The following is a 57,671-nucleotide window of genomic DNA, read 5'->3' as shown; positions in this document are numbered from 1 at the left end:
CGTGACCCAGCCGATGTCGGCCGTGCACCAGAAGACGTCGTCGTCCTTGAGGTCGAAGGTCCACTTGGTGGTCAGCATCGCGTGCAGCAGGTAGCCGCCGGTGGAGTGCTGCACGCCCTTGGGCTTGCCGGTGGAGCCCGACGTGTAGAGCAGGAACAGCGGATGCTCGGCCTCGACCCACTCGGGCTCGCAGGTGGCTTCCTGGCCGGCCAGGGCGTCGTCCATCCAGACGTCGCGGCCTTCGGTCATGTTCACTTGGGCGCCGGTGCGCTTGACCACCAGCACCTTGGTGACGGCCTCGCAGCCGCCCAGGGTCAGGGCCTCGTCCACGATGCCCTTCAGGGGCAGCTGCTTGCCGCCGCGCACCTGGTAGTCGGCGGTGATGACGAGCTTGGCGCCCGTGTCCTCGATGCGGTCACGCAGCGACTGCGCCGAGAAGCCGCCGAACACCACGGAGTGCGTGGCGCCGATGCGCGCACAGGCCTGCATGGCCACCACGCCGTCAATGCCCATGGCGATGTAGATGACGACGCGGTCGCCCTTCTTCACGCCTTGCGCCCTGAGCGCATTGGCCAGGCGGCAGGTGCGCTCCAGCAGCTCGCTGTAGGTCACCTTGGTGACTTCGCCGCCGTCGGCTTCGAAGATGATGGCGGTCTTGTCGCCCTTGCCGGCCTCGACGTTGCGATCCAGGCAGTTGTAGGAGGCGTTGAGCTTGCCGTCGGCAAACCACTTGAAGAACGGCGCGTTGGAGCTGTCCAGCACTTGCGTGAACGGCTGCTTCCAGCTCACCAGCTCCTTGGCCAGGCGGCCCCAGTAACCTTCGTAATCGGCTTCGGCTTCAGCCACCAGAGCCTGGTAAGCCTCCATGCCCGCGACGTAAGCAGTTTTCTTCACGTCTTCGGCGGGCTGGTACAGCTTGGTTTCGGCTTCGCTCATGGATGTCTCCTGCGTTCCTGTGCGTTAGAGATGTTTGGGCGCCCTGAAAAAGGTCATTTGGGCAGACCGGATCACTGTGTCCAAAGCGGCTGACTAAGGGCTTACTCATTGCTGCGGCGCAGCAAGGGCTAACCCTAGAATGGCCCGTCTTTTCAACCACTTGTCGACCATGGCTCGCCTTCCGGACCCAACGCAGGTGCGCATGCGCCCCCTGCCCAACATGATCTTTGCCAGCCGCTGGCTGCAGCTGCCGCTGTACCTGGGCCTGATCCTGGCGCAGATCGTGTACGTCTTTCACTTCTGGGTGGAGCTGATGCACCTGGTGCAGGCCGGACTCGGCGACACGCAGGCGCTGGAGAGCCTGGTCAAGAGCATCGGCTACAAGGCCGGGCCGGACTGGGAGCCCAAGCTCAACGAGACCGTGATCATGCTGGTGGTCCTGGGGCTCATCGACGTGGTGATGATCTCCAACCTGCTGATCATGGTGATCGTGGGCGGCTATGAGACCTTCATCTCGCGCATGAACCTTGAAGGCCACCCCGACCAGCCCGAGTGGCTCAGCCACGTCAACGCCTCGGTGCTCAAGGTGAAGCTGGCCACGGCCATCATCGGCATCAGCTCCATCCACCTGCTCAAGACCTTCATCAACGCCGAGAACTACACCGAAAAGGTGCTGATGTGGCAGACCATCATCCACGTCGCCTTCCTCCTGTCGGCCATGGCCATCGCCATGACCGACCGGCTGCTGCCGCACAACAACGGCGGCGCCAAGCACTGAACGATGCTCGCGCCCCGGACAGCAAGCCGCACGCCCCGGCGCGGCGCTTTCCGGGGCCGTCAGCCTCGTCTCAGGCTGCCCGGTAAACTTGGCGGGTTTGCCCCCTAACACCCCCCGGTGCACCCCATGACCACGATCATCCGCCAGAGCGATCTCGTCGACAGCGTCGCCGCCGCGCTGCAGTACATCAGCTACTACCACCCGGCCGACTACATCACGCACCTTGCCCGCGCCTACGAGCGCGAGCAAAGCCCCGCGGCCAAGGACGCCATCGCGCAGATCCTGACCAACTCCAAGATGTCGGCCGAGGGGCGGCGTCCGATCTGTCAGGACACCGGCATCGTCAACGTCTTCCTGAAGATCGGCATGGACGTGAAGCTCGAAGGCTTCAGCGGCTCCATCGAGGACGCCGTCAACGAAGGCGTGCGCCGCGGCTACCTCAACCCGGACAACGTGCTGCGCGCCTCGGTGCTGGACGATCCCATCTTTGCTCGCAAGAACACCAAGGACAACACGCCCGCCGTGGTGCACATGTCCGTGGTGCCGGGCAACACGATCGACGTCACCGTGGCCGCCAAGGGTGGCGGCAGCGAGAACAAGACCAAGTTCGTGATGATGAACCCCAGCGACAACCTGGTGGACTGGGTGCTCAAGACCGTGCCGCTGATGGGCGCGGGCTGGTGCCCGCCGGGCATGCTGGGCATCGGCGTGGGCGGCACGGCCGAGAAGGCCATGCTGCTGGCCAAGGAAGCGCTGATGGAAGACATCGACATGTACGAGCTTCAGCAGCGCGGCCCGCAGAACAAGCTCGAAGAGCTGCGCCTGGAGCTGTACGAGAAGGTCAACGCGCTGGGCATCGGCGCGCAGGGCCTGGGCGGCCTGACCACGGTGCTGGACATCAAGATCAAGACCTACCCGACGCACGCCGCGTCCAAGCCGGTGGCCATGATCCCCAACTGCGCCGCCACGCGCCACGCGCACTTCGTCCTCGACGGTTCCGGCCCCGCCTACCTGGAGCCGCCCAGCCTGGACCTGTGGCCTGACGTCGCCTGGGCGCCGGACTACAACAAGAGCAAGCAGGTCAACCTCGACACGCTGACCAAGGAAGAAGTCGCCAGCTGGAAGCCCGGCGACACGCTGCTGCTCAACGGCAAGATGCTCACCGGCCGCGACGCCGCGCACAAGCGCATCCAGGACATGCTGGCCAAGGGCGAACCGCTGCCTGTGGACTTCACCAACCGCGTCATCTACTACGTCGGCCCGGTCGATCCGGTGCGCGACGAGGTGGTGGGCCCGGCCGGTCCGACGACCGCCACGCGCATGGACAAGTTCACCGAGATGATGCTGGCCCAGACGGGCCTGATCTCCATGGTGGGCAAGGCCGAGCGCGGCCCCGCCGCCATCGAGGCCATCCGCAAGCACCAGAGCGCCTACCTCATGGCCGTGGGCGGCGCCGCCTACCTCGTGTCCAAGGCCATCAAGTCGGCCAAGGTGGTGGGTTTCGCCGACCTGGGCATGGAAGCCATCTACGAGTTCGACGTCAAGGACATGCCCGTGACCGTGGCCGTGGACGCCACCGGCACCAGCGTGCACCAGACCGGCCCGGCCGAGTGGCAGGCCAAGATCGGCAAGATCCCCGTGGCCGTGGCCTGACGCGGCACGCCCAGGGCTCCCCTGCCCTGCAATGAAAACGGCGCCCGCGGGCGCCGTTTTTTCTTGCCGCGGCCGTCGGCCGCCGCGCGTCCCCGTCAGAAGCGGTAGCTCACCGACAGGCTGAGCTGCGGAATGCCCTTGAGCTTGTTGGCGTCGTCGCGGATGTCGGCCAGCTCACGGTCTATGTCGGCCTGCGACACCGCCTGCGACAGCAGCGCACCGCGCACCGTGCCGCTCACCCTGGGCTTGCCGAACGCCAGCCCGGCGTCGAAAGCCATCTTCCAGCCCTTGACCGCCTGGCCCTTGTGGCCGTAGCCCAGGCCCAGGTAGGGCATGGCGCGCGGGAACTTCACGTCCACGTCGAAGCCCTCGCCGGGGCCGGCCACGTAGGTCGTGTTGCCGATGGTGATGGTGCTGCCGTTGCCGCTGCCGCGCAGGTCGGCGCGGGCGCGGTTGAGCGTCAGGCCGCCGACGGCGCGCCAGTTGCCGGAGAAGAACCAGTCGGCGAACAGGCCCAGGCGATCCACCTTGAGCTTGGTGTCGTAGTCGAGGTTGTTGTCGCTGCGCGTGCGGTGCAGCCGCCCAAGGGTGCTGAAGTCGGCGCGCAGCGTGAAGCTGTCGGACAGCGGCTGCGCGTAGCCCAGCTGTATGCCGGGCAGGCCGGCACCCATGTAGACGTCGCCGGCAAAAGCGGAACAGGCCGCCAGGAGCGCGGCGGCGGTCAGGGTCTGCTTCATGGAATGCGCAAGGTGGAAGGTGGCGGGCTCGCCATGCGTGTGGCGTGCGGTGGCCGCAGCCTAAGGGCGGCGCAGCGCCGGCACGCGCCGCTTATTTCTCGAATCGACCCTCCACTTGCGCCCGCCCGTGCCGCGGTGGCGGCGCGCGTGCCAAAGCTCACGCCGCGCGGCGCGCTCCTCAGGACGCCATGCCCGGCGGCTGTGTTTGGGCCATGGCGGCCGGCACCGCCGCCAGCACGGGTGCCTGCAGCGCGGCCGGCTGCGGCACGGCGGGTTGCGACGGCGCGGGCGGCGGCACGGGCTGCGCAGGCTGCTGCAGCAGTTGCGCCGCGGCCTCGGCCCCGGGCGCGGCCTGCACCTGCACCACGCGCTGCGGGAAGGGAATGTCGATGTGCAGCGTCTGCAGCGTGCGCAGCAGCGCGCGGTTGACGTCGCTGCGCGCGCCGCCAAAGCCGTTCTCGGGGTCGCCTATCCAGTAGGAGACGGTGAGCTCCAGCCCGTCGGCGGCAAAGCTCGTGAGCTGCACCGCCGGGCCCGGCTCGGCCAGCACGCGCGGCACGGCGCGCACCACCTCCACCAGGCGCGGGATCAGCACGTCGATGTCCGTACCGTAGGGCACCTGCACCAGGCTGCTCAGCACCACGCGCGGGTCGGACAGCGAGAGGTTCTCCACCCGCTGCGTGATCAGCATCTCGTTGGGGACGATGGACTCGCGCCCATTGAGCGCGCGCACGACCGTGAAGCGCGTGTTGATGTCGGTGATGCGGCCCTCGAAGTTGTCCACCTTCACCACGTCGCCTATGCGCAGCGAGCGCTCGGCCAGGATCACGAAGCCCGAGACGTAGTTGGCGGCCAGCTTCTGCAGGCCAAAGCCGATGCCCACGCCCAGCGCGCCGCCGAACACCGACAGCGCCGCCAGCGGAATGCCCGCGGCCGACAGCGACAGCAGCAGGCCCACGAGCAGCAGCAGCGCCCGCGTGGCGTTGGCCGCGATCTTGCGCAGCGACAGGTTGCCGCCGAAGCCCGGCTCCGTGGCGCCGGAGAGCAGCCGCGTCTCTATCGCCGAGGACAGCCACAGCACCAGCACCATCACCACCACCGTGGAGAGGCCGCCCTCCACCAGGCTGCGCAGCGTCACGCTGCTGCCGCCCACCTTCCAGCGGATGTCCTCCATCTCGCCCAGCAGCAGCGGCAGCGCGCCGGTGAGCCACAGCACCAGGCCAATCCACACCACCCATGACAGCGTGCGCTCCGCCACGCCCACCAGCTCCGAGCGCGGAAACGCCACCTGCAGCACCCGCACGCCCACGCGGATGATCAAGAGCGACGCCAGGATGGGCACGGCCAGTTGCAGCAGCGCCGGCCGCACCAGCACGCCGCTGGAGTGCAGCGCCCAGCGCGCCGTGAGCACGGCTGCCAGCGCCAGCGCGGGCAGCAGCACGCCGTCCACCAGGTGGTCGCCAAACCACACGCCCGGCGCGCGGGGCTGTCGCCCGCGCAGCAGCCAAGTGAGCGCCCAAGCCCCGCCCAGGCAGCCGGCCAGCGTGCCCAGCTCCACGAGCACGCCGCGGTGCGTCAGCGCCTCCAGCAGCGCCTGCAGATCGGTTGGATTCATGCCTTCCCCTCTTGTGTCTTGCGGCACCGCCACGGGCAACGCGGCCGGTTCATTGTTCAGTGCTCAGGATGTGCGGCCCGCGCCGCGCGGGCTTCAGTGCTCCAGCCCGGCCAGCGCGCGCAGGTGCGCGGCCACGCTGCGCGCGAGCGCCCCCAGGTCGTAGCCGCCTTCCAGGCAGGAGACCATGCGGCCCTGGGCGTGGCGGTCGGCCACGTCCTTGATGCGCCGGGTGATCCAGGCGTAGTCGGCCTCCACCAGGCCGAGCTGCCCCAGGTCGTCGTCGCGGTGGGCGTCGAAGCCGGCGGAGAAGAAGACCATCTCCGGCCGGAAGGCCTCCAGCCGCTCCATCCACATCGCGTCTATGAGCTGGCGCACCTCGGGGCCGCGCGTGTAGGGCGGCACGGGCACGTTGACCATGTTGGTGCCCAGGGGCACGGCGCCGCTGCCGGGGTACAGCGGGTGCTGGAAGAAGCTGAGCATCAGCACGCGCTCGTCGCCGGCCACGATGTCCTCGGTGCCGTTGCCGTGGTGCACGTCGAAGTCGACGATGGCCACGCGCTGCAGGCCGCGCACGTCCAGCGCGTGGCGCGCGGCCACGGCCACGTTGTTGAAGAAGCAAAAGCCCATGGCCTGGTCGCGCGTGGCGTGGTGGCCGGGCGGGCGCACGGCGCAAAAGGCGCTGCCGGCGCTGCCCTCGATGACGGCGTCGGTGGCCGCCACGGCGGCGCCCGCGGCGCGCAGCGCGGCGTCCCAGGTGGCGGGGCCGGCGTAGGTGTCGGGGTCCAGGGCGTGGCGCTCGCCCTCGTCGCGCAGGCGCTGCAGCAGGTCCTGCATCTCCAGCACGTAGTGGGCGCTGTGCGCCAGTTCCAGGTCCTCGATGCGCGCGAGGGGGGCCTCGCGCCAGTCCAGGGCGATGTCCAGGCCCGTGGCACGCAGGTGGTCCGCGATGGCGTCCAGCCGTTGCGGACACTCCGGATGCCCCGCGCCCATGTCGTGCGCGCGGCACGCGGGATGGCTGTAGTAGGCGGTCGTCATGGCAGGGTGGATTGTGATTTAAGGTGCCCGCATGGATTCGCGACTCACGGAACAGTTGCAAACGCTGGTGGAGCAGATAGGCAGCGTGGTGGTGGGCAAGCGCGCGCAGGTCGAGGACTGTGTGGCCTGCCTGCTCGCGGGCGGGCACCTGCTCATAGAGGATCTCCCGGGCGTGGGCAAGACCACGCTGGCGCACGCGCTGGCGGTCTCTTTGGGTTTGCGCTTCACGCGCGTGCAGTTCACGGCCGATCTGCTGCCCAGCGACCTGCTGGGCGTGGGGGTGTACGAACGCAGCCGCGAGCAATTCGTCTTCCATCCCGGCCCGGTGTTTACCCAGGTGCTGCTGGCCGACGAGATCAACCGCGCCGGCCCGCGCACGCAAAGCGCGCTGCTGGAGGCGATGGAGGAGCAGCAGGTAAGCATCGAGGGGCTCACGCGCGAGCTGCCCTCGCCCTTCTTCGTGATCGCCACGCAGAACCCCGGCGACCAGTTGGGCACTTTCGCGCTGCCGGAAAGCCAGCTCGACCGCTTCCTGATGTGCCTGACGCTGGGCTACCCCGACCGCGCCAGCGAGCGCGCACTGCTGGCAGGCGAGGACCGCCGCGCCTCCATCGCCCGGCTGGCGCCGGTGATGGCGCCCGCGGCGCTGCTGGCCGCGCAGCAGGCCGTGCTGCGCGTGCACGCGTCGGACGCGCTGCTGGACTATTTGCAGGCCCTCATCGCCGCCACGCGCGACGGCCGCTGGTTCGCTCAAGGGCTGAGCCCGCGCGCGGGCATCGCCTGGCTGCGCGCCGCCCGCGCCCGTGCCCTGCTGCACGGCCGCGACTACGTGGCCCCCGACGATTTGCAAGGCGTGGCCGAGCAGGTGCTGACGCACCGGCTGCAGGTGGCGGCCGACAGCGGCCGTGGCCGCGCCGCGCAGGTGCGCGCCCTGGTGGAGGCGGTGCCCCTGCCCTGAAGGCCGCCGCCCTATGCCGCGCATGCCGCCCAACTTGGCCCTGAGCCTGCTGCCGCGCGCCCTCGTGCGCCGCTGGCTGCGGCGGCGCCACCCGCGCAGCGCGCGCTGGGTCGTGGAGCAGCGCTGCCTCTACATCCTGCCTACGGGCGCGGGCTGGCTGTTCGCCGCCACGGTGGCGCTCATGTTGCTGGCGGCCATCAACCTGCAGCTCTCGCTGGGTTACCTGATGTGCTTCACCTTGGCCGGCACCGGCTTCGCCGCGCTGCTGATGACGCACCGCACGCTGCGCGGGCTGCAATTCCAACTGCGCGAGCCGGCACCCGGCTTTGCCGGGCAGCCGCTGGCGCTGAAGGTGGAGTGCGTGAACCCCGGCGCGGCGCGCCACGGCATCGCGCTGGTGTGGGAGACAGGCACGCGCTCGCGCCCGGCCTGGGTGGACGTGCCGGCTCAGGGCCAAGCCGTGGTCGAGCTGCACTGGACGCCCCCGACGCGCGGCCGCCACGAATTGCCGACGCTGCGCGTGCAGACGCGCTACCCCTTGGGCCTCTTCTGCGCCTGGACGCTGTGGCGCCCGGCCGCCCAAGCGCTGGCCTGGCCCGCGCCGGAAACCCACGCGCCGCCGCTGCCGCGCCCGCAAGCCCAGCCACAAGCCACCACCACGCGCGCGCTGCGCGAGGACGGCGATTTCTCCGGCGTGCGCGCCTACCGACGCGGCGACGCGCCGCACGAGCTGCTGTGGAAGAAGAGCGCCCACCACGGCGAGCTGGTCACGCGCGAGCGCCAGGCCGGCAGCCCCGCGCCGCTGGCGCTGCGCTGGCAGGACGCGGGAAACAACGCGGGCAGTGGTGCGGGCGACACCGAGGCACGCCTGTCGCGCCTGGCCGCCTGGGTGCAGGCCGCCTCGCGGGCCGACGTGCCCTGCGCGCTGGAGCTGCCCGGCGTGCGCATCGCCGCCGCCACCGGTGCGCAGCACCGGCAGCGGCTGCTGCAGGCGCTGGCGCTGTGGAGTGCGCCGCAGGGCACGGCGGCCTCGGACTGACAAGCGGGCCGTGGCGTTTCCTTCCCTCTTCGCGAACCTGCGCGCCGCGCTGCACGGCCACCGCGCGGGCGTGACGCTGCCGCGCTCCACGCGCGACCTGCTCTTCCTGCTGGCCGTCATCGCCTGGACGCTGCTGCCCCATGCCCCGCACCTGCCCGCCTGGTGCGGCGCGCTGGTGGCCGCCACGCTGCTGTGGCGGGCACGGCTGGCCATGAAACGCCAGCCGCTGCCGCCGCGCTGGCTGCGCTGGTCGCTGCTGGCGCTGGCCCTGGCCGGCACGGCCTGGAGCCACGGCACGCTGCTTGGGCGCGACGCGGGCGTGACGCTGCTGGCGGTGCTCATGGCGCTCAAGACGCTGGAGCTGCACGCGCGGCGCGACGCGCTGGTGGTGTTCTTCCTGGGGTTGTTCCTGGTGCTCACGCACTTCCTCTACGGCCAGACGCCGCAACTGGCGCTGGCCATGGCGCTGTCGGCCTGGGGGCTGATGACGGTGCTGGTGCTGGCGCACCGCCCGCTGGGCTACCCCAGCCTGCGCGAGGCCGCGGGCGTGGTGGCCGGCGCGGCGCTGCGCGGGGCGCCGCTGGCGCTGCTGCTGTTCCTCTTCTTCCCCCGCCTGGGCCCGCTGTTCGGCCCGCCGGCGGACCTGCCCTCGGCGCACACGGGCCTCTCCGGCCAGCTCAGCCTGGGGGGCATGCACGCGCTGGCCAACGACGACCGCGTGGCCTTTCGCGTGCGCTTCAACGGCCCCGTGCCGCCGCTGCAGGCGCTGTACTGGCGCGGACCGGTGCTCTCCGAGTTCGACGGCAACACCTGGACGCCGCGCCTGCAGCCCGGCCCGCCGCCGCCCATGCAGCTCGACGGCGCCGGCCTGCCCTACGAGATGCAGTTGCAGCCCTCGGCACTGCCGCTGCTGCCGCTGCTGGAGCTCTCGCCGCTGCTGGACAGCCCGCTGCCGGCCGCTCGGCTCAACGCCCAAGGCCAATGGACGCTGCTGCGCCCGCCGGTGCAGCCGCTGGCGCTGCGGGCGCGGGCCTGGCCCGGCTTCGAGCTTGGGCCCACCGAGGCCGCGCCCGCATTGCGCGCCGACACCGCGCTACCCCCCGGCCACAACCCGCGCACGCTGCAGTGGGCGGCCGATCTGCGCCGCCGCCTGCCCCAGGCCGGCGCGCCGGCGCTGGTGGCCACCGTGCTGTCCCACATCCGCAACGGCGGCTACAGCTACACCATGGCGCCACAGGACACTGCCGCGTTGGGCCAGGACGCTGTGGACGCCTTCTGGCTGGACCGCCGCGAGGGCTTTTGCGAGCACTTCGCCGCCGCTTTCGTGGTGGTGATGCGCGCGCTGGACCTGCCCGCGCGCGTGGTCACCGGCTACCAGGGCGCCGACCCACTGCCGCAGGACGGCTGGTGGACGGTGCGCAACCGCCATGCGCACGCCTGGGCCGAGGTCTGGATGGCCGGACGCGGCTGGCAGCGCGTGGACCCCACCGCCGCCGTGGCCCCGGAGCGCGTGCAGCGCGGCGAGCTGCTGGCTGAAGGCGACGGCCTGCTCGCCCAAGCCCTGCAGCACTGGAGCCCTGCGCTGCTGCAGCAGTGGCGCCAGGCCTGGGGCGGGTTCAATCGCACCTGGAACCGCGCCCTGCTGCAGTATTCCGGCACCCGGCAGATGGCGCTGCTGCGCCGCCTGGGCCTGCACGCGCCGGACACCGGGACGCTGCTGCGGCTGTTGGGCGGCGTGCTGGCCCTGGCCGGCCTGGCCGGCGCCTGGGCCGCCACGCGCTCCTTGCGCCGCCCGCGCGACCCCTGGCGGCAGTTGCAACCGCGGCTGGCACGCGGCCTGGGGCGGCTGGGCGTCACGTGCGCACCCCACGACACGCCGCGCGCGCTGGCCACGCGCGTACAGCAGCACTTGGGCGCCGCCGGCGCGCCGGTGCAGGAGGCGCTGCTGGCGCTGGAGGCGCTGCGCTACGGCCGCGGGCCGGGTGCGGGCGCACGCGAGCTGCGGCGCTGGCGGCGCGGTTTCGAGCGCGCGGTGGCCAGCACGCCGGCCGCGCGCGGGACTTCCCGCACGGACACGCCCACCACGTTGGCCGCGGGCACGCCGCCAGCCGGGGACGCGGCGGCGCGCTCGCGATAATCCCGAGATGCCCTGCCGACTGCCCCTGCGCGCCGCCCTCGCCGCGGCCGCCCTGTCCTTCGCCCTCCTTCCCGTCCACGCCACCGCACCGCACCACGCTTCAAAGGCCAAGGCGACGGCCAAGAAGACGTCCACCGCCGCGCGCACCGCGCGCAGCGACAGCGACCCGGACGTCGTCACCTACGGCCGCCGCGAGGACGTGATGCGCTTCGGCGCCGACATGGCCGAGCGCTTCGAACTGGACCCCGAGTGGGTACAGCGCCAGTTACAGCAGGCGCGCTACCTGCCCAGCGTGGCGAAATTGATCATGCCGCCGCCCGTGTCCACGGCGAAGAACTGGGCCGCCTACCGCGCCCGCTTCGTGGAGCCGCAGCGCGTTGCCGCCGGGCGCCGCTTCTGGGAGGAGAACGAGCGCTGGCTCGCCCTGGCCGAGGAGCGCTGGGGCGTGCCCGCGGCGCTGGTGGTGGGCATCATCGGCGTGGAGACCTACTACGGCCGCAACATGGGGTCCTTCCGCGTGCTGGACGCGCTGGCCACGCTCTCCTTCGACTTCCCCAGCGGCCGCAGCGACCGCAGCGGCTTCTTCCGCGACGAGCTGGCCCAACTGCTGGTGTGGGCCAAGCGCGAAGGCATGGAGGCCACCGGCGTGCGCGGCTCCTACGCCGGCGCCGTGGGCCTGCCGCAGTTCATGCCCAGCAACATCAACAAGCTGGCCGTGGACTTCGACGGCAACGGCCACGTGGACCTCATGGGCAGTGCCGCCGACGCCATAGGCAGCGTCGCCAACTACCTGGCCTCGCACGGCTGGCAGCCGGGGCTGCCCACGCACTTCTCGGTCGCGCCGCCCACGGACCCCGCGCAGCGTGCCGTGCTGCTGGCGCCGGACATCCTGCCCAGCTTCACCCCGGCGCAGTTCGCCGAGCACGGCGCCGCGCTGGAGCGTACGGCGCAAGAGCTGGACGGCCCGCTGGCGCTGGTGCAGCTCTTCAACGGCGACGGCGAGCCCAGCTACGTGGCCGGAACCAGGAATTTCTACGCCGTCACCCGCTACAACTGGTCCAGCTACTACGCGCTGGCGGTGATAGAGCTGGGCGCGGCGGTGGCCGCGGCGCGCTGACGCCGCCGGCCAAGCTCGCGACGGCCAGCGCCAGACGGCCGGGCTCGGCCACCGTGCCGCTCAGGCACAGCTTGTCCAGAAGCGCTTGCAAGCCGTACTTCGTACAGCCCTGCCTGACGGCTGGGAGGTGCAGGAGCCTGGGTCGTGTCGTCTGCACCGTGCAAACCGGTGGCCGCCCCGCATTTCAAGCCTCGCACTGCAGCGCTGCTGCCTCCAGTGGGCGCAAAAACAGGCGCGAAAGCGCGCCGCCTGCAGTCGGCATGCACGCGACGCCTCAAGTCAAGCTTTACCCGCTTACGCAATTCGGCAACCACCCGGCGCAAGCCCAAAGCTTTAACATTTGTTGACAAAACTTGAGAGAGCTTACCGCTATGTCCACGACGGCCTGTCACTACGCCTTCACTGCCGCCTCGCCGGCATTGGCCGCGGTGCAGGCTGGGGGTGGCAAGGCTCCGCCATGCGACAGCGGCGGCAAGAGCGAATTCCTGGCGCACGCCAGCCATGAGCTGCGCACGTCCGTGCACGGCATCCTGGGTTTCACGCAACTGCTGTCGCAGGACGGCTCCTTGGGTGCCGAGCAGCAGCGGCAGGTTGAGCTGATCGATGCCTGCGCCCAAACGCTGCTGAAGCTGGCGCAGGAGATGCGTGCGGCTTCCACGCCGCCGGAAAAGCCTTCCTGCCTGCTGCCCGCTCAAGCACCGGTGCGCAGCGGCCTCGCGTTGCCCCCGGCGCAGTCCGCCGCGGACGACGCCGCCACGCCCGCGCGCCGGCTGCTCTATGTGGAGGACAACCCGCTCAACGTGCTGCTGATGGAGGCGCTGCTGGCGCAGCGTCCGCACTGGGTGCTGCGCGTGGCCACCACGCAGGCCGAGGCCCTGGCCACCGCGCCGGAGTTTCGCCCGCACCTGTTGCTGCTGGACATGAATTTGCCCGACGGCAGCGGCACCGAGCTGCTGACACTGCTGCGGGCGAAACACGCGGCGCTGCGCGGCGTGCCGGCCATCGCCGTGTCGGCCGATGCCTTCACCGAGGACACCCGCGCCGCCCTGGCCGCGGGCTTCGACAGCTACTGGACCAAGCCGCTGGACATGGTACAGGTGCTGGCCGAGCTGGACCAGCGGCTGCACCACGTGCCGGCAGCGCCCTGACGGGCAGCGCCGCAACAACAGCAACGCCCGCGTGAGGCGGGCGTTGTTCATTGGGCACTGAGCCGGCAAGCCGCCCGGCGCGGGGCCGGGCACTGTGGCGCGACGGAAAACTCAGGCCGCCATGGGCACCAGGAAGTCCTGGCTGATCCCCACGCCCAGGTCGCCCACGCTGCGCAGGAACTCGACCAGGTAGTCGTGCAGGCCGCCTTCCATGATCTCTTCGATGGTTCCCCAGCGCAGTTGCGCCTGCAACTTGCCGGCCAGGCGCATCGTCTCGTCGCTGTGGTCGTTGGCCACCAGCTGGAGCTGCTCCATGATCCCGTTGAGGCAGGCCACAAGCGAGCGAGGCATGTCCGGGCGCAGGATGAGCAGCTCGGCCACCTTCTCCGGCCGGATCACGTTGCGATAGACCTTGCGGTAGATCTCGAAGGCCGAGACCGAGCGCAGCACCGCAGACCAGTAGTAGAAGTCCACCTCCTGCGTCTCGTGGCCCTGCTGGCTTTGGCTCTGTCCATGCCCGTTGCCGTTGCCGTTTTGCGACTGCGTGAAGGAGCCGCCCAGGGCGTGGAGCTTGGCGTCCAGCAGCCGCGCGGTGTTGTCCGCGCGCTCCAGGAAGGTGCCCAGGCGCAGGAAGTACATCGCCTCGTCTTCCAGCATGGTGCCCGTGCGCACGCCGCGGCTCAGGTGCGAGCGGTGCTTGACCCAGTCGAAGAACGAGGCCGGGTCGCGGTCGAAGTTGCCGCTTTGCATCTGCTTGAGAAAGCCCAGCCAGGTCTGGTTCTGGGTTTCCCAGACCTCGGTGGTGAGCGCGCCGCGCACGGCGCGGGCATTCTCGCGCGCCGCGCGCAGGCAGTTCAGGATGCTGGAGAGGTTGTGCTCGTCACGCACCATGAAGTGCATGACGTTGGCGGAGTTGACCTCGCCGTACTTCTTCTTGAAGTTGTCTTCCAGCTCGGAGATGCCCAGCAGTCCGCGCCAGCCGGCTTCGGCGCGATCGGCCGACTGCGGCAGCAGCGAAGTTTGCAGGTTGACGTCCAGCATGCGCGCTGTGTTTTCCGCGCGCTCCATGTAGCGGGCCATCCAGAACAGATGGTCCGCGGTCCTCGACAGCATGACGTTGCGTCCTTTCCTTCTTATTCCTCAAGCACCCAGGTGTCCTTGGTGCCGCCACCCTGCGAAGAATTCACCACCAGCGAGCCTTCCTTGAGCGCCACGCGGGTGAGGCCGCCGGGCACCATCTGCACGCCGTTGGCGCCGCTGAGCACGAAAGGACGCAGGTCGATGTGCCGCGGCGCGATCCCCGACTCCACATAGGTCGGGCAAGTGGACAGGCTCAGCGTGGGCTGGGCGATGTAGTGGTGCGGGTTGGCGACGATCTTGGCGCGGAAGTCCTCGATTTCCGCCTTGGTCGAGGCCGGGCCCACCAGCATGCCGTAGCCGCCGGCGCCGTGGACTTCCTTGACCACCAGCTCCTGCAGGTTGGACAGCACGTACTTGAGCGACTCTTCCTCGCGGCACAGGTAGGTGGGCACGTTCTCCAGAATGGGCTTTTCGCCCAGGTAGAACTCCACCATGCGCGGCACGTAGGGGTAGATGGATTTGTCGTCGGCGATGCCCGTGCCCACGGCATTGCACAGCGTCACGCGCCCGGCGCGGTAGGCCTGCATGAGGCCCACGCAGCCCAAGGCGCTGTCGGCGCGGAAGGCCTGCGGGTCCAGGAAGTCGTCGTCGATGCGGCGGTAGATCACGTCCACGCGGCGCGCGCCGCGCGTGGTGCGCATGTGCACCGTGTCGTCGCGCACGAACAGGTCCGAGCCCTGCACCAGCTCCACGCCCATCTGCTGCGCCAGGAAGGCGTGCTCAAAGTAGGCCGAGTTGTACATGCCGGGCGTGAGCACCACCACGGTGGGATCTTCCACGCCGGCCGGCGCCACGGAGCGCAGCGTCTCCAGCAGCAGGTCCGGGTAGTGGGCCACGGGCGCGATGCGCTCCTGCGCGAAGAGCTCGGGGAAGAGCCGCATCATCATCTTGCGGTTCTCCAGCATGTAGCTCACGCCGCTGGGCACGCGCAGGTTGTCTTCCAGCACGTAGTTGGTGCCCGTGCCGTCGGGGTTGGCCGCGCGCACCAGGTCGATGCCGGCGATGTGCGAGTAGATGTCGTGCGGCAGCTTCACGCCGGCCATCTCAGGCCGGTACTGCGCGTTGTGGAGCACCTGCTCGGCCGGGACGATGCCGGCCTTGAGGATCTCCTGCTTGCCGTACACGTCGGCAATGAAGCGGTTGAGCGCCGTGACGCGCTGGCGCAGGCCTTGCGCCATGCGCTTCCACTCCGCGCCAGGGATCACGCGGGGGATCAGGTCGAAGGGGATGAGCCGCTCGGTGCCGGCTCCGTCATCCTGCGCGCCGTAGACGGCGAAGGTGATGCCCACGCGGCGGAAGATCATTTCCGCTTCCTGGCGCCGTGCATCCATGAGCTCGCGGGGCTGGCGTTGCAGCCACTGTGCGAAGCGTCGGTAATGCTCGCGGACCGCATCCGGGTGAGGACGCATCTCGTCGAAGCTGGGTCTCATCGTTCTGGCTCCTTCCTGCAGCGCTTTCGCAACTTGTGTGCCACGGCCTCACCCGCAGCGCGGGCACACGCTGGAGCGGCATGCGACATGCCGCTTCAAACCACTTCAGTGTCGGCCGCGGCCTCTTCGCCGGCCTTGCCCCAGCGCACGGTATGCACGCGCACGCCCAGCGTATGCGAGCCGCCGCCGCGTATGACGCCGCGCAGCGGCGTGACGTCGCCGAAGTCGCGCCCAACGGCCACGCGCAGGTGCTCGATGTCCGGGACGACGCGGTTGGTCGGGTCCAGCTCCAGCCACGCGCCGTTGGCGTCCTCGTCGGCATAGGCGCGCGGGCACCACACCGCGGCCCACGCATGCGAGGCGTCGGCGCCCACCAGCGCCGGGCGCCCCGGCGGCGGGCGCGTGAGCAGGTAGCCGCTGACGTAGCGCGCGGCCAGCCCCATGGCGCGCAGCGCGCCCACCAGCACGTGCGCAAAGTCCTGGCACACGCCGCGGCGGCGCTGCAGCACCTCGGCCAGCGGCGTGTCGATCTGGGTGCTGGCGCTGCGGTACTCGAACTCGTCGTGCACGCGCTCCATCAGCTCGATGGCGGCCTCGGCCAGCGGCCGGCCCGGCGTGAAGCTGGACGCGGCGTACTCGCGCAACGCCGGCAGGCGCGGGACGAAGGGCGACCAGGCGGTGAACTCCGCCGCCGGCTCCCAGGTCCAGCCCGCGCGAAAGCGCAGCCGCCGCGCCACCGCTTCCCAAGACTGGGAGGCCGAGGGCTGCAGCGACGCACCACGCGGGTGCAGCCGCACCCGGCTGCGCGCGCGCACCTGCAGCGCATCGTGCGCTCGCGCCAGGCTGAACAGCAGCCGCGGGTTGCCGTGGCGGTCCATGTCCTCGCGCGCGTGGTCCGGCGGCGGCTCTATGCGCAGGTCGAACTCCTCCAACTGCTGCCAGGGCTCCTCGCGCGGGCGCAGCCAGGCCACGTGCTGCGCCAGCTCCACCGCGCTGCCGTAGTGGTACTCGGTGACGTGCTCCACGGCCAGGCCCAAATGCGGCGGCTCGGCCGCGGGCGTTTCCTCGGCCTTCGCAGCGGCGTCGACCGTGGGCGCGGACGCCACGGCGGGCACGGCCGCACCGGCAGGGTCCGCGGCGGGAGTTCCGGGCGCGGGTGCGGCGGCAACCGCCTCCACGGCCGCAGGCGCGCCGGGCTCGGCGTCGGACGGCGCTGGCGCTGCCGGCTCGGATTCGGGTCGGGTGCTCATGGCTTTTGCAGCGGGTCGCTGACGTGGGCGAAGAAGCGCTTGCCGATGTCGTCGGAGAGCTGCGCCCCGGCGTCGGCCAGCTGCGCGGCCAGTGCGTCCAGGCGGCGGCGCAGCGCCTCGTCGTCCAAGCCGCGCAGCGTCTGCAGTGTCAGGCCCGGGCCCTGTGCGGGCAACCCGGAGAGCAGCTCGTCGGCCACGTCGGCGGCGATGGGCAGCTTGCGCAGCTCGGTGCGCAGCCGGCGCAGGATGCAGGCCCAGGCGCGCGGGTTGTTGTCGTCCAGCACCAGCAGGTCCACCAGCGCCAGCAGGTCCTGGTGGCGCTGGTAGCGGGCGCGGAAGGTGATGGTGGAGTCGTAGAGCTCCAGCAGCAGCGCGTTGCCCTCGGCGTCGGCCAGCGCCCCTTCGCGCAGCAGCACGCCGAACTGCGTGGCGTGGCTTACCAGGCGCTCCACGTGGCGGCCCACGGTCAGCAGCCGCCAGCCGTGGTCGCGCGTCATGCGGTCGGACTGCGCGCCGGTGACCGCCGCCAGTTGCACCGCCAGCTCGTCCAGCGCGCGCAGCACCTCGTTGGTGGTGGGCGCGGCCTTGTCCGCGGGCCGCAGCGTGGCGCGCAAGTCCTGGCCCATGCTGCGCATCAGGCCCCACTGCTCCGGCGACAGCCGCTCGCGCAGGCTGCCCGCCGAGCGTGACAGCGCCGTGAGCAGCCAGCCCAGGCCGCTTTCCTCGCCCAAGGCCTTGAGCAGCGAGCGCCGCAGCACCGCGCGCGAAGGCGCGACGCCGCCGCTGCCCAACAGCCCCGCGCGCTGCAGCAGCACGCGCAGCGCGCGCTGCACGGGCGCCGGCAGCTCCGTGCCCGTGCTGCGCTGCAGCGCCGCGCGCGCCAGGCGCACGGCCTGTTCGGTGCGCTCGGTGTAGCGGCCCAACCAGTACAGGCTCTCGGCGGTGCGGCTGGCCACGGGACCGCGACGGGCCAGGATGTCGTCCACGCTCAACCGCCCGGTGAGCATGCTGAAGGTGTCCACCGTGCCGTCGGTGCGCACCCACAGGTCCATGGCGCTGCCGCGCGCGGGCAGCAAGGGCTCGTCGGCATCGCCATGCACGCGCCCAAACCCGCCGGGCAGCACCTGCCAGTTGCCCGTGCCGTCGGCCACGGCGTAGACGCGCAGCCCAACCGGCACGCCCTCCAGCCGCCCTTCCCGCCAGCGCAGCGCTTGTGACCGGCCGGGGCGCTCCTGCAGCGTCCAGGCCTCCGGATCCTCCTCGATGCGCCCACCCTCAGGGCGCAGCGCACCAACATCAGGCCCCAGACTGGGGCGCATGCACAGTTTTGGCAAATGTGGCCGCACGCTTTCCCAGGCAGCGGCCTCGCCACACCACCACGACGCCAGCGAAGGCAGCAGCAGCGGCTGGCCCAGCAGCGACTGCGCGATGCCGGGCAGGAAACCGGACAGGGCCGGCGACTCCAGGAAGCCGCAGCCCGGCGCATTGGCCAGCGCCAGCCGTCCGGCACGCAGCACCTGCAGCAGCCCCGGCACGCCGTAGCAGCCCTGGCGCTCGTCGAGCTCCAGCGGGTCGCACTGGTTGTCGTCGATCATGCGCAGCAGCCCGTGCACGGGCGCCAGCCCTTCGAGCATCTTGGCGTACAGCCGCTCGCCGCGCACCGTGAGGTCGCCGCCCTCCACCAGCGGCAGGCCCAGGTAGCGCGCCAGATAGGCGTGCTCGAAATAGCCCGGCGCGTCCGGCCCGGCGGTGAGCACCGCCAGGCGCGGATGCGCGTCCGCGGCCGCCATGGCCGCCTGCCCGCGCAGCGACTGCAGCAGCCTCCGGTAGGTCGAGGCCATGTGCTGCACCCGCAACTGCTCGAAGGCCTCGGGGAAGAGCCGCGACACGATCAGCCGGTGCTGCAGCACGTGGCCCAGGCCCGCGGCCGTCTGCGTGCGTTGCGAGGTCACCCACCAGCGCCCGTCGGGGCCGCGTGCCAGCTCGAAGGAGACGACGTGCAGGTACAGCCCGCCCGGCGGCGAGAAGCCGTTCAGTGGCCGCAGGTAGCCCGGGTGGCGAAACAGCAGCGACGGCGGCAGCAGCCCGCGCTTGAGCAGGTACTGCCGCCCGCCGTAGAGGTCGGCCAGCATGAGCTGCAGGAGCTGCGCGCGCTGCGCCACGCCGCGCTCTATGGCGGCCCAATCGGCGGGCTCCATGACCAGCGGCAGCAGCTCCGGCGCCCAGGGCAGCGATTGCTCCGTGCCGTGCACGTTGTGCGTGATGGCGTCGGCGCGCAGTTGCTGCGCGAGCTGCTGCGCGCGGCGCTGCAGCTCGGCGCCGAAGGCCTGCGGCCGCGCCGGCAGCGAGGCCAGCAGCTTCTGCCACGAGGGGCTCAGGTTGCGGTCCGGCGCGCGCCACTCGTCCAGCGTGCCGGACGGGGGCAGACGCGTGAGCCAGTCCGCAGCGCTGGCCACCGTGCGCGGACGGGTGCGCGGGGTGGCGACTCTCATCGCCTCAACCCGGCATGCGCAAATCCAGCGTGAACGGGAACTCCAGGCTGGGCCGCGCCGGCGAGACCTGCATGCGGCCCGGCGTGTGCTCCAGCTTGAAGAAGCGGGCCAGGCGGCGGCTCTCGGCCTCGTAGGCGTTGACCGGGAAGGTCGAGTAGTTGCGCCCGCCCGGATGCGCCACGTGGTAGCGGCAACCGCCCACGGAGCGCGAGGCCCAGCGGTCCACGAGGTCGAAGGTCAGCGGCGCGTGCACGCCAATAGTCGGGTGCAGTGCCGACGGCGGCTGCCACGCGCGGTAGCGCACGCCGCAGACGAACTCGCCCACGCGCCCCGTGGGCTGCAGCGGCAGCGCGCGGCCGTTGACGGTGACGACGTGCCGGTTGCCGTTGAGCCCCGTGACCTTGACCTCCAGCCGCTCCAGCGACGAGTCCACGTAGCGCACCGTGCCGCCGGCGAAGCCCTCCTCGCCCATGACATGCCAGGGCTCCAGCGCCGTGCGCAGCTCCAGCTCCATGCCCTGCGTGGCCATGGCGCCGATGACGGGGAAGCGGAACTCGAAGTGCGGCCCAAACCAGGCGCCGTCGAAGGCCAGGCCCGCGCCGCGCAGGTCGGCCAGCACGTCCTCGAAGTCCATGCGCACGAAGGTCGGCAGCGTGAAGCGGTCGTGCAGCGCCGTGCCCCAGCGCGTGAGCCGCGTGTCGCCGCGGCCGCGGTAGGGCTCGCGCCAGAACCACGCCACCAGCGCGCGCAGCAGCAGTTGCTGCGCCAGGCTCATGCGCGCATGCGGCGGCATCTCGAACGCGCGCAACTCCAGCAGGCCCAGCCGGCCGGTTGGGCCGTCCGGCGAATAGAGCTTGTCTATGCAGAACTCGGCCCGGTGCGTGTTGCCGGTGACGTCGATCAGCAGGTTGCGGAACAGGCGGTCCACCAGCCACGGCGGCACGCCCGCCGGGCCGGCGTTCTGGCGCTCCAGCTCGGCCAGGGCGATCTCGATTTCATAGACCTGGTCGTCGCGCGCCTCGTCGAAGCGCGGCGCCTGGCTGGTGGGGCCAATGAAGAGGCCGCTGAACAAATAGCTCAGGCTGGGGTGGTTGTGCCAGTAGGTCAGCAGGCTGGCGAGCAGGTCCGGCCGGCGCAGGAAGGGGCTGTCCGCTGGCGTGGCGCCGCCCAGCACCAGGTGGTTGCCGCCACCGGTGCCGGTGTGGCGGCCGTCCAGCATGAACTTCTCGGTGGACAGCCGGCTGTGGTGCGCCGCGTCGTAGAGGAATTCGGTGTGGGCGACCAGGTCGTCCCAGCGCTCGGCCGGGTGGATGTTCACTTCGATCACGCCCGGGTCCGGCGTGACCTGCAGGATCTTCAAACGCGGGTCGCGCGGGGCGCCGTAGCCCTCCAGCACGATGCGCACGCCCAGCTCCTTGGCCGTGGCCTCGACGTGGCCCAGCAGCTCCAGGTAGTGCTCCAGGTGCTGCAGCGGCGGCATGAAGATGTAAATGGCCCCCGTGGTGGCCTTGGACGCCACCTCGGCCTTGGGCCCGTTGGCCCGCGCCGGGTCACGCACTTCCACGCACAGCGCCGTGCGCGTGATCCAGCCGGCCGACTCCTGCCGCCCCGGCATGCCGTGCTGCGCGGAGGCCGAAGTGGCGGCAAAGCCGCCGTCCGCCCCCAGCACGCCCGTGCCCTGCCCCAGGCCATCGCCGCCGCCACCGCTGCCGCCGGCAGCGCCGCCCCCCATGCCGCCCGCGGCGGCCAGGCCGGCGTCCTGCACGTCGCCGGGCCAGGGCTGGCCTTGCAGCGCGACCACGCCGCCCTCGGCCCAACCGGCGCCGCTGCGGTGCGCGTCATAGCCGGGCTGGTGCGGATGGGGTTGCGCCAGCGGCGCCGACGCCGCCCCGCTTGCGGGCAAAGGCCCGCGCGCCGCGAAGGGGTCAGGCATGAAGTCCTGCTGCTTGTCCTCTTCGGAGGCCCAGGGCAGCGAGTCCAGCGGCAACCGGAAACCCATGGGCGAGTCGCCGGGCAGCAGGTACAGCCGCTCATCGCGCAGGAACCACGGGCCGCTGGCCCAGCCGGCGCTCTCGCGCTTGACGGGCAGCGCGTAGCCGGTGACGGCATCCAGACCCTTGGCGAAGACGCGGCGCAGGCGCACGCGCTCCAGCTCGTCGTCCAGCTTGGAGTCCAGGGGATCGACGTTCACCGGCAGCCGGCGCTCGCGCCACAAGTGGTACCAGGCGTCCTCGAAGCCAGGCATGACGTGGGCGGCGTTGACCGCCAGCCGCGACGCCAGCCGCGTGATGAAGCGCTGCGCGTCGTCGGCCGTGTAGGGCTGCGGCTCGCGCTCGTCGGCAAACAGCAAGGGGTCGTTCCACGCCGGCTGGCCGTCGGCGCGCCAGGCGATGGTCATGGCCCAGCGCGGCAGTTGCTCGCCCGGATACCACTTGCCCTGGCCAAAGTGCAGGAAGCCACCGCGCCCGTACTCGCCGTGCAGCCGGTGCAGCAGCTCGATGGCACGGCCGCGCTTGGTGGGGCCCATGGCGTCGGTGTTCCACTCGGCGCCGTCGCGGTCGTCCACGGAGACGAAGGTGGGCTCGCCACCCATGGTCAGCCGCACGTCCTGCGCCTGCAGTTGCTCATCCACCCGGCGGCCCAGCTCGACCAGGCCGCTCCACTGCTCCTCGGTGTAGGGCTTGGTGACACGAGGCGACTCGTGGACGCGGGTGAGCGCCATGAGGTGCTCGAACTCCACCTCGCACTTGTCCACCGCGCCGGAGACGGGCGCCGCCGTCGAGGGCTCGGGCGTGCAGGCCACGGGAATGTGGCCTTCGCCAGCCAGCAGCCCCGACGTCGGGTCCAGGCCGATCCAGCCCGCGCCGGGCAGGAAGACCTCGCACCAGGCGTGCAGGTCGGTGAAGTCGGTCTCGGCGCCCGAGGGGCCGTCCAGCGACTTCACGTCCGGGACGAGCTGGATCAAGTAGCCGGAGACGAAGCGCGCCGCCAGGCCCAGGCGGCGCAGCACCTGCACCAGCAGCCAGGCCGAGTCGCGGCAGGAGCCGCTGCGCTTTTCCAGCGTCTCTTCCGGCGTCTGCACGCCGGGCTCCAGGCGAATGAGGTAGCCCACCTCCTCCTGCACGCGCTGGTTGAGCGCGACCAGGAAGTTCACCGTGGGCTGCGGTTCGCGGGAAATGCTTTCCACGAAGGCGTCCAGCCTGGGGCTGGACTCCAGCGTCTTGAGGTAGGGCACGAGGTCCGGCTTGGCCTCGGCCGCGTACTCGAAGGGAAACTTCTCGGCCTGCGGCTCCAGGAAGAAGTCGAAGGGGTTGTAGACCGACATCTCGGCCACGAGATCGACCGTGACCTTGAACTCCGTCGTGGTTTCCGGGAACACCAGGCGGGCGATGTAGTTGGCAAACGGGTCCTGCTGCCAGTTGATGAAGTGCTCGGCGGGCTCGACCCGCAAGGAGTAGCTCAGGATCGGCGTACGGCAGTGCGGCGCGGGGCGCAGGCGCACCAGCTGCGGCGACAAGCCCACGCGGCGGTCGTAGCGGTAGTGCGTGACGTGGTGCAGCGCGACATGGATGGACACGACGGCGTTCCCTCTCGTATGGCTAGGAAGAGTTGATTCTGAATTCTCGCACCCGGGTTATTCCGGAGCGGTGGCCGTTGGGCGGTTGCCTCGTCCAGGGCCGGGAGGGTTGCACTAGCTCAAACCGTGCCGCCAGTAGCGCGGACGCAGCAGGCGCTCGCAACTGGACTGACCATCGCGCCAGCGCCAGGCGCCGCAGTCCGGTGTCTGCACCATTTCGATGCCCCGATCGCGCAGCCGCTGCACCACGTCGGGGGCCGGGTGCCCAAAGCGGTTGTGGTGCCCGGCCTGGACGATGGCCACTTCCGGCGCCACGGCGTCCAGGAAAGCCGGCGAAGAGGAACCCCCGCTGCCGTGGTGCGGCACCAGCAGCAGCGCGCTGCGCAGCGCCGCGGCGTCGGCCGCCACCAGCGCGGCTTCCTGCGCCGCACCGATGTCGCCGGAGAGCAGCAGGCGGCGGCCGGCCGCGTCCGTCACCTGCAGCACGCAGCTCAGGGCATTGGGCCGAGCGTTGGCGACGGCGTAGTCCGATGCGCGGGGGTGCAGCACGGCAAAGCGCACCCCGTCGCGCTCCCAGCGCTGGCCGGCCTCGCAGCGCTGGTGAGCCACGCCCACGGCCAGCAGTGCATGACCCGCTTCCAGCGAGCTGCGCAGCTCGCCCACGGGCAGCGCACGCAGCAGCGAGGCGGCACCGCCGGCGTGGTCCATGTCGCGATGGCTGATGACGAGCGTGTCCACCTGGCGCTCGCCCAACGCCTGCAGCAGCGGGACGAGCACGCGCTCGCCCGCGTCGCGCCCCGGGCCGTAGCGCGGGCCGCTGTCGTAGACCAGCACCGACGCGTGCGTGCGCACCAGCACCGCATTGCCCTGGCCCACGTCCGCCGCCACCACTTCGAAGAAGCCCGGCGCCGGCCTTGACGGCGGCGGCAGCGCCACCGGCAGCAGCAGCGGCACGGCCAGCAGCCGCAGCCGCCACGGCAGCGGCGCCACCGCCAGTACCCCGGCCAGCAGCGCCGCCCACTGCGCCCACCCCGGCGCCACGCCTGTGATCCATACCGCGCCCGGCAAGCCCACCAGCCACGCCAACACGGCGTTGAGGGCCAACAGCAGCACCGCCGCCACGCTCCACAGCGGCGCCCAAAGCACGCCCAGCAGCGCCAGCGGCGTGACGGCCAGTGTCACCAGCGGAATGGCCACCAGGTTGGCCAGCAGCCCAACCACCGAGAACTGCTGAAAGAGCAGCAGCGTCAGCGGCGCCAGGCCGACCGTGGCCACGAGTTGCGTGCGCACCGCGCCGCGCAGCAGCGCCAGGGCACGCCGTGCCGGGCCTGGCGGCGCATCGGCATCGATATCGACACGGGCCACCGCCGCGGGCTGCGCCGGCTCCGAGACCATGAGCAGCCCAACAGCGGCAAAGGACAGCCAGAACCCGGCCTGCAACAGCGCCCACGGGTCCAGCGCGCTCACCACCACGGCCGCCGCACCCAACACCAGCGGCCAGGGCCAGCGGGCCCCGAGCAGGTGCAGCAGCGCCGCACAGCCCAGCATCCACACCGTGCGCTGCGACGGCACGCCCCAGCCGGCCAGCAGCGCATAGGCCGCGGCCAGCAGCACGCCCAAGGCGCGCGCGGCCCACGGCGTGGGCAGCCACAGGCACAGGGCGGCGCTGCGCCGCCACAGCGCGCCCACGGCCTGCGCCGCCAGCCACGCGAACATCGTGATGTGCAGCCCGCTGATGGCCATGAGGTGCGCCGTGCCGGAGGCGCGATACAGCGACCAGTCGGCCCGCTCTATGGCGGCCTGGTCGCCCACGGCCAGCGCGGCGAGCACGCCGGCAGCGCGTGGGTTGCTCACCTGCGCGGCAATGGCCTCGCGCACCGACTGGCGCGCGCGCTCCACGTCGCAGCACTGGCCCTCGGCCAACAACCTCGGCTGTGCGGGCTCCCCGCGCACGCTGCCCGTGGCGCGCAACCCGCGCTCGAACAGCCAGAGCTCGCCGTCGAAGCCATGCGGGTTGAGCAGCGCATGCGGCGCCTGCAGCCGCGCCCACAGCCGCCAGCGCTGGCCGGCACGCAGCTCCACCCCGGGCGAGGACAGCGCCGGCTCGTCCGGGCCGCTGCGGCTCCAGGACAGCGACACGCGCGAAGGCACCGCCGCCGGGGCGCCATCCGGCGTACGCGCGCCCTCCACCGCCAGGACGAAGCGCAAGCCCTCGGCGCTGTCCTGCGGCAGCTCCGCCACCACGCCGGTGAGCTCCACCGCCTGGCGCTCCAGCGCGGGCGGCAACGCGTCGGCCAGCCGCGCGCGGGCCTGCAGGCCGGCATTGGCCGCACCCAGCGCCGCGGCACCGCCCAGCGCCAGCGCCATGAAGAGCAGCCGCCAGCGGCCCACCAGCCGCGAGCTGCGCGCCCAGCGCCACGAGAGCCATAAAAGGGGCGCGCCCAGCAGCAGCGCCGCGTCCACCACCGGCGCCCACAGCCGCGGCTGCTGCAGTTGCCAGGCCGTGCCCAGCAGCCACGCCAGCGCCAGGGCGAGCAAGCTCAACCCCTGCGTGGGGGCTGAATGGGGCGGTGTAGGATGCCGCGCCCCGTCTGTACCAGACCTTCCGGAGCTATCCCCCGACATGTCCACCGTTCAAGACCGTCTGAATGCCCTAGGTATCACGCTGCCTCCCGTGGCCGTGCCCGCTGCCGCCTACGTGCCCTTCGTGCAAAGCGGCAAGCTCGTTTTTCTCTCAGGTCACATCGCCAAGAAAGATGGCAAGCCCTGGGTGGGCCAGTTGGGCGCGACCATGGGCACGGAAGAAGGCTCCGCCGCCGCGCGCGCCGTGGCCATTGACTTGTTGGGGACGCTGCAGGCGGCCGTGGGCGACCTCTCCCGCGTGGCGCGCATCGTCAAGGTGCTCAGCCTGGTCAACAGCACCGGCAGCTACACCGAGCAGCACCTGGTGACCAACGGCTGTTCGCAACTGTTGGGCGAGGTGTTCGGCGCTGAAGTGGGCGCGCATGCGCGCAGCGCCTTCGGCGTGGCCCAGCTCCCGCTGGGTGCCTGCGTGGAAATCGAGCTTATCGCCGAAGTGCAATGAACCTGAACCTGGCGCAGCCGGCCTCCGTGCGCCGGGATCCGCTGCCGGCGCTCATCGCGCTGGTCTGCTTCGCGGCCATAGGCGCCGCGCTGGTGTCGCAGCACGTCTTCGACATGCAGCCCTGCCCCTGGTGCGTGCTGCAGCGGCTGGTCTTTGCGCTCATAGGCATAGCAGGACTGGCCGCTTGGGCGGCCAATGCCCTGGCGCTGCGCCGCGTGGCGCTGGCGCTGGTGCTGCCGCTGTCGCTCGCGGGCATGGCCGCAGCGCTGTGGCAGCACTTCGTGGCGGCGGCCTCCTCGTCGTGCAACCTCACGTTGGCCGACAAGATCCTGGCCCAACTCGGCCTGGACGCCAGCCTCCCGGAAATCTTCCAGCCCCGCGCCAGCTGTGCCGACGCGGCGACGAACCTGTTGGGCGTGCCCTACGAGTTCTGGAGCCTGGCGCTGTTCGTCCTGTTGGGCGTGGCCGCCGCCTTCGGCTTACGCCGAGCGCTCCGCTGACGCGTCCGCGTCGTCCTTGCGGCGACGCAGCCGCCGCGCCAGCGGCAGCAGCACGGCACCGGCGGCAAACATCGCGTAAGTCGCCGGCTCGGGCACGGCTGCAGCCGGCGAGCTCAGCGCGCTGGCCGGCACGAGATTCGACGTCAGCGTATAGCCCGCACCCAGCGCACCGGTCGTCCCGGTGATCAGGTAATAGTATTTCTTGCGGCCGTCGATGTGCTCGAAACTGAAGGTCATCGGACCCTTGGTCGCGTCGCCGGTGAACGAGCCCAGATACTTATCGGGCCCGTAATAATCGCCGTAAAAATCGACCTTCAGATTGCCGATCGTGCCCTTGTTCAGGGTAAACGTCGCCTGCACACCCGTGTTGCCGCTTTGGGCCGGCGTCAGGATATAGCGTGCGTCGTCCACGAAACTGATGTTCTTGCCGATATTCCTGACCAGAGTTTCACTCGGGTCATGCAAATCCCAAACGGCATCAATGGCGTGTGCCGAGGGAAGGAATACTGCGGCAGCTACCAGTGCGATAGCGCGTGACTTCATTTGACTGTTCCTTGGTGAAAACAGGGTTTCAAGGATGCCTATTCGGCTGCCGGAATTTGATTCGAGCGGCTCCTAGGGTCAACCCCGCAGACGCATAACGCATATGAGCGCTGCGAATTTGCAATAGCTTTCATGAATTTACAAATACTGTCATGCGCTGACGACTGAGTTTGTATAGGCACATCACAAATCCCACAAAAAGATACGTCCATCGAGCTCTGCAAAGCTGCAATGGATTCAGCCAAGGCCTCCGTCATTTCAGTCAGACAGTCGCACCGTCAATTTCAAAGACGGCTTACGCGATATTGGGTTCGAATTTGAATCACCCCCCTTATTGCCACGTGGAGTTTCGACGGCCACCCCCTTGAGCCTGACGGGGAACGCACGCCAATTGCCCGATTGCCCGTCCGCTCGTTCGCTTGCACCGTCCCCTTTGGCCTGCCCTTCAGGCGCAGGCGCCGCGTTCATGCCCAAGCGCCCTGCCCAAGCACATGCGTTCCCGCATGAATGCCAACTCCAACCGCCGTCCGTGGGTTCGGCCCGTCGGGCAGACCTCCCCTGAACACAGGATTGGCATAGCCACCTATAATTAAGCACATTAAATGCTTAATGACGTTTAGTCATATTCAAATTCAAGTGGCGGAAGATAGCGTCCTCGTCGAAACCAGCGTGCAGCAGCTCAATGCGAGGCGGCGGCGTGCGGTCGAGCTGCGCCTTGAAGGCCGTTCGCTGCCGCAGATTCGCGCTGAAACGGGCCTGAGCGCGCCCACGGTGATTGCTGCGCACAAGGCCTTCCTGGCCGGCGGCTGGGGCGCCGTGGCCGTGCGCGGCCGTGGCCGCCAGCATGGGGAAGGCCGTGCGCTGACTGCACAACAGGAGCAGGCCCTGCGCCGCCTGGTGCTGGCGCAAATGCCGCAGGAGGTGCAGCTCGACACGCCGTTGTGGCAGCGTGAGGCCTTGGGCCAATGGGTAGAGCGCGAGCTAGGCGTCACGCTGGGCGAGCGCACCGTGACCCGCTACCTGGAACGCTGGGGCCTGCGCCTGCTGGGCCTGCAGGAAGCCGCCACGACGGACGAAGCCCGTCAGTGGCTGGAGCAGGCGCTGCCGCGGCACGTGCGCCAGGCGCGCCAGCAGCGCGCCACTCTTTTCTGGTGCGGCGAGCTGCGTGTGGGCGAGCACGGCAGTGCAGCGGCCCGCGTGCTGGCCGCGCTGAGCCTGCGCGGCAGCCTGGTGTGGCTGCCTTTTGGCGACAGCACAGCCGCCATCCATGCCGATTTCCTGCGCCGCCTGCAGCAGGTAGCCGGCGGCCCCGTGCTGGCGCTGCTGCACGGCATAGACCTGGACAGCCCCGCAGGCGCCGCGCTGCGCGGGCCCCTGGCCGCCGACGGCGTGACGCTGCAACCCTGCCCGCTGGCGCTGCGCTCGGTGCTGCCGGCCAGCGCCACGCCCGCAGCCGCTGCGGCGCCGGCCAAAACGGCCAGGCCGCGCGTGCTGCAGGCACCGCCGCGGGCACTGGAGCCGGCTGAGCGGCCCGCGCCACGCGCGCTGCCGCCCGCGCCGCCCGCTCCCATCCTCAGTGCCCCGGCATCGGCTCATAAGCCAGCCCCCGCCCCCTGGCGCCCGGCCACGCCGGCCGTGGCCCCGCAGCCCCTTAACCCCTCAGCCGCCGCGCGAGCCGCGGCCTTCCCCTCCCTCAAGAGAGAGCAGCCCATGAAACTGACCCATCTGCAACGCTTGGAGGCCGAGAGCATCCACATCATGCGCGAGGTGGTCGCGGAAGCCGACAAGCCGGTGATGCTGTATTCCATCGGCAAGGACAGCGCGGTCATGCTGCACCTGGCCAAGAAGGCCTTCTATCCCGCCCCGCCGCCCTTCCCGCTGCTGCACGTGGACACCACCTGGAAGTTCCGCGACATGTACGCCATGCGCGAGCGCATGGCGCGCGAGCTGGGCATGGATCTGCTGGTGCACCAGAATCCCGAAGCCAAGCAGATGGGCATCAACCCCTTCGACCACGGCTCGCAGATCCACACCGACATGTGGAAGACGCAGGGCCTGAAGCAGGCGCTGGACCACTACGGCTTTGACGCCGCCTTCGGCGGTGCGCGCCGCGACGAGGAAAAGAGCCGCGCCAAGGAACGCATCTTCAGCTTCCGCACCGCGCAGCACCGCTGGGACCCGAAGACCCAGCGCCCCGAGCTGTGGAAGCTTTACAACGCGCGCAAGCACAAGGGCGAGTCCATCCGCGTGTTCCCGCTGTCCAACTGGACCGAGCTGGACATCTGGCAGTACATCTACCTGGAAAACATCCCCATCGTCCCGCTGTACATGGCCAAGGAGCGCCCCGTGGTGGAGCGCGACGGCACGCTGATCATGGTGGACGACGAGCGCTTCCCCCTGAAGCCCGGCGAGGTCCCCATGATGCGCAAGGTGCGCTTCCGCACCCTGGGCTGCTACCCGCTCACCGGCGCCATCGAGTCCGAAGCCGACACGCTGCCGGCCATCATCCAGGAGATGCTGCTGGCGCGCACCTCCGAGCGCCAGGGCCGCGTCATCGACCACGACGCCTCCGCCTCCATGGAAAAGAAGAAGCAGGAGGGCTACTTCTGAGCCACTGCGCCGCGCCCCGCGTTGCGCGCGCATCCGCTCAAGAGCCTCCCTCCCAACGACCCAGGACACACACACCATGGCCCACGTTTCCGACCTCATTGCCGAAGACATCGAGCAGTACCTGAAGCAGCACGAGCACAAGAGCCTGCTGCGCTTCATCACCTGCGGCAGCGTCGATGACGGCAAGAGCACCGTCATCGGACGGCTGCTGTACGAATCCAAGATGCTGTTCGAGGACCAGCTCGCCGCCATCGAGGCCGACTCGCGCAAGTGGGGCACGCAAGGCGGCGAGATCGACTTTGCCCTGCTCGTGGACGGCCTGGCCGCCGAGCGCGAGCAAGGCATCACCATCGACGTCGCCTACCGCTTCTTCAGCACCGACCGGCGCAAATTCATCGTGGCCGACACCCCGGGCCACGAGCAGTACACGCGCAACATGATCACCGGCGCCTCCACGGCCGACGTGGCGGTCATCCTCATCGACGCGCGCAAGGGCGTGCTCACGCAGACCCGCCGCCACAGCTACCTGGTGAGCCTCATCGGAATCAAGAAGGTGGTGCTGGCCATCAACAAGATGGACTTGGTGGGCTACTCCGAGCAGACCTTCCGCGACATCGAGGAGCAGTACCGCGCATTCGCGCGCCAGATCGGCCTGACCGACATCACCGCCATTCCGCTGTCGGCCCTGCGCGGCGACAACATGCTGCAGCACAGCGACAGCACGCCTTGGTACCACGGCCCAACCCTCATGGGCTACCTGGAGACCGTGGAGATCGAGGAGACGCAGCAGCAGGCCAGCGACTTCCGGCTGCCCGTGCAGTGGGTCAACCGCCCCAACCTGGATTTCCGCGGCTTCACCGGCACCATCGCCGCCGGCATGATCCGCCCCGACGACCGCGTGCGCGTGCTGCCCAGCGGGCGCGAAAGCCGCGTGGCGCGCATCGTCACCGCCGACGGCGACTTGTCGCAGGCCGTGGCCGGCCAGTCCATCACACTGACCCTGGCCGACGAGGTGGACGTTTCGCGCGGCGACGTGATCTGCAAGGCCGAGGCGCCCGCTGAAGTGGCCGACCAGTTCGAGTGCACCGTGGTGTGGATGGCCGAGGAGCCCCTGCTCCCGGGCCGCCCCTACCTGCTCAAGCTGGGCACCAGCACCGTCAGCGCCACCATCACCGAGCCCAAGTACAAGGTCAACGTCAACACGATGGAGCACCTGGCGGCCAAGAAGCTGGAGCTCAACGAGATCGGCGTGTGCAACCTGGCGCTGGACCGCCCCATCCCGTTCGACGCCTACGGCACCAACCGCGAGACGGGTGGCTTCATCCTCATCGACCGCATGACCAACTCCACGGTCGGTGCGGGCATGCTGCACTTCGCGCTGCGCCGCGCTCACAACATCCACCTGCAGCCGGTGGACGTGAACAAGGAAGCGCGTGCCGCCCAAAAGGGCCAGAAGCCCGCCGTGCTGTGGTTCACGGGCCTCTCCGGCGCCGGCAAGTCCACCATCGCCAACCTGGTGGAGAAGAAGCTGCACGCCCTGGGCCGCCACACCTACTTGCTGGACGGCGACAACGTGCGCCATGGCCTGAACAAGGACCTGGGCTTCACCGAGGCCGACCGCGTGGAGAACATCCGCCGCGTGGCTGAAGTGGCGCGGCTCATGGTGGATGCGGGCCTGATCGTCATGACCGCCTTCATCTCGCCCTTCCGCGCCGAGCGGCAGCTTGCGCGCAGCCTCATGGCCGAGGGCGAGTTCGTGGAGATCCACGTCGACACCCCGCTGGAAGTGGCCGAGGAGCGCGACGTCAAGGGCCTGTACAAGAAGGCCCGCCGTGGCGAGTTGCTCAACTTCACCGGCATAGACAGCCCCTACGAGCCGCCCGCAGCGCCGGAGCTGCGCGTGGACACCATGTACAACACCGCCGACCAAGCCGCCGACCAGGTCATCCGCAAGCTGCGCGAGCTGGGCTTTATCGTCTAAGACCCGATGCCTCCACCAGGCCGTGCAAGGCGGCCTGGGCTGACCAAGCCGCCGCCGCTCGTCAAGGAGCTGCGGCGGCTTTTTTCATGGAGTTTCAAATAGCCGGCCAGCCTTCTACGGGAATATCCAAACCGTTTCGGTTGCTCTCGATTTCGCGATCTGAAAATTTGTCACTGTCAATGTTGAAGAAAGTGACAGACATTTCCACACTTAAATAACCACTCACCCTCGCCAAGAGCACCAAAAACCTCACCCGGTATTGGGCGGTACGTGGTTAAGGGTAAATAAGGCTTGAAATGGACGCGTCACAGGAAATTACACCGATACTCCTCCCATGTCAGGACGCGCCATGAAGCCTACTACCTTTTTACTGATTATCTGCGGCGTATTACTTAATGCAGCCGCGCAGCTTTTTCTCAAAAACGGTACGCGCCAATTGGGCGTCATTGGGCTGGACGGCCCGCACAGCCCTGTGCAATTGGCTTTCACCGTAGGTACACAACCCTGGATAGTCGGAGGTCTGGCCTGTTATGTGGTGAGCGTGGTGCTGTGGATCGCGGCCCTGTCGCGGGTGGACGTGATGGTGGCCTATCCCATGCTTTCCATTGGGTATGTCGTGAATGCGTTCATTGCCTGGCAATTCATGGGCGAGGCGCTCACGGCCCAACGCCTGCTGGGCATTGGCGTGATCGTCATCGGCGTGGTCATTCTTTCCCGTGGCTGAAGAGTCAGGCATGCACATTCTCCTCACCGGGGCCGCCGGATTTCTGGGCCGATATTGCGCACGCCGCCTGCGTGAAGCGGGCCATGTGGTGACCACTACCGATTTGCACGGCGATGTCGACTTGCGCGGCGATCTGGCCGACGAGGAATTTTCTCGCCGCCTGCCTCCGGTTGAAGCCGTGGTTCACGCCGCAGCGGTTCAATATGTGTCACCCAATTTGCCGCTGATCTCTCGCAAATCCTGGTTCCACCACAACAACGTCAAAGCCACCCGCTGCCTCATACAGCGTTACGCCGGCAGCGACGTGCATTTCGTCAATATCGGCACCAGCATGATGTATGCGCAAAACGGTGCCCCCCAATATGGGCCGGACAGCGAAATGAAGGGCCAGGGCGTCTACAGCATTTCCAAGCTGCAGGCGCAGCGCCTGGTGGAGCAAGGCATGCCGCGCTGGGCCACGGTGATTCCCTGCATCATCGGTGGCCCGGGCCGCGAAGGTCTGTTTCGCAATTTCGTTCGCGCCATTGCCCGCGGCCGCCCGGTCACCGTGCCGGGCAAGGCCGCTCATCCGGTGGCCATGGTCCATGTGGAAGACGTGGCCCGCCTGGTGGAATGCGTGATTCGCCGCAATGCCACGGGTTTCTACAACGCTGCGGCGCCGCGGCCCCTGTCCATCAACGACTGGGTGCGTGAAATCGAGGACGAAATCAACGCCCCCCCGGCGCGCATGCTGCATTTGCCCTTGAAACCGCTGCAATTCATCGCCGCGCTCAGCGGCTGGCGCCTGTTGGCCCGCGAGCAGGCGCTGATGCTGGAATGGCCGCACGTGCTGGATATTGACCGCTCGCTGGCCCTGGGCTGGCAGCCCCGCCACGACAACGCGCGCATCGCCCGCGATATTGCCCGCCATATTTATAGCAGCGAATTCGAGCCAGCCCGCGCAGGAGCACGCCATTAAAGCCGCCATGAATGCCGCACCGCAGGTGGAAGTGCCGCCCCTGCCGCTGTACGTCGATCTCGACGGCACGCTCATCGCCACCGATTTGCTGCATGAATCACTGCTGCGGCTGCTCAAGGGCCGCCCTGCCAGCCTGGTGCAAATGCCGGGCTGGCTATCCCGCGGCAAGGCGGCCTTCAAGCAGGAAATTGCCCAGCGGGTGGAATTAGACGTCACCACGCTGCCCTACCGCGACGAGGTGCTGGAATTCATACGCGAAGCCCGCGCCCAGGGCCGCCGCGTGGTATTGGCCACCGCTTCGGACGAGAAATTCGCCCACGACGTGGCCCGCCATTTGGGCCTGTTCGACGCGGTATTGGCCTCGAACGGCCAGCGCAATTTGAGCGGCACTCGCAAGCTCGAAGCCATTCAGGCCGATGCCCGCCGCCACGACAGCAATGACGGCGGAGAATTCGCCTACGCTGGCGACCGGCCCGTGGATATTCCCATCTGGCGTGAAACCGCGCATGCCGTGCTGGTGACGAATTCACGATCGTTGGAATCGTCGGCGCGCGAGGCGGCACCGGTGACCACCGTCATTCACACGCCGCGAGCCCGCCTCTGGGACGTGTTATATGGCCTGCGCCTGCACCAGTGGCTGAAGAATCTCCTGATTGCTTTGCCGCTGCTACCCATATTGCCTGCGGTCTCCCACATGCCATTGGACGTGCTCATGCGCGTGCCGCTGGCCATGCTGGCTTTTTCATTGATGGCGTCCTCCATTTACGTCGTCAATGATCTGTTCGATCTGGAAGCCGACCGACGCCACGCACGCAAGCGCCACCGGCCTTTTGCCAGCGGCCTGATTTCCATTCCGGCCGCGGCCGGCATGAGCGCCGTGCTGTTCGCCGGCTCGCTGATATTGTCGGCCACCCTGCTGCCTGCCAAATTCACGCTGTGCCTGTTGGTCTACTTGGCACTGACCCTGTCCTATTCGCTGCGACTGAAACGCCGCGCCGTGGTGGACGTGTGTGTGCTGGCGGGGCTGTATACCCTGCGCATCGTGGCTGGCGCCGCGGCCCTGAGCGTACCGATTTCACTGTGGATATTCAGTTTCTCGGTATTTTTATTCCTCAGCCTGGCATTTGCCAAGCGCTACGTTGAAATTGCCACGACCTTGCCTTCGGACACGGCGGCGCTTCGCTCGCGCGGCTATCTGATTGGCGACCAGACTTTTGTGCTGGCCGCCGGCGCTGCGGCCGGCCAACTGGCGGTGGTGGTACTGCTGCTGTATTTAAACGACCCGCTCACGGCACAGCGCTTCAGCCATCCGCAATACCTGTGGATACTGGGACCGCTGTTGCTGTTCTGGCTGCTGCGGCTGTGGCTGAAGGCCAACCGCCGCCGCTTGCACGATGACCCCGTGGTATTCGCGGCACGCGATTGGGTCAGCCGCCTCATCGTCATCATCACGGTGGCGCTCATCTGGCTGGCCACCTGAGAGCTGCCATGAATTCTCCTCGTCAGCAATTGGGCATGAGAAGTTACACCGGGCCGGCGCGTTGGCCGAGTGAAAAGAAACTTGCCACCCCGGTCATTCTGGCCATGCTGGTTCTGATGCCCATGCTGTTCGGAGACCGGCAGGGTTTCGAAGGCGACGGACTGGCCATGCTGTTCGGCATGAATCAGTTCGAAATATTGGGCCGCGCTGGAGTTTACAGATACCACTGGCAGCCGCTGTCCTATGAATTACTGGCAGCCATTGCACCTTGGTTGAACAAGCCTTTTGCTCTCACTTATGTAGCCCAGGGCTTGGGCGGTGCAGGCCTGGCCTTGTTGTATTTGCTGCTGGCGCGCATGTTGAAGGCCGCGCCTTATGCGCGCTGCATGGCGCTGGTATTGACGCTGAGCGTTTCTGAGCTGTGGGTGACCACGCTGTATTTCAATACCACGGCGCTGGCTTTGCCGTTCGTCATCGGCGCGCTGCTGGCCATGCACATGGGCTGCACACCGAAAATCAGGCCCGGACTGATGTGCTTATCCGGTGCCTTGATGGCGACCGGCTGCCTGTTCCGGCTGGATTTCGCGGTATTCGTGCCGGTTCTGCTGGTGCTGCCCAGATTTTGGGCGGTGCAATCCAGGCTGCGTCTGTTCCTGCTGTTTGCCGCCGGAGGCCTGGCAACGGTGGGCATTTTCCTGGCTTGGCAACCGCATTTCATTCCGGACGCGGCCGCGATTCTGCAGCGCTACGGCGAGGGCGAATTCGAGGTCACCATGATGTACCGGGTGAAGATCGTCCTGTTCGCCCTAGGTCCCGCGCTGGTGGTCCTTCCAGTGCTGTGGTGGACGACACGGCCGTGGAAAGCCGCTTACGCTGACCAATCCTTCGACAAGACCTGGTTGCTGTATTGGCTGGCCTTGCTGCCCACGCTGGTGCCGCTGCGCAACCTTTATTCCGGAAAATACCTGGTGCCCTTTTTCCTGGGCTTGGTGCTGGCCGTGGCCCAAGCGGTGGCACGGAACTGCCGCACCACCAAAACCACGTCCATTCAGTTGTCCGCTCATGGCCGGCAGCAATTGGGCGTGGTGGTCGCCACTGCCAGCCTGGCGGCACTGGCCCTGATTGGCGTGCCGACGGCGGAGGCGCTCAAAAAAAACCCCTTGACCGCTTGGGCCGCCGACCCGCTGGTCGTGGGCACGCATGACGGTGCCCGTTCCGCCGGCGCATACATCAGCTATTTGAAGCAGATGGACAGCTTTGAATTGCCGCAGAGCAGCGTGCGCTTCTACAAACAACTGTCCGAGGTGGTGGGCCAATGCCACCATGATTTGACGGTGGTGATGTCCCCGGTGGAGAAATACGGCAACAACGAATGGAGCTGGGGCTGGTTGCCGCTGTATTTGATGCAGCAGGACTGGCGATTGGCGGAATACCGCGCCGGCCAATTCGCCCGCCTGGAACAAGCCTCCACGGGCCACCAGGTGCGCATCGTAGGTCACGAGCAAGGCGCGCCTGCGGGCGAGCGGCATGTGCTGGATATGTCGCTCATCGGATTGCGCGAGGATTACGCCTTTTGGACGGACGCGGAGCATTGGATTCAAAACCCCGCGACGCGGGCGGTCTGCGACAATCCGCAATAAATTCCAACGCCAAACAAAAACGGACCGATGACGAATCGGTCCGTTTTTTCATGAGGCCATGAGGCCACGAACGCAGCCATTCAACCGCCTCGCCTCACCTGCTTGTGGTTCAAATTTTCATCACGCGGCCTCGCGCGTCACGGAAACCGGCGACACCGGATTTTCCACCACACCGTTTTCCGAGACTTTGCGCCCTGCAATACGCACCACACGGGCGGGAATGCCGACGACGGTGGCGTCGTCTGGCACGTCCTTCACCACCACGGCATTGGCGCCAATGCGGGCACGGTTACCGACGCGAATGGGGCCGATGATCTTGGCGCCAGCGCCTATTTGCACGTCGTCGCCTATCGTCGCACCGCCACCCTTGCCACCGGCAATGGTGACTTGGTGGCGGATTTTGCAGCGGGCGCCGATTTTGACCCGCTTGCCCATCATGATACCTTGGCGGTGCCCGAACGAAACGCCCGGTCCAATTTCCACCTGGTACGGAATCGAGGAGTGAAAGAACATGCGCAAGGTCAATTCCACCAGCTTGGGCAGCACGGGAATGCGCTTTTTGTAGAGGTAGTGCGACAAGTAGTAGAGTTTTTCCATACCGGCACTCCTTTCATTGAACTGAGAATTTCACCCTGGGCGCCGAAATTCAACGCGCGGGTTGCATTTTGAAGGAACCTGTCCCGGCAGCAGCCGCGGATTCCATCCAGCCCGCCGGCATGGCACCCTCGCCCACAATGCCGGCCAGTTGACGGATGCTGGGCGCATAATACGCCTGCAGTTTGTCCCGTATAACCGGCGACATGGGCGCGTAGCCCTGGCGGGCCTGGTTGAACTTCTTGTACAAATTGACCAGTGAATGCTTCAACTCTGGGCGCGCACGCAGTACCGGCTCCAGCATGCGGTTGACTTTCAAGGCATGGCGGTGCAGACCTTCGAATCGACTGGAGAAGGTAACGTTGGCGGCCTTGAAGGTATAGTCATCGAAGTAATGCGGATTGATATTCAGAAAGCCGCAGAGCTTTTGCATGAAGCCACGTTCGTCGCCCTGCAAATCCTCATAAAACATGATTTGTATGCGCGAGGCCGGAATGCGCTGCAGGAAAGGCTCCAAATGCTGGGCGTAACGGCCGAAATCCAGCACCTGCAAAAACCAGCGGCCTACGCCCAAAGACTCCGGTGTGGCTCCGCGGTCGAATTGAAGGCATTTTTCCACGTAGTCCTCGAAGCTCAAATCGGCCGGCAATTCGAGCTTGGATTTGTGGAAGTTGTAGCTGGAATAAAGCCGGTCCACGGGGTGGCGCAGGATGAACAGCAATTTCACGTCGCTGAGCATGGCCGCCATGCGCGGCGCCACGGTGGCGGATTCACCCAGGTAGCCGGGCGAGGCTTCCATCACCACGCGCGTGCCCGGCTTGCAGTGGGCGAAGTGGGCGCCGTAGGTCTCGCGGGCGCGGACGGGGTCGGCGCAGTCGTTGTGGCGAAAAAAGTCGGTTTCCTTGACCTTGGAGCCGCAGACCTCGGGATGGGTCAGCAGGTAAGTGAAAACCGAGGTGGTGCCGGCTTTTTCGGTGCCGCCGATGATGAAGTTGGGCACGGTCGTCATGGACGCTCCAATGTCTTGCTGTGATTGGTTTGGGCGCGACGGCGACGCCCAGGATCGCGACGGGTGCGGCCTCAATACCGGTTGACGCGGTCCTGCGTCACGGCCTCGCGGGCGCGCATGAAAAAGGCCTGCACGCCGGCCACGCGGCGCAGGCCCTGCAAATGCGAGCGCGACATGCGGGCCCAGTCCATCCATTTGAGACTGGCGAGTTTCCAGGAGGCAGGGTCGGCGTCGCCCATCAACTCCACCGGATAACCGGCCTCGAACAGCATGCGGCCGGCCACGGATTCAAGCTGCCGAATCTGGTCACCGGTGAAATATTTACGCCAACGCTGGGAATTGGGCACCATGGCGCCGGCCTGCGCACGATCGGAATTGGGGTCAAAATAGCGCATGTTGGATTTGAGCACCGCCGGCATAAATGGAATCTGCAGGAAATGGCAAACCTCGCGCATCCTCTGCTCAGGATTGCTGGTCAAATCCTCGTATTTCACTTCCATGTAGCGGTCGGGACCCAGTTTCAGACCCTGCTCGCGGCCGAAGGCGACCGCCTTTTTCCAGCGCCACACGGAGCGCAGAGGCGACAAGCCCCAGCGGCGGTGGAAGGACTGGGCACAGTCACGCCCGTCGCGCAGCACGTGCAGAAAGCGCGCGCCAGGGAAGGCGCGGGCCATAAGGGCCAGGTGCTGTACGTACATGGGCGTCTTGTCGCCCCAGTGCTGCTTGCCCATTCGATGGGCCATGTGCAGGTAGACGGCGGCGATGGCATCGCCCGCAGTGGCGGCACTTGAATACTCAACCTCCGGCAGAACGACAGGCTGATTGCCATTTTCCCGCCAGAAGGCCTTACCACGGCTTAATTCCTGCACCAGCGCGCTGCAATTCCCATTCGAAATGGGGCCCATCGCGCCGTATTTGTGTAGCAAACTGGGCAGCACCCGGGTTTCCCGGGGAAACATATACAAATCGGGATGATGACCCAGGGAATCAGCCAGCATGGTGGTGCCTGACCCATTGACGCCGACCACAAATACCGGTCCGGGGGATGATTTCATGTCAAGCCTTTACGCGTTCAATATGGACCAGGGCACGCAGCCAGTTGGACAGCCGACCCTTCAGGATATTGGACATGATGATGAATTCACTTTCACGCAAGGGCTTGCAGAAATACAAAGCCCCCACGGTGAATACGCCCAGCGTACTCAGGGCAATCCAGGGGCCGAAGGCAGTGTGCAAACCGGTAGCCAATAGCACGGCGATGGCCATGGAAATCGAGATGCGCAGCATGGCGCGCAGGTCGTAGGCCAGGTGGATGCCCTGGCGGCGCAGCCACCACAGGGCGAAGGCGTTCTTGAACCCGTGGGTGATGGCGATGCCGGCGGCCACGCCTTCCAGCCCCCAGCGGCTGCCCAGCACCACGCCCACGGGCACCAGCAGGAAGAGCACGCTTTGCGTGCGCAGTTCGCGCGTCACGCCGTAGAGCTGCATGCACAGCGACACGTTCTGGCCCTGCGTGGTGGCGCCCAGGCCCAGGAGCATGAGGAACATAATCCAGCCCGTGTCGGTGAAGCGGCCGCCGCTGGCGTGGGCCATGAGTGCCTCGCCGCTCACGCCCACCGCTGCCAGCCACACCACCAGCATGATGAGGTTGGCCTTCCACAGCAGCTCCAGCACGCCCAGCACTGTGGCGTGGTCGCCGCGGGCGTGTCGCGCGGCCAGCACCGGCCGCACCACGCTGGCCAGCACCTGCGCGGGCATGTAGCGCCCGGCCATGAGCAGCAACTGCTGGATGAACGCAAACATGCCTGCCACCTCCAGCCCCAGGAAGCGAGCCACCAGCAACCGCAGCGCGCCGATGCTGGCCGTGGCCTGCAGCAGATTCACGCCGGCCATGTGCCAGGAAAAGGAGAAGACTTCGCGGAAATCCACGGGCGCGGGTTCGCCTTCGGGTATCTCCATGACCTTGCCGCGCAGGACGATGAGCGAGGCCAGCATGAACAGCAGCGCGATACCGGCGTCAAACAGCAGCAGCATGGACAGGTTGAGCTTGCCCAGCACCAGCAGGCCCAGCACCGCGGCGGCGCGCACGATCGGCATGGCCGCATGCAGCAGCTGCGACCACTTCTGCTCCAGCAGCGACTCCAGCATTTCGCTGACGAAGCGGAAGGCCGGCACGCTGCAGATCACGGCAATGGCGCCGGCAGCAGCCAGCGGCTCGCCCAGGTCGCCCTTCTCCACGCCCACGAACTTCATGGCCTGCGGCCACAGCAGCGCCAGGCCCAGCGCCCACAACAGCAGCAGGCCCAGGCGCACCAGGACCACGCCGCGCACGAAGGGCATGACGGCCTGGCGCGAGCCCGTCTGCGCCAGCATGGGCAGGTAGCGGCGGCTGGCTTCGAGCAGGCCAAAGGAGCTCAGCGGCACCATCAGCTCCACCATGCCCCAGATGGCCATGTAGGCGCCGTAGTCGTGCGCAGAGAGCACGCGCACCAGCAGCAGCGTCAACAGCAGGAACGTGACCGCCTGCGCGCCGCGGCCGACGATGAAGTACAGCAGCGCCTTGCGTATGCGCGCGGCCGAGTAGCGGCCGCCGTGGTGATGCTTGCCCTGTGCCATCAGCCGGCGGCTCCCTGCGCCACGAGGCGGCGATAGGCGGCGTCCACCTGTTGGGCGATGACGTCGTAAGTGCGATGCTCGCGCACCCACTTGGGCCCGCGCGAGGCCATGGCTTGGGCCTGCTGCGGCTCGTCGAGCAGGCGGCAGATCTCGGCGGCGAAGGCATCCTCGTCCCAGGCCACGACGCGCCCGGCGCCGCTTTGCTCCAGCACCAGCGACTGCTCGGGGTGCTCGTTGGCCACCACGCACTTGGCCATGGCCAGGTACTCGATGAGCTTGGTGGGCGACGTGGACTGCAGCACCGGGATGGGCGCGAAGGGCGAGATGCACACGTCAGCCCGCTGCACCCATTCCCAGGCCTGCTCCATGGGCAGGAAGCCGGTGACGGTGACGGCCTCGCGCAGGCCCAGGCGGTCGATTTCGTCCTCCAGCGCCTGGCGGTCGGCCGGGGCCTGTCCCTCGCCCACGAAGGCCAGCGTGGCGCGCGGGTAGCGCTGGCGCACCCGCTGCAGCACGCGCAGCAGGAACTCAGGGCTGCGTATGCGCAGGATGATGCCCAGGTGCAGCAGCAGCGGCGCCTCGGTGGAAGGCGGCTTGGCGTCAGCCGGCTCGCCCACCTTGTCCGCACGTATGCCCATGGGCACGGGCGAAACGCGCTGCGGGTCCACGCCGCGGGCCACCACGTCCTGCTTCATACGCTCGCTCTGGACAAAGACATGGTCGGCGGCGGGCAGGATGCCGTGGTAAAGCGAGGCCATCATCAGCCGCGCCTTGAGTTTCAAGAGCCAGCGGTAGCGGGCACGCGGGTTCTGGGCGAGCTGCAGCTTGGACTCGGCCAGCGGGTAGGACATCCAGAATACGAAACGCGCCCCGGTGAGCTTGGCTGCCAGTGCCGCCACCAGCCCGGCAAAGAACTTGTCGCGCACCTGTATGACGTGGTATTGGCCGCCGCGGGCCAGCCGCAGGATGCGCAGGTCGTTGAGCAGGCCCTTGAAGTTGCGGGACAGCCGCCCAAGAAAGCCGGAGCCGGCCTCATTGCGCGCCAGAAAGACGCGGCTGCCCAGCCACTGCGTTTCGCTGCCCAACCCCGGCTGGGGTTTGTTCACGTCCATGACCCAGTCGATGGTGTAGCCGCGCGACACGAGCTGGCGGGCGAAAAGCTCGACGACGTCCACGCGGTAGGGCGGGAAGGTGTCCTCGGTGATGTAAAGCAACTTGAGCATGGCGGCTGTCGGGATCTCGCTTGGGAGACGCGGCAAGGTCAGCGGTAGCCCAGCGCGGCGTTCATGGGACCGCCGCGGCCGTTGAAGTAGGAGAGCTCGGCGGGCTGCAAGTCCTTGCGCCAGCGCTCGTCCAGGGCGATGCCCTTGTTGGGCGCGAAGCGCGTGGCGTTGCCGTTGACCATGTGGCGCGTCACACCGTCCAGCCGCAGCATGGATTCCTGGAAGTCCAGGCTGATGAAGTCACACAGCCGCTCGCCGGCGCGGCGCGGGTCGCTGGCGATGTCCTCGTACTTGAGCTGCATGCGGGCCTCGGGGGGCACGTGGCGCTCCAGCAGCGGCAGCGCGCGGCCGTAGTAGCTCAGCCAAGCGCGCACGCTTTCCTCGGGATCGCGGCCGCTGCTGCGGCGCGAGAGGTAGACGCCGCGCCCGTCGCGCGTGACCAGCAGGATGCGCACGGTCTTGGGGTGGCGCTGGTAGAGCTCCACCGCCTCGCGCACGTTCTTGGAGGAGTCGATGACCACGTCCTTGTCCCAGGCATCGGCCACGGCCTCGTAAAGACGCATCTTGTTGGTGAGGGCGTCGCGGTAGGCCGGGGGCACGGGCACCAGGGGGCGCGCTCCAGTGGGCACGAGGTCGCGCGCCGCCATCCAGCTCTTGCGCAGGCGCACCGCGGCCAGGAAAGATTTGGTTTGGTGCGCTTTGTCGATGTAGGTCCAGGCCACTGCGTCCCACAACCGAAAGCCGTAGGGCTGCTCGATGCTGAAGCCCCATCGCTCCAGCCGCCTGTACACCGCCTGCCAGTGCTCGCACTCGCGCAGCAGTGCGCCGCAGGAGCACTTCTCTCCCACCCGTAGAGCTTTGGCCAGGAAGTTGGACTCCCCCAGCGACGTGGCGCGCGGGTGACCGCCCAAAAACATGTCGGTCAGCGTCGAGCCGCAGCGCGCGGCCGAGCACACGTAAAGCACATTCATCGGGTCGCCTCAGAACGAATAACCAAACTGCTCGATGTCGCGCTGGTAGACCTGCTCCACCTTTTTGCGGCTGGCGGCGCTGTAATAGTCCCGGTAAGAACTGCGCTGGCTGGCATTGACCATGGGCAGGTCACAGGAGCGGCCCAATTGGTCGGTGATGTATTGAAAATCCTCACCCAGCCTTTCAAAGCGGCCTACAAAATCCATGCATTGTTGGCCCTGTCCGCTCACCACGAATTCCCATTGCGGTACAAAATGAATCTGGCCGTAGATGTTGCGCTGGTCCAGCCATTGCAAAGCAAACTCGTCAAAATTCTTGTAATGGCTCAGCACGGATTGCCCCCAGGCGGCGTCTCGCTTGTTAGCCCCACCCTGGGATAGAAAAGTGTAGGCGGAAACGATACGGTCCCAGGGATTGCGCACAAACGTGAATTTGAAATACTCGTTGAACGCCTGTGCGCCGAAAATGGCACGGTAGGCCCGCGCTGTCAAATGTCCGCCGCCCTTGCATTCAAACAAGGCTGTGCACAAGGAAATGCCCGCGGTCTTGGGAATGTGCACAAATATGCAGCGATTTTCATCGAATGGTGCCAGACAATAATCCTCGGCATCCGGCGTGGTGCGCAGGCGCCGCAGCGGGCCATTGGGCTTATAGGCCCGCAGCATCTGACGATAACCCCAAGGCACCGAGCGTTGGTAAATCGAATTGATCACGGCATGCATCTGGGCTCCTGGCGCTCCGGAATGGTTTTAAAGTATTTGGGCACTCGTATCAGGCATAACCCCAGCGGTCAAGCATGTCGCGCTGCAGCTCAGTCACGGTTTCACGGTCTGTCGGAGACCACTTGCGTCGCCACGAGGCCTCGGCCGGCTTGATGGCCAGCGACGAAATAAAAGCCTCGTAATCCTTGTCCGCATAGGCTTGCACACCCATGAATTGGAGCAGCCTGCGCAGTTCGCCGTGTGGGTCGGCCAGCAATTGTTCGTAATGCAGGGTGTGCTTGCCGTCGGCTTCTATCTGCTGCAAACCGCGCTCGATTTGCTGCATGCCTTCCACCCAGTTGCGGGCAGCAATGTGCAATTCGTTGACGCCCTCGGCCTTGAGCTCGCGAGGGGTTTTGCCGGCCCAAAACAATTGATGGTCGGCCCACCAGCCCACTTTGACCAATGAATCCGCCACGCTGCGCCCGTCACGCACCAGATGAATGAATTTGCAGCGGGGAAAGGCCTGGCGCAATACCGCCACGCGCCGGTTGTTGGCCGTGCGCTTGCACAGCAGCACGTCACCACCACCATACTCCAGCGTGCCGTGAAACATGCTGCGAATACGGCTCAGGCCGGGCTCACCCAATACGAAGCCTTCGGCCGGCGTGTGGGGTATTTCGGCACGCTCAAAAATGCTCTCGCCTTCCGCGGGGGATGGAATCCAGAACTGGGAGAGCTTGCGCCTTCCTTCGAAATACGCATTCCCCTGCCCGCCGAACCAGGCCCGCCGTTTCATGGCCAATGAATTGCGTGGAATGCGGTGCATCAGCGCCGTGGCCGGCAAGCCCGGCAAACGGCTTTGGTAGTTGCTCAAATAGCCCACCGACGGATGCGCAGCCAGCAATTTGTAGAGCAAAGTCGTTCCGGATCGGCCGGAACCCAGCAGGAAAACCACCCTGTCATCCATGGCGATACCTCGGAGCCGCTTGCTTGTGAACAAAACCAGGTTTCATGGCCTTAGGCCCGGATTCAACTTCCGCTGCCGGCGCCACGCTGCCGGCGCGGGCCAGCGCGGCCTGGCGCACCACGCGCCACCAATAAATCGAATATCCCAGCATGAAAACCATGACGAATTGCGAGGGTGCGGCCCGCAGCGAGAAATTGCTGTAGGGCAGCGTGATGGAGAAAATGATCAATCCCGCGCCGGCCGCTTCCAGCAAGGCCTTGTGCTCCACGGGAACAATGGGCGAGCGGGCACTGGAATTGCAATTCAAGCCGGCCATGAACAGCGCCGCCATGAACAGCAAATGTCCCAGGGCCCCTGTTTCCCATAACAAAATAGTGGTCCCCGTCATATCCAATGGATAGGGAAACATGGGCACCAGTTCACCCATGCCTATGGACGAGGTCTGGGTAGCGCCAATGCCGTAACCCAGCATGGCGTGGAACGGGTCGCCGTAGCGCACGCTGCGGCTCCACCAGTCGGCCATGCGGGCGGCCCGGCTGACGACCACGCCCTTGCCCGTGTCGCGGGTGTGCACTTCCTCGGGGTTGAGCTGGTTCTCTATGGATTGCAACGGCGAGGTGGGCATCTTGCCGGACAGGGTCATGCCGCGCCCTGCATAAAAGGTCGTGGCATAGACCGTGAACAGCGCGCCCATCAGCACCACGGAAGCCAGCAAGGCGCCAAAAGACAGCATGGGCCGGCGCAGCAATTCCCGGTAGAAAAGCAGCACGAATACCGCGGGCACCAGCAGCACGGCCGCTTTCACCTCCGACAGGGCCAGCGAGCCGAGAATACCCACCATAACCGCGGCGGCGAAATAGCGATTGATTCGCTTGGCGCGCCACAGGGTCAGCACCGCGGCCATGGCCACCAGCAGGAAAATACCCATGCCGTGGCTGGCGCCACCGCCCTCGATATTTCCTGGGAACGTGCCGACCACCGCGTCCCAGGGCGACAGGCGGCTGGAGGCCTTGGCCACCACGAAATATTGGTACACCGCCACCGGCAATTGAATGATGGCCACGACCAGCAGGGCTTTCCAGGCCAGCAGCATGTCTCGCGGCGCGAGCATGCCCACGCCAACGGCCAAAGCCACGGACCAAAATGCCATGTAAGTACGCGAGGCCACCACAACTTCGCCCAAACGCGGCGAGCTCATGGCGGTACTGCAGCCGGCCACAATCAAAAACATGACCATGACGAATACCCACAGCGGCCAGCCCGGTTGCACCGTGGGCTTGCGCGGCTTGAATATGAAAGCGACCAGTGGTATGTACATCGCCAGGGCCAGCAGCGGCGGGCCCCAGCGCGCGGAATCCAGTTTTCCGAAATACATCACCGGGCCGACGATGACCATGGACACCACGAAAATGGTCCAAAACGCCAATCGGGACGGAACGATAAACAAACCGACCAGCGCGAGCAGGCCCAAAAATGGCGCCAGCATCGCGGGTTTGCCCATGCCGGCCGCCGCGCCCATCAGCACGGCAAAACCCAGGCTCAAAATCAGCAGCGGCACGGCGCTGCGTGTACGGTTGGGAGTCATAAGGCTGCAGCTTGGGTATTTACCGGCCGACTGCTGGGGGCACCCAGCAGCCGCAGGCGTAGGGAGGGATCGACGCTGGCAGTCAGCGCACGGATGAATTCCTCATGACGCTTGAAGGCGGCTTCCGGATCCCGCTCAAGGCTGGAAACGCGAATTAGCATGCCGTCGGGAATCAGCCCGCGCATGCCATAGCGCAGTTGAACCATTTTCATGCCGCTGCCTGACGTCACGGCCTGGTCGCCTACCACAATCCAGTAGGTGATGGGCTCGTGGCGGCTGCCCATGCGTGCACGCAGGCGTCGCACGGGAATATCCTGATTTTGGACATTCATCGTACCCACACGGTTATAAACAATCTCCAATCCCTGGGCCGGATAACAAATCTCGGGCTTGTGGGCAGTCGTACCATCGGACTGGTCGCCGCCGTAAGCGATGGATAGCATGATGTGGTTGCCCTGTACATCCACATACGTTCTCGACAACACCTGGTTGTAGATTTTGTCCAGTTTCTCCTGGACCTCGGGCGACGGCAGTATTACCGGCAAATCGGTATCCACGCGCCACGAGCCAAACTTCTTGGGAATGGCCGTTTCCAGCGGAGCCAGCGGGTTGGCATCCGCCACTTTGATGGACGGCTTGAACGCAAAAGCCAGCCATGACGACAGCGCCATGGCCAAAAATACCAGCAGCACGCGAAGCTGCACGGACAGGGGTTTCATGCCGGCACCTTTCGTTGCGGATTCGACTGAGCGCTTTTCTCCGGAAAAAGGCGGCCCAGAGGACAGTCCACGAGCAGCATCAGCACGAGCGCCACCATGAACAGCACCATGCCGGCAAAACCATGTATGAAACCCTGGCCGGCCTCGTCACCGAAATAATAGGTGATCAGCACCAGGATCATGACGCGAACAACGTTGGCGCAAAAAGAAATGGGAATAATGAAAATCGCCAGCGCGATGTTGCGCGCCACCGATTTGTAGTTCATCAAATTCATGTACAGCAGGCCCAGGGATTCCAGCGTGAACATGGAATTCAAGCCAGCGCAGGCATCGGCGACGAACAGCTGATATTGGCCGATATTGAGCATGGCGCCGGTGCGCGCCACGGGATAACCCAAGGCATAAAGCACCGTTTCGGCCACGGTGGAGACGGCGGACTTCAGCGGCGCGGTCAACGCTGATACCAGCGCACCGGGCAGCGGTGCCATGAAGACCAGAAAGAACAGCGAGAACCAGACCACGCGCACCGCGGCCCAACCGCGAAAGATCAGCAGCACGCCCAGCCACAGGAAGATCTGCGAGCCAACCTCAAAGGCAATGACGGATTGCGAACGTCCAAAAACGTAGAGCAGCAGGCCCAGGATCAGCGCCATCGTGCCCGTCCAAGGACGGGACGCGACGGGCGCGGTCATCAGCTCATGCCGCTTGCGCCACGCCAGCCAGTAGCTGACGACCAGGATGATAGGACCGTGCCCCTGCGCATCCGACGCCCAAACCGTCCTGGACAAGTCCAGGAAGGTCGGTACGTACAGCAGGGCAAAGCCCAGCCCAAGCAGCCATGCGGGCCAGTACTGCACGGCCCATAGCGGATGAGGCAAGCCGGCTGCTTTCATGCCTGGTGTCCACTCCTCTGATTGATGCGGTGAATGGTCAGAACTCGTTCATCACGACGCCGCACAGCCGCGTGGGCACGCTGCGCAAGGCCGTGGTGAGGTCCTGAAGCGCGGCGGCGCTGCTGCGGCCGGAGCGCACCATGGTCAGCGCGCCGTCGCAGCGCGCGGCGATCACCGGCGCATCCGAGCCGTGCACGTAGGCAGGCGTGTCCACCACGACATAGTCGAACTTGGACGACAGCTCGCGCATGAGCAGGCCGAAGGCGGGGCGCTCCACCAACTCCAGCGGGTTGGGCGGCACCGCGCCCACAGGCAGCAGGTACAGGCTGGGCAGCTCTTCCACTGGGCGGATCACGTTGATGAGCGTGCGCCCGGACAGCACGCCGGAGAGCCCGGCGGTGTTGTCCACGCAGAACACCTCGTGCTGACGCGGGTTGCGCATGTCCGCGTCGATCAGCAGCGTGCGCCCGCCCAACTGCGAGAAGGCGATGGCAAGGTTGGCCGAGAAGTAGGTCTTGCCGTCGCCCGTGTCGGGGCTCACCACGGCCAGCGAGCGCGCGCCGGTCTCCTCGGTGAACAGCGTCATCATCAGCTGGCTGCGGATGGCGCGGAACGCCTCGGAGCGGAACGAGAACGGATCTCGCGCCGTCACCAGCTCGCTGCTGAGCAGGCTCTTGGAGTTGGCCGGGTACGGGTAGTGGAACTGCTGGGACAAGGCCCACAGCACGTCGTTGCCGCTGGCCACGCCCAGTTCGATCGCGGCTTCGCCGAAGCGTATGCCGCGCTCCTTCTGGTGCTGCAGTACGCGGTCGATCTGCTCGTCGCTGAGGTGGTTGGCCGACTTGATGATCTCGCCCAGCGGCCTTTCCTTAGTGCCCTCGCCCTCGTCCACGGAAGCTCCCTGGTCGCTGCGATAGTTGAACGGGGCGCCGGAAGTCCCGTCACGCAAGGTCGAAGTGGGCATGCGATGCAACTCCATTTACACAGCCTTTCCCTGATAGCCCACCAACCGCGTCTGCATGGACGTGGAGCGATTGCCCCGGAACCAGTTCTTGCGGTCCGGCTTGGGCAGGAAACCAATGACGCTCAGATCGGCCAGCTGCACCACGTCGTTGGGCGAGCGCACGCGGCGGTTCATGAACTCCAGCATCAGCGCCACGCCGACGGCCAGGATGGAGCCGACGAAGATGGCCACGATGGTGTTGAGCAGCAGCAGCGGCGACGAGGGCTCAATCGGCTCGTTGGCGCGCGAGAACTCGACCAGGTTGGTGATGGTGGCTTGGCTCTCGATGCTGGTGGTGTTCAGGCGGGCCAGCACCGTGTCGTAGGCCTTTTGGGCATTGTCCACGTCGCGCAGCAGCGAGGCCATGCCGTCGCGCTGGGCCTTGAGCTTCAGCACCCGGTCGCGCTGGGTCTCGACGGCAGCACGGATCTCAGCTTCACGCGAGCGGTTGATGCGGCTGCTCACCGCCACGCCGCCGGCCACGCGGGCCACTTCCGTGTCGATCCGCGCACGCAGTCCGTTGATGGAGGCCTTGGCTTCCTGCACTTGCGGGTGGTTGTCGCCCAGGCGTGACGTCAGCTGGCTCAGCGTCGCCTCCTGGCGGGAGAGCTCAGCCCGCAACCCCGACACCACACCGTTGGTGAGCACGTCCTGCACGCGGTCGCTGGCCACGTTGGCCGCAGCCTGGCGGCTGGTCGTCTCAGCCGACAAGGCTTGCACCGCCACCAACTGCGAGGACAGTTCGTTCAGACGAGCGGTTTCGATGTCGATGCGCTCGTCGGTGGCGACGATGCCGTTGTCCTGCTGGTACTTGGACAGCGCGGCCTGCGCCTTGTCGACTTGGGCGCGCAGGCTCTTGGCACGCTCGTCGAAGAAGGCGGTGGATTGGCGCGCGGGGTCCACGCGCAGCTCCAGAGCCGTTTCCAGGTAGGCCTTGACGAAGGCATTGGCCGTTGCTGCGGCCAGCTTACGGTCCGGCGACTTGTAATTGACCATGATGATGTTGGACTGGCCGGGCACCACCTGCAGGTTGATCTGCAGCATGTCGCCCAACCAAGCCTCGAACGAGCCCACGCCTTGCGTCACCTCCTGCCATTGGCTGCGCAGGTCGGGGTTCTCGTTGAGCTTGAGAATGCGCACCACGCGCTGCGCAACGCGGTCGCTGTTGAGAATTTCGACCTGGCTGGTGATGACCTGCGGCACCAACTGGCTCGCCAGGCTCATGCCCACGATGGGGTCAGGCGTGGCGACCTGAACCAGCACCGAAGCCGTACCCGTATAGGTCTTGGGCATCAGCAGGCTGATGCCTATCGTGGCCGCCACCGTGGCCAGGAGCACTGCCAGCACGACTTTCCATCGCGCCACCAGGATGGCAAAGAACTGAGCAATGGACATGCGGCAATCCTTAGAAAATGCTCTCGCGGACATAAACCACGTCGCCTTCGCGCAGTGGTTCGCTCATGGAAGGGGTCAGTATCTCGATATTGCCGTCGGCGGATTTGCGGTGAACCTTCAAACCACGCTCGGTACCCCGTGCGGTCAAGCCGCCACCAGCGGCCAACCCTTGCAGCAGCGTCATGCCGCGATCCAGGCGCAAGGGGCCGGGGCGCTGCACTTCACCATAGATATAAGCCGTGGGTGCACGGTCCACCCAAACTACATCGCCATCCTGGACGCGAGTTTCAAAAGCGGCATCTTGGGCACCTGAAGTGAAGGCGGCAGGCAGCGATATTTGCGTGCGGAACGGCCTTCCATCGCGCACACCCACCAGGGTGATAATTTCAGAGCCGCCATCGGCCACCCCTCCTGCGAGGGCCAGCAAGTCAGCCAGACGCATTTGTGAAACTTCCAGCGGATAACGGCCCGGACGATTCACATAACCCAGCACCGCGGCCTGATTGCCGCGTACCTGCATGATTAAAATCGAAACTTGCGGCTGCTTCACAAAATTGCCGGAACTCAGAGCGCTGGCAATACGCTGCTCAGCCTGGGGCACTGTCAGGCCTCCGACCTTCACCGCACCGATGAGCGGATACGTCACCATGCCGCTGTCGGTGATCCGGGTTTCCAATGCCAGATCTGGATTTTGGAAAACCGAGATCTTGATCGAATCTCCAGCGCCAAGTCGATAGTCAGCTACATTGGCCGCCGACGACGGCGCAGGAGCCGCAGGTGCCGGCACCTGCGCGGCTGCGACACGGGAACTGCTGGGAGTTTCGGCCTGCGCAAACGTGAAGGAGAAAACGGCCAGGGCAGCAATGGTGCCCAGACGCGCATGGCGGACAGATGAATTCATTTGTTCACCCCCATTCCTTGGTCAACTGACGAGGTATTACCCGACGCAATGGCGGGCGCGTTTGGCGTATCGGGCTCGCTGGGCCCGTTCACCACATTTGCGGCAGGCGCGGATGCCGCAGCTTCCGCAAATTTGCCGACGTATTCAATCTTGGCAGCCGTACGCAAATCCTTCATGTCGCGCTCTACCAATTCGCGCTTGCGCTGCGAAGCCAAGTACTGCTCTATGGCAGGCTTGGCTTTCTCAAAATCCACAGGCTGGAGCTGCGATTTCACCAGAACCAGCACTGTCGCGCCCGTCGGTGTGCGCATGAGACGGGCCTGCCCATCCTTCATCTGCGCAAACTCATCCAGCTTTTCCAGGGGCAGCTGCTCGGCAGCGCGCACGGCACGGTTTTGGGCAAATTTGATATTGCTGCTGCGCAAGTAATCGGCAAATGTATCAATATCCTTGGCAGCGGACAGGCGCTTGCCCAGTTCAGATAATTGCTCGCTTGGCAATTCGATGTTGAGCTCCTGCAGTTGATAAATGCGTCGCTCGGCGAACAATGCCGGCTTGTCCTTGTAAAACTTTTCCATTTCAGCCACAGAGGGCGGCGTGGCGGCATCGGCAACCCGCTCGACATAGGCTCGCGCCAAAACATCGCGCTTGGCAGCTTCCAGTGCCTGCAATACCGCTGGCTGGCGGTCAATTTTCAAATCAAGCGCCTTTTGAACAGCCAACTCTTGATCTATCAACCGATTCAAGGCTTGGCGGCTTGCAGCCTCCACGGCATCCTGCTTGACCTCCCGCTGCTGCAGCAGGTAATTCACCTGGTGCACCGATATTTCATTGTCATTGACTTTCGCGGCCACCTGGGAAGCGGCTTTTTCCTTGCCATTTCCACAACCGGCTAGCAATCCAAGCGTCATCACCAAAACCACACCGGTGCACAAAAATTTCCTGTGCGCACACGGAAGAGTATTTGCAGACGGCGCCATGCGTTGAGTATTCAATATTGATGGTGGCATGGCTGGTTACCAAAACTGTGACAAGACAACGTCATGACCTCTGGAGCGCTTTCGATGGGCCGCAGTAAACCGCCATAGACCATGCCGAGGCAGCCCCATGAACACGGGTACCAACGAGAATGGGGGTTACCCGTAGCAATAATGCACCCTCACTTTGGTAGCGAATCGGGCATCCTGGAATGCTAAGGTTTATCCATGAGGCGGCAATAAGCTGCCAAATGTGCATAAGGTAAATTTTTGAAACACAACCAAATTCTGCGCATGCTTGATGTATGCGCGACCGATCTGGCCGTCATGTTGAATTCCTGGAAGTGATCAAGGATTTACGACCATCCCGCACCGGAGTTCTTCGTTGAAAGTTCTTCACATCATCAATGGAGAGTATTACGCGGGAGCTGAAAAGGTCCAGGACCTTTTGGCGCTCGGGCTCACCGAATTGGGGCACGAAATTAATTTCGTTTGCTTCAAACCAGACAAATTTCCAGCGCTGCGTTCAGGCAAGGAAATTAGTCTTTACAAAATGCCGATGAGGCACCGGTTTGATTTCGGCTGCGCCCGCCAAGTCGCGAGGCTCGCGCGCGAGGGCGGATTCGAGCTGCTGCATTCGCATTCGCCACGCGGCGCCATGATTGGGCGCATCGCCAGCCTGCTGGCCGGCGTACCCATGGTTCACCATGTGCATAGCCCGGCCGCGCGCGATACGGAAGCCGCGTTCATGAACCGCGTCAACAGCGTGGTCGAGCGCTGGAGCGCCGCTTCCATTCAAGCGCTGATTCCCGTTTCGCGCAGTCTGGAGCGCTATCTGGTCGAGCAGGGCTTTTCTCCGCGGCGCATCTTCACCGTACCCAACGGCGTGCCTACACCCGGCCCGCTGCCGGTGCGCCCTACCCCTGCGGGTACATGGCGCATCGGCGCCGTCGCGCTGTTCAGGCCACGCAAGGGCATGGAGGTACTGCTGAAAGCAGCAGCACATTTGCTCCGCCAGGGCCGCACGCTGCGCGTGGTGGCCATTGGCGGTTTTGAAACGCCTGCCTACGAGCAGGAAATCAAAGCGCTGGCCGACAGCCTCGGCATTTCAGAACACGTGGATTGGCTGGGATTCACACGCGACGTTAATCAAGCCCTCGCGCAATTGGACGTGATGGTTTTGCCCAGTTTGTACGGCGAAGGCATGCCCATGGCGGTCTTGGAAGCCATGGCGGTAGGCGTGCCGGTGGTGGCTTCGGACGTGGAAGGTATTCCCGAAGTTTTAGAGCATGGCCGCACCGGACTGGTCGTACCGCCGGCAAATGACCAAGCGCTGGCAGGCGAATTGGCCGCATTGATGGATGGGCGGCACGACTGGGCACAACTTCGGCAGCAAGCTTATCAGCTGCAATCCGAACGTTACTCCTCCAGCAGCATGGCCCGCGCAGTATCTGACGTTTATGCGCAGGTGCTTGCCTGACCGGTAATCTTCAATATCTTTCTCACTCAGGAAAATGCGATGATCAGAACTGCTGTATTGGGTTTGGGCAAAATGGGCCTGTCGCACTTGGCGATTGCGCGCGCCCATCCCGACATTGAACTTGTGGCCGGTTGTGATTCATCCACTTATCTCACAGACGTTCTTACCCAGTATTCCGGCCTGAAGTGCTACTCTGACTTCAAGAAAATGCTGGCCGAGGAAAAGCTGGATGCCATATTGATTGCCACGCCGTCCAAAATTCATGCTTCCATGGTAAGAACAGCGCTGGACCAGGGCCTGCATGTATTTTGTGAAAAGCCTTTCGTGCTCGATCCGGAAGACGGCTATCCCTTGGCCGAACTGGCGGAGCAGAAGAAGCTGGTCAACCAAGTGGGCTACCACTACCGCTTCGTCGGCGCCTTCAAGGAAGCAGCGCGCATCGTGCGCAGTGGCGCGCTGGGCGAGATCCACAACGTGCGCGCCGAGGCCTATGGCCCCGTGGTGCTGCGACCCAGCGGCTCGACCTGGCGCTCGGCCAAGAACGAGGGCGGCGGCGCACTTTATGACTATGCCTGCCACGCCCTGGACCTGATGAATTTCGTGGCCGGCCCGCCCAGTACCGTCAGCGGCGTGGTACGCCATGGTGTGTTCTCGCGCGATGTGGACGACGAGGTGTACGCGCTCTTCCGCTACCCCGGCGGCGGCAGCGCTCAGCTCAGCGTGAACTGGAGCGACGAAAGCCATCGCAAGATGTCCACCACCCTCTCGGTCTGGGGCACCAAGGGCAAGCTCGTCGCCGACCGCCAGGAGTGCCAGATTTACCTGCGCGAACCCCATGAGGCCCTGCCCGGCGCGCCCAAGGGTTGGTCCGTTCGCTACACGACGGATCTCACGCAAGAAGTCTGGTATTACCTGCGCGGCGAGGAATATTCGGCACAGGTGGATTACTTCGTGCAGAGCATCAAAATGAGCCGACTGGATGGCGAAAATTCATTCCGCTCCGCGCTGCAAACCGACCGGCTGGTTTCCATGCTGCTCGATACCGAAAACGGGACCGCGCCGCAGCACGCTGCGGAAACCGCCGGCATGGCGGGTCGTCGCGGTGGTTTGTGGTCACGCCTGGTGGGCAGCTGAATTCCAGCAGCGATCCAAATACTCATTGACGACACGACTTTCATTTGCCGGACTCAACACCAATGCTCCAGCCCAACCAACAGCCCATGGACCGCGTTCTCTTTGGCGACAACCAGTTCTTCGGCGTGAACCACATGTCCGAGGAAAAGGCCCGTGCACAGGCCATGCGATTTCAGGACACTTCGGCCATCATCAACGTGCTGGACGCCGCCTACAAGGAAGGCATTCGCACCTTCATGTGCACCACGCACGATCGCGTGAATGAAATCTGTGATTACTTCCGCGAGCACAAGGCGCAATATCCGGATTACACCTTTTATCCTTGCATGCCTTATGCCCACAAATACGCCAATGCCGTCACCGAATACGGCATGCTGGAGGCGCTGAAAAAGTTTTTGCCCGAGGAAGGATCGTTGGGCGCGATGCTCAAGGGGGGCATGGCGCTGGCAAACAAGGATATCGAGAAAATCCTGCAGTTGCTGGTGGATGCGGAAATGAAAATGTTCCGCGGCCTGAATACCCCAGTGATATTCCTGCAAAACGTCATCACCGATTTGTTCCTGGGTTTGAATCTGAAACCCGTGCTGCGCATGTTCCATGACCACGTGCGAAATGCCTACGGCGCCGAGCCGGGCTACATCACCATGAATTTGCCCAAGCTGCTGGACGTGCTGGATGAGCTGGGCATAGAAAACCCCGTCGTCTGCTCCAACATCAACAAGATTGGTTTTCGCATGTGCGGCGGCATTCCGGCCTACGAGCAGGCCATTGCGCAGCGCCGCTTCAGGCCGGTGGCGATGTCGGTGCTGGCCTCCGGGGCGATTGCGCCGCAGGAAGCCATTGATTACGTGTGCCAGCAGCCGCGCATCGAGTCCATCGTGTTCGGCGCCTCCTCGCGCGCCAACATCCGCCACACCAAGCAGCTCATCGACGAGCTGACGCTGGCACCGCAATGAAGCTGGTCGTCGGCGCCTCGGCGGGCGGGCATGCCAACGAGCTGCAAATCCTGCTGCGCAACGCGCGAGGCTTGTGGCCGGCGGAGCCGGCGGCCTACATCACCACCATGGCGATTGCCGCGTCGGGCTTCGACGCCGGCAACCGGCCCGTACACGTCATTGGCGAGTGCGACCGGCGCAAGCCGCTGCAAGCTGTGGGTGTGTTGGGCCGCACGCTGTGGCTGGCGTTCAAGGAGCGCCCGGACGTGGTAGTGACCACCGGCTCCATGCCGCTGGCGCTGTTTTGCATCTGGTCCAAGTTGCTGGGCGCCAAAGTGGTGTGGATAGACAGCGTGGCGCAGATCGAAGCGCTATCCGTCAGCGGGCGGCTGATGCGCCGAGTCGCGGACCTGTGCCTGGCGCAATGGCCGGCCGTGGCGGCGCGCTATCCGGGTGTGGAATACGCCGGGGAGGTGTTGTGATCCTGCTCACCGTGGGCTCGATGTTTCCCTTCGACCGCCTGGTGCGCGCGGTGGACGAGCATGTCGGCGCCGGGCGCATCACCGAGGAGGTGGTGGCGCAGATAGGCGATGGCCGCTACGAGCCGCGCCACATGCCCTTCCACCGATTCCTGTCCCGGGTGGAGTTCGAAAAGCTGCTGGAGCGCGCCGACATGCTGCTCAGCCACGCCGGCGCCGGCACCATCGCCATGGCGCTGGAGCACGACAAGCGGCTGCTGGTGGTGCCCCGCCTGGTGCGCCACGCCGAGCACGTCAACGACCACCAGATCGCCACCGCCCGCCGCTTCGAGGAGCTGCAGCACGTGCTGGTGGCCTACGAGACAGCGCAGATTCCCGCCCAACTGCAGGCGCTGCAGGGCTTTCGCCCCCGCCAGCGCCACGCCGCGCCGCAGCGGCTGGCCGAGCGCATAGGCCGCTTCCTGGCCACGGAGTGCGCGCCACGCGCTTGAGAGAACGACGGCAACCCTGCTGCAATTCGGCCCGCTCGCGGGCCGAATTGCAGCTTACGAGGGGCTTCTCAGCACTTGATGCCCACATGCAGCGCCACGACGCCGCCGGTGAGGTTGTGCACGTCCACGTGGCCGAAGCCGGCGGACTTCATCATGGATTTGAGCGTGGCCTGATCCGGGTGCATGCGGATGGACTCGGCCAGGTAGCGGTAGCTGTCGGCGTCGCCGGCCACCATCTGGCCCAGGCGCGGCAGCACCTTGAAGGAGTACCAGTCATAGGCCTTTTGCAGCGGCGCGGCGACCTTGGAGAACTCCAGCACCAGCAGCCGCCCGCCCGGCTTGAGCACACGGGCCATCTCGGCCAGCGCCCCATCCTTGTGCGTCATGTTGCGCAGACCGAAGGCCACGCTCACGAGGTCGAAAGCGCCTTCGCGAAACGGCAGCTTCTCGGCGTCACAGATGGTGCTGGGCAGCACCATGCCTTTGTCCAGCAGCCGGTCGCGGCCCGTGCGCAACATGGCCTCGTTGATGTCGGTGTGCACCACCATGCCGCTGGCACCGACCTTGGGCGCGAAGGCGCGCGCCAGGTCGCCCGTGCCGCCGGCGATGTCCAGCACGCGCTGGCCCTCGCGCAGATTGGCCACCGCAACGGTGTAAGCCTTCCACGCGCGGTGCATGCCCATGGACATCAGGTCGTTCATCACGTCGTACTTGGACGCGACGGAATCGAACACGCCGCGCACACGGCGCGCCTTTTCCTGCTCTTCGACGGTTTCGAAACCGAAATGGGTCTGGCTCATGAAGCGTTGGTTCAGTGGTGGTGGCCGCAGGAAGAACCCGCTTTTTCGGGCATGGGCGCGTCGCGATCGACGCCGGCCGCCTGCAGCCGTTTCTCGTAGTCCTGCCACAGCTGCGCCTGCTGCGAGCCGAGGAAGTACAGGTATTCCCAGGTGAAGATGCCGGAGTCGTGGCCGTCGGAGAACGTGGGCTGTACGGCGTAGTGGCCCACGGGCTCAATGGCGTTGATCTCC

Annotated in this window: 48 protein-coding genes and 1 pseudogene (2 of these 49 cut by a window edge); 21 read left to right on the top strand and 28 right to left on the bottom strand. The window is 66.5% G+C overall.

Annotated elements, in window-relative coordinates; genetic code table 11:
* Positions 1-936 carry the start of an acetate--CoA ligase gene (gene acs, locus SM757_RS03390; RefSeq protein ID WP_066331919.1) on the bottom strand. It extends 1,035 nt beyond the left edge of the window, so 936 of the gene's 1,971 nt are visible here — the first part of the coding sequence; its start codon is at positions 934-936; the stop codon falls past the left edge of the window.
* A gap of 202 nt (positions 937-1,138) precedes the next feature.
* On the opposite strand from acs, the gene SM757_RS03385 reads away from it, so the two are divergent.
* Positions 1,139-1,714 carry a TIGR00645 family protein gene (locus SM757_RS03385; protein ID WP_157118730.1) on the top strand — a complete coding sequence of 192 codons (576 nt, stop codon included), beginning with the start codon at positions 1,139-1,141 and terminating at the stop codon, positions 1,712-1,714.
* Between the two features lie 126 nt (positions 1,715-1,840).
* Positions 1,841-3,367, top strand: coding sequence for a fumarate hydratase (locus SM757_RS03380; protein WP_066331915.1), 1,527 nt, complete (start codon positions 1,841-1,843; stop codon positions 3,365-3,367).
* Positions 3,368-3,462: 95 nt separating this feature from the next.
* Here the strand turns inward: SM757_RS03380 and SM757_RS03375 are convergent, their stop codons facing one another.
* The 3 genes from SM757_RS03375 to SM757_RS03365 all read right to left on the bottom strand — a co-directional run bounded on the left by SM757_RS03375 (position 3,463) and on the right by SM757_RS03365 (position 6,754).
* Positions 3,463-4,104 carry a hypothetical protein gene (locus SM757_RS03375; RefSeq protein ID WP_322464359.1) on the bottom strand — a complete coding sequence of 214 codons (642 nt, stop codon included), beginning with the start codon at positions 4,102-4,104 and terminating at the stop codon, positions 3,463-3,465.
* 178 nt (positions 4,105-4,282) lie between these two features.
* Entirely contained in the window at positions 4,283-5,719 is a 1,437-nt protein-coding gene (locus tag SM757_RS03370) for a mechanosensitive ion channel family protein (protein WP_322464358.1), read from the bottom strand.
* Positions 5,720-5,812: 93 nt separating this feature from the next.
* The gene (locus tag SM757_RS03365; protein WP_322464357.1) at positions 5,813-6,754 is read right to left on the bottom strand and encodes a histone deacetylase family protein; all 942 of its coding nucleotides are present in this window, start codon (positions 6,752-6,754) and stop codon (positions 5,813-5,815) included.
* A 31-nt stretch (positions 6,755-6,785) separates the two neighbouring features.
* On the opposite strand from SM757_RS03365, the gene SM757_RS03360 reads away from it, so the two are divergent.
* From SM757_RS03360 to SM757_RS03340, 5 genes are all read left to right on the top strand, one after another.
* Positions 6,786-7,712 (top strand): AAA family ATPase, encoded by a 927-nt coding sequence (locus tag SM757_RS03360; protein ID WP_322464356.1) that lies wholly within the window; start codon positions 6,786-6,788, stop codon positions 7,710-7,712.
* A 22-nt stretch (positions 7,713-7,734) separates the two neighbouring features.
* On the top strand, positions 7,735-8,751 hold the full coding sequence (locus tag SM757_RS03355; protein ID WP_322464355.1) for a DUF58 domain-containing protein: 1,017 nt from the start codon (positions 7,735-7,737) through the stop codon (positions 8,749-8,751).
* Between the two features lie 10 nt (positions 8,752-8,761).
* A complete protein-coding gene (locus tag SM757_RS03350) occupies positions 8,762-10,888 on the top strand; it encodes a transglutaminase TgpA family protein (protein WP_322464354.1) in 2,127 nt (708 codons plus the stop codon).
* A 7-nt stretch (positions 10,889-10,895) separates the two neighbouring features.
* Positions 10,896-12,005 carry a lytic murein transglycosylase B gene (gene mltB / locus SM757_RS03345; protein ID WP_322464353.1) on the top strand — a complete coding sequence of 370 codons (1,110 nt, stop codon included), beginning with the start codon at positions 10,896-10,898 and terminating at the stop codon, positions 12,003-12,005.
* A gap of 371 nt (positions 12,006-12,376) precedes the next feature.
* Positions 12,377-13,153 carry a response regulator gene (locus tag SM757_RS03340; protein ID WP_322464352.1) on the top strand — a complete coding sequence of 259 codons (777 nt, stop codon included), beginning with the start codon at positions 12,377-12,379 and terminating at the stop codon, positions 13,151-13,153.
* Between the two features lie 111 nt (positions 13,154-13,264).
* On the opposite strand, the gene SM757_RS03335 is transcribed toward SM757_RS03340, so the two are convergent.
* The 6 genes from SM757_RS03335 to SM757_RS03310 form a co-directional block, all read right to left on the bottom strand.
* On the bottom strand, positions 13,265-14,266 hold the full coding sequence (locus SM757_RS03335; RefSeq protein WP_066331896.1) for an alpha-E domain-containing protein: 1,002 nt from the start codon (positions 14,264-14,266) through the stop codon (positions 13,265-13,267).
* 20 nt (positions 14,267-14,286) lie between these two features.
* Positions 14,287-15,723 carry a circularly permuted type 2 ATP-grasp protein gene (locus SM757_RS03330; RefSeq protein ID WP_322464351.1) on the bottom strand — a complete coding sequence of 479 codons (1,437 nt, stop codon included), beginning with the start codon at positions 15,721-15,723 and terminating at the stop codon, positions 14,287-14,289.
* Positions 15,724-15,818: 95 nt separating this feature from the next.
* The gene (locus SM757_RS03325) at positions 15,819-16,973 is read right to left on the bottom strand and encodes a transglutaminase family protein (protein WP_322464350.1); all 1,155 of its coding nucleotides are present in this window, start codon (positions 16,971-16,973) and stop codon (positions 15,819-15,821) included.
* Entirely contained in the window at positions 16,970-19,465 is a 2,496-nt protein-coding gene (locus SM757_RS03320) for a circularly permuted type 2 ATP-grasp protein (protein WP_322464349.1), read from the bottom strand. The genes SM757_RS03325 and SM757_RS03320 overlap by 4 nt, the downstream gene beginning before the upstream one ends.
* Before the next feature lie 4 nt (positions 19,466-19,469).
* Entirely contained in the window at positions 19,470-23,042 is a 3,573-nt protein-coding gene (locus SM757_RS03315; protein ID WP_322464348.1) for a transglutaminase family protein, read from the bottom strand.
* A 114-nt stretch (positions 23,043-23,156) separates the two neighbouring features.
* The gene (locus SM757_RS03310; RefSeq protein ID WP_322464347.1) at positions 23,157-25,586 is read right to left on the bottom strand and encodes a DNA internalization-related competence protein ComEC/Rec2; all 2,430 of its coding nucleotides are present in this window, start codon (positions 25,584-25,586) and stop codon (positions 23,157-23,159) included.
* A 79-nt stretch (positions 25,587-25,665) separates the two neighbouring features.
* Between SM757_RS03310 and SM757_RS03305 the strand changes: the two genes are divergently transcribed.
* On the top strand, positions 25,666-26,127 hold the full coding sequence (locus SM757_RS03305; protein WP_322464346.1) for a RidA family protein: 462 nt from the start codon (positions 25,666-25,668) through the stop codon (positions 26,125-26,127).
* The gene (locus tag SM757_RS03300) at positions 26,124-26,627 is read left to right on the top strand and encodes a disulfide bond formation protein B (RefSeq protein ID WP_322464345.1); all 504 of its coding nucleotides are present in this window, start codon (positions 26,124-26,126) and stop codon (positions 26,625-26,627) included. The genes SM757_RS03305 and SM757_RS03300 overlap by 4 nt, the downstream gene beginning before the upstream one ends.
* Here SM757_RS03300 and SM757_RS03295 read toward each other — a convergent pair.
* The gene (locus SM757_RS03295) at positions 26,607-27,170 is read right to left on the bottom strand and encodes a PEP-CTERM sorting domain-containing protein (protein ID WP_322464344.1); all 564 of its coding nucleotides are present in this window, start codon (positions 27,168-27,170) and stop codon (positions 26,607-26,609) included. The genes SM757_RS03300 and SM757_RS03295 overlap by 21 nt on opposite strands.
* A 609-nt stretch (positions 27,171-27,779) precedes the next feature.
* Between SM757_RS03295 and SM757_RS03290 the strand changes: the two are divergent.
* The 7 genes and pseudogenes from SM757_RS03290 to SM757_RS03260 form a co-directional block, all read left to right on the top strand.
* Positions 27,780-28,202: pseudogene (locus SM757_RS03290) on the top strand (winged helix-turn-helix domain-containing protein); the annotation flags it as partial.
* On the top strand, positions 28,179-29,780 hold the full coding sequence (gene cysD / locus SM757_RS03285) for a sulfate adenylyltransferase subunit CysD (protein ID WP_322464372.1): 1,602 nt from the start codon (positions 28,179-28,181) through the stop codon (positions 29,778-29,780). The pseudogene SM757_RS03290 and the gene cysD, both read left to right, overlap by 24 nt.
* A gap of 76 nt (positions 29,781-29,856) precedes the next feature.
* Positions 29,857-31,761 carry a sulfate adenylyltransferase subunit CysN gene (gene cysN, locus SM757_RS03280; RefSeq protein ID WP_322464343.1) on the top strand — a complete coding sequence of 635 codons (1,905 nt, stop codon included), beginning with the start codon at positions 29,857-29,859 and terminating at the stop codon, positions 31,759-31,761.
* A 349-nt stretch (positions 31,762-32,110) separates the two neighbouring features.
* On the top strand, positions 32,111-32,485 hold the full coding sequence (locus SM757_RS03275; RefSeq protein WP_066331875.1) for an SMR family transporter: 375 nt from the start codon (positions 32,111-32,113) through the stop codon (positions 32,483-32,485).
* Between the two features lie 10 nt (positions 32,486-32,495).
* Positions 32,496-33,443 carry an NAD-dependent epimerase/dehydratase family protein gene (locus tag SM757_RS03270; protein WP_322464342.1) on the top strand — a complete coding sequence of 316 codons (948 nt, stop codon included), beginning with the start codon at positions 32,496-32,498 and terminating at the stop codon, positions 33,441-33,443.
* Positions 33,444-33,450: 7 nt separating this feature from the next.
* On the top strand, positions 33,451-34,923 hold the full coding sequence (locus SM757_RS03265) for a UbiA family prenyltransferase (protein ID WP_322464341.1): 1,473 nt from the start codon (positions 33,451-33,453) through the stop codon (positions 34,921-34,923).
* 8 nt (positions 34,924-34,931) lie between these two features.
* Entirely contained in the window at positions 34,932-36,563 is a 1,632-nt protein-coding gene (locus SM757_RS03260; RefSeq protein WP_322464340.1) for a hypothetical protein, read from the top strand.
* A 120-nt stretch (positions 36,564-36,683) separates the two neighbouring features.
* On the opposite strand, the gene SM757_RS03255 is transcribed toward SM757_RS03260, so the two are convergent.
* From SM757_RS03255 to SM757_RS03185, 15 genes are all read right to left on the bottom strand, one after another.
* Positions 36,684-37,160 (bottom strand): serine O-acetyltransferase, encoded by a 477-nt coding sequence (locus SM757_RS03255; protein WP_084267158.1) that lies wholly within the window; start codon positions 37,158-37,160, stop codon positions 36,684-36,686.
* Between the two features lie 49 nt (positions 37,161-37,209).
* Positions 37,210-38,166, bottom strand: coding sequence for a sulfotransferase domain-containing protein (locus SM757_RS03250; RefSeq protein ID WP_322464339.1), 957 nt, complete (start codon positions 38,164-38,166; stop codon positions 37,210-37,212).
* Positions 38,167-38,237: 71 nt separating this feature from the next.
* On the bottom strand, positions 38,238-39,221 hold the full coding sequence (locus tag SM757_RS03245) for a sulfotransferase family protein (protein ID WP_322464338.1): 984 nt from the start codon (positions 39,219-39,221) through the stop codon (positions 38,238-38,240).
* Between the two features lies 1 nt (position 39,222).
* Positions 39,223-40,782 carry a lipopolysaccharide biosynthesis protein gene (locus SM757_RS03240; RefSeq protein WP_322464337.1) on the bottom strand — a complete coding sequence of 520 codons (1,560 nt, stop codon included), beginning with the start codon at positions 40,780-40,782 and terminating at the stop codon, positions 39,223-39,225.
* Positions 40,782-42,005, bottom strand: a complete 1,224-nt coding sequence (locus SM757_RS03235) for a glycosyltransferase family 4 protein (RefSeq protein ID WP_322464336.1) — start codon at positions 42,003-42,005, stop codon at positions 40,782-40,784. The genes SM757_RS03240 and SM757_RS03235 overlap by 1 nt, the downstream gene beginning before the upstream one ends.
* Positions 42,006-42,043: 38 nt before the next feature.
* A complete protein-coding gene (locus tag SM757_RS03230; protein WP_322464335.1) occupies positions 42,044-42,976 on the bottom strand; it encodes a sulfotransferase in 933 nt (310 codons plus the stop codon).
* 9 nt (positions 42,977-42,985) lie between these two features.
* Positions 42,986-43,699, bottom strand: coding sequence for a sulfotransferase family 2 domain-containing protein (locus SM757_RS03225; RefSeq protein WP_322464334.1), 714 nt, complete (start codon positions 43,697-43,699; stop codon positions 42,986-42,988).
* 49 nt (positions 43,700-43,748) lie between these two features.
* On the bottom strand, positions 43,749-44,648 hold the full coding sequence (locus SM757_RS03220; protein ID WP_322464333.1) for a sulfotransferase family protein: 900 nt from the start codon (positions 44,646-44,648) through the stop codon (positions 43,749-43,751).
* Positions 44,641-46,206 carry a hypothetical protein gene (locus SM757_RS03215; RefSeq protein ID WP_322464332.1) on the bottom strand — a complete coding sequence of 522 codons (1,566 nt, stop codon included), beginning with the start codon at positions 46,204-46,206 and terminating at the stop codon, positions 44,641-44,643. Before SM757_RS03215 ends, SM757_RS03220 begins: the two co-directional genes overlap by 8 nt.
* Before the next feature lie 23 nt (positions 46,207-46,229).
* Positions 46,230-46,952: an exosortase-associated protein EpsI, B-type gene (gene epsI / locus SM757_RS03210; protein WP_322464331.1), complete on the bottom strand. Its 723-nt coding sequence runs from the start codon at positions 46,950-46,952 to the stop codon at positions 46,230-46,232.
* On the bottom strand, positions 46,949-47,845 hold the full coding sequence (xrtB, locus tag SM757_RS03205; protein ID WP_322464330.1) for an exosortase B: 897 nt from the start codon (positions 47,843-47,845) through the stop codon (positions 46,949-46,951). The genes epsI and xrtB overlap by 4 nt, the downstream gene beginning before the upstream one ends.
* A gap of 37 nt (positions 47,846-47,882) precedes the next feature.
* A complete protein-coding gene (locus SM757_RS03200; protein WP_066331952.1) occupies positions 47,883-48,809 on the bottom strand; it encodes a polysaccharide biosynthesis tyrosine autokinase in 927 nt (308 codons plus the stop codon).
* A 15-nt stretch (positions 48,810-48,824) separates the two neighbouring features.
* A complete protein-coding gene (epsF, locus tag SM757_RS03195) occupies positions 48,825-50,243 on the bottom strand; it encodes a chain length determinant protein EpsF (protein WP_066331839.1) in 1,419 nt (472 codons plus the stop codon).
* A gap of 10 nt (positions 50,244-50,253) precedes the next feature.
* A complete protein-coding gene (gene epsE, locus SM757_RS03190) occupies positions 50,254-51,144 on the bottom strand; it encodes a polysaccharide export protein EpsE (RefSeq protein WP_084267154.1) in 891 nt (296 codons plus the stop codon).
* Positions 51,141-52,124 carry an EpsD family peptidyl-prolyl cis-trans isomerase gene (locus SM757_RS03185; RefSeq protein ID WP_084267153.1) on the bottom strand — a complete coding sequence of 328 codons (984 nt, stop codon included), beginning with the start codon at positions 52,122-52,124 and terminating at the stop codon, positions 51,141-51,143. The genes epsE and SM757_RS03185 overlap by 4 nt, the downstream gene beginning before the upstream one ends.
* 382 nt (positions 52,125-52,506) lie before the next feature.
* Between SM757_RS03185 and SM757_RS03180 the strand changes: the two genes are divergently transcribed.
* The 5 genes from SM757_RS03180 to pssE all read left to right on the top strand — a co-directional run bounded on the left by SM757_RS03180 (position 52,507) and on the right by pssE (position 56,640).
* Positions 52,507-53,601 (top strand): glycosyltransferase, encoded by a 1,095-nt coding sequence (locus tag SM757_RS03180; RefSeq protein ID WP_322464329.1) that lies wholly within the window; start codon positions 52,507-52,509, stop codon positions 53,599-53,601.
* A gap of 39 nt (positions 53,602-53,640) precedes the next feature.
* Positions 53,641-54,735: a Gfo/Idh/MocA family protein gene (locus tag SM757_RS03175; protein WP_322464328.1), complete on the top strand. Its 1,095-nt coding sequence runs from the start codon at positions 53,641-53,643 to the stop codon at positions 54,733-54,735.
* Positions 54,736-54,932: 197 nt separating this feature from the next.
* Positions 54,933-55,691, top strand: coding sequence for a hypothetical protein (locus tag SM757_RS03170; protein WP_322464327.1), 759 nt, complete (start codon positions 54,933-54,935; stop codon positions 55,689-55,691).
* Positions 55,688-56,152 (top strand): glycosyltransferase family protein, encoded by a 465-nt coding sequence (locus SM757_RS03165; RefSeq protein ID WP_066331827.1) that lies wholly within the window; start codon positions 55,688-55,690, stop codon positions 56,150-56,152. The genes SM757_RS03170 and SM757_RS03165 overlap by 4 nt, the downstream gene beginning before the upstream one ends.
* Complete coding sequence (pssE, locus tag SM757_RS03160) at positions 56,149-56,640, top strand: PssE/Cps14G family polysaccharide biosynthesis glycosyltransferase (protein ID WP_066331825.1); 492 nt, start codon at positions 56,149-56,151, stop codon at positions 56,638-56,640. Before SM757_RS03165 ends, pssE begins: the two co-directional genes overlap by 4 nt.
* A 68-nt stretch (positions 56,641-56,708) precedes the next feature.
* Here the strand turns inward: pssE and ubiE are convergent, their stop codons facing one another.
* Complete coding sequence (ubiE, locus tag SM757_RS03155; protein WP_322464326.1) at positions 56,709-57,440, bottom strand: bifunctional demethylmenaquinone methyltransferase/2-methoxy-6-polyprenyl-1,4-benzoquinol methylase UbiE; 732 nt, start codon at positions 57,438-57,440, stop codon at positions 56,709-56,711.
* An 11-nt stretch (positions 57,441-57,451) separates the two neighbouring features.
* Positions 57,452-57,671, bottom strand: partial view of a gamma-butyrobetaine hydroxylase-like domain-containing protein gene (locus tag SM757_RS03150; RefSeq protein ID WP_066331818.1) — the 3' portion only. Its footprint extends 191 nt past the window's final position; only the last 220 of its 411 coding nucleotides appear in the window; its start codon lies off the right edge, out of view; its stop codon occupies positions 57,452-57,454.

The organism is Azohydromonas lata (genome assembly GCF_034427735.1).
In the GTDB taxonomy this organism is placed as follows: domain Bacteria; phylum Pseudomonadota; class Gammaproteobacteria; order Burkholderiales; family Burkholderiaceae_C; genus Azohydromonas; species Azohydromonas lata.
Note: the sequence above shows the minus strand (reverse complement) of the source record. Positions and strands in the feature narration are given on the sequence as shown.

What these genes read in the sequence shown, in the direction of transcription:
- SM757_RS03385 (WP_157118730.1), top strand. Translation starts at nt 1,139, where the DNA reads ATGCGCCCCCTGCCCAACATGATCTTTGCCAGCCGCTGGCTGCAGCTG.
- SM757_RS03380 (WP_066331915.1), top strand. Translation starts at nt 1,841, where the DNA reads ATGACCACGATCATCCGCCAGAGCGATCTCGTCGACAGCGTCGCCGCC.
- SM757_RS03375 (WP_322464359.1), bottom strand. Translation starts at nt 4,104, where the DNA reads ATGAAGCAGACCCTGACCGCCGCCGCGCTCCTGGCGGCCTGTTCCGCT.
- SM757_RS03370 (WP_322464358.1), bottom strand. Translation starts at nt 5,719, where the DNA reads ATGAATCCAACCGATCTGCAGGCGCTGCTGGAGGCGCTGACGCACCGC.
- SM757_RS03365 (WP_322464357.1), bottom strand. Translation starts at nt 6,754, where the DNA reads ATGACGACCGCCTACTACAGCCATCCCGCGTGCCGCGCGCACGACATG.
- SM757_RS03360 (WP_322464356.1), top strand. Translation starts at nt 6,786, where the DNA reads ATGGATTCGCGACTCACGGAACAGTTGCAAACGCTGGTGGAGCAGATA.
- SM757_RS03355 (WP_322464355.1), top strand. Translation starts at nt 7,735, where the DNA reads ATGCCGCCCAACTTGGCCCTGAGCCTGCTGCCGCGCGCCCTCGTGCGC.
- mltB (WP_322464353.1), top strand. Translation starts at nt 10,896, where the DNA reads ATGCCCTGCCGACTGCCCCTGCGCGCCGCCCTCGCCGCGGCCGCCCTG.
- SM757_RS03340 (WP_322464352.1), top strand. Translation starts at nt 12,377, where the DNA reads ATGTCCACGACGGCCTGTCACTACGCCTTCACTGCCGCCTCGCCGGCA.
- SM757_RS03335 (WP_066331896.1), bottom strand. Translation starts at nt 14,266, where the DNA reads ATGCTGTCGAGGACCGCGGACCATCTGTTCTGGATGGCCCGCTACATG.
- SM757_RS03330 (WP_322464351.1), bottom strand. Translation starts at nt 15,723, where the DNA reads ATGAGACCCAGCTTCGACGAGATGCGTCCTCACCCGGATGCGGTCCGC.
- SM757_RS03325 (WP_322464350.1), bottom strand. Translation starts at nt 16,973, where the DNA reads ATGAGCACCCGACCCGAATCCGAGCCGGCAGCGCCAGCGCCGTCCGAC.
- SM757_RS03320 (WP_322464349.1), bottom strand. Translation starts at nt 19,465, where the DNA reads ATGAGAGTCGCCACCCCGCGCACCCGTCCGCGCACGGTGGCCAGCGCT.
- SM757_RS03305 (WP_322464346.1), top strand. Translation starts at nt 25,666, where the DNA reads ATGTCCACCGTTCAAGACCGTCTGAATGCCCTAGGTATCACGCTGCCT.
- SM757_RS03300 (WP_322464345.1), top strand. Translation starts at nt 26,124, where the DNA reads ATGAACCTGAACCTGGCGCAGCCGGCCTCCGTGCGCCGGGATCCGCTG.
- SM757_RS03295 (WP_322464344.1), bottom strand. Translation starts at nt 27,170, where the DNA reads ATGAAGTCACGCGCTATCGCACTGGTAGCTGCCGCAGTATTCCTTCCC.
- cysN (WP_322464343.1), top strand. Translation starts at nt 29,857, where the DNA reads ATGGCCCACGTTTCCGACCTCATTGCCGAAGACATCGAGCAGTACCTG.
- SM757_RS03275 (WP_066331875.1), top strand. Translation starts at nt 32,111, where the DNA reads ATGAAGCCTACTACCTTTTTACTGATTATCTGCGGCGTATTACTTAAT.
- SM757_RS03270 (WP_322464342.1), top strand. Translation starts at nt 32,496, where the DNA reads ATGCACATTCTCCTCACCGGGGCCGCCGGATTTCTGGGCCGATATTGC.
- SM757_RS03265 (WP_322464341.1), top strand. Translation starts at nt 33,451, where the DNA reads ATGAATGCCGCACCGCAGGTGGAAGTGCCGCCCCTGCCGCTGTACGTC.
- SM757_RS03260 (WP_322464340.1), top strand. Translation starts at nt 34,932, where the DNA reads ATGAATTCTCCTCGTCAGCAATTGGGCATGAGAAGTTACACCGGGCCG.
- SM757_RS03255 (WP_084267158.1), bottom strand. Translation starts at nt 37,160, where the DNA reads ATGGAAAAACTCTACTACTTGTCGCACTACCTCTACAAAAAGCGCATT.
- SM757_RS03250 (WP_322464339.1), bottom strand. Translation starts at nt 38,166, where the DNA reads ATGACGACCGTGCCCAACTTCATCATCGGCGGCACCGAAAAAGCCGGC.
- SM757_RS03245 (WP_322464338.1), bottom strand. Translation starts at nt 39,221, where the DNA reads ATGAAATCATCCCCCGGACCGGTATTTGTGGTCGGCGTCAATGGGTCA.
- SM757_RS03240 (WP_322464337.1), bottom strand. Translation starts at nt 40,782, where the DNA reads ATGGCACAGGGCAAGCATCACCACGGCGGCCGCTACTCGGCCGCGCGC.
- SM757_RS03235 (WP_322464336.1), bottom strand. Translation starts at nt 42,005, where the DNA reads ATGCTCAAGTTGCTTTACATCACCGAGGACACCTTCCCGCCCTACCGC.
- SM757_RS03230 (WP_322464335.1), bottom strand. Translation starts at nt 42,976, where the DNA reads ATGAATGTGCTTTACGTGTGCTCGGCCGCGCGCTGCGGCTCGACGCTG.
- SM757_RS03225 (WP_322464334.1), bottom strand. Translation starts at nt 43,699, where the DNA reads ATGCATGCCGTGATCAATTCGATTTACCAACGCTCGGTGCCTTGGGGT.
- SM757_RS03220 (WP_322464333.1), bottom strand. Translation starts at nt 44,648, where the DNA reads ATGGATGACAGGGTGGTTTTCCTGCTGGGTTCCGGCCGATCCGGAACG.
- epsI (WP_322464331.1), bottom strand. Translation starts at nt 46,952, where the DNA reads ATGAAACCCCTGTCCGTGCAGCTTCGCGTGCTGCTGGTATTTTTGGCC.
- xrtB (WP_322464330.1), bottom strand. Translation starts at nt 47,845, where the DNA reads ATGAAAGCAGCCGGCTTGCCTCATCCGCTATGGGCCGTGCAGTACTGG.
- SM757_RS03200 (WP_066331952.1), bottom strand. Translation starts at nt 48,809, where the DNA reads ATGCCCACTTCGACCTTGCGTGACGGGACTTCCGGCGCCCCGTTCAAC.
- epsF (WP_066331839.1), bottom strand. Translation starts at nt 50,243, where the DNA reads ATGTCCATTGCTCAGTTCTTTGCCATCCTGGTGGCGCGATGGAAAGTC.
- epsE (WP_084267154.1), bottom strand. Translation starts at nt 51,144, where the DNA reads ATGAATTCATCTGTCCGCCATGCGCGTCTGGGCACCATTGCTGCCCTG.
- SM757_RS03185 (WP_084267153.1), bottom strand. Translation starts at nt 52,124, where the DNA reads ATGGCGCCGTCTGCAAATACTCTTCCGTGTGCGCACAGGAAATTTTTG.
- SM757_RS03175 (WP_322464328.1), top strand. Translation starts at nt 53,641, where the DNA reads ATGATCAGAACTGCTGTATTGGGTTTGGGCAAAATGGGCCTGTCGCAC.
- SM757_RS03165 (WP_066331827.1), top strand. Translation starts at nt 55,688, where the DNA reads ATGAAGCTGGTCGTCGGCGCCTCGGCGGGCGGGCATGCCAACGAGCTG.
- ubiE (WP_322464326.1), bottom strand. Translation starts at nt 57,440, where the DNA reads ATGAGCCAGACCCATTTCGGTTTCGAAACCGTCGAAGAGCAGGAAAAG.